This window comes from Alkalibacterium sp. s-m-28 (assembly GCF_054658175.1).
In genome coordinates this window covers 1-46258 of record NZ_BAAGIQ010000007.1, presented here as the reverse complement: position 1 = coordinate 46258, position 46258 = coordinate 1, and the positions used below count along the sequence as shown (strand labels likewise).

Below are 46258 nucleotides of genomic sequence, written 5' to 3'. Positions count from 1 at the left end.
GGGCACTTACAACGAAAAGACTCTACCAGTGGGGTTTAGTTTCACTAAACCAACTGGCAGAGTCTGCTTACTTAAGATATTGAACCGCCGTATACGGAACCGTACGTACGGTGGTGTGAGAGGACGGTAAATAAATTAATTATTTACCCCCTACTCGATGGAGGTGTTGACCTACGTTTATCAGAGAAAATAGAAAATCAAAGGAAGGAATAACTATGGCCCAGGAAACAGTAATAATAAAAAAGACAAATATAAAAACAGAGTCGAAGAGCAAAAGTAAACTGCAGTATTTAATGAATAACAAGGCGTTGTATATTATGCTATTGCCAGGTTTGCTGCTGACTTTAGTATTCAGGTATTTTCCAATGTATGGTATCTTGCTCGCGTTTAAAGACTATAACCCTTTACAAGGCGTTTGGGGAAGTCCGTGGGTAGGATTTCAACATTTCGAAACCTTCTTCACTTCTCCTAATTTCGGCATACTCTTAAACAATACATTAAGATTGAGTATTTTTGGTTTAATTTTAGGTTTTTTCCCACCTATGATCTTAGCCCTATCATTAAACCAGATTATCAACAAAAAATGGAGACAGCGCATTCAATTAATCTTATATGCTCCGAACTTTATCTCAGTAGTGATTATAGTAGGGATGATATTTGTATTTTTCAGCACACACGGTCCGGTGAACTCGGTGTTGGGAAGATTCACTGGCAATACATTCCGATTTATGCAAGATGCTAGATTTTTCAGACCCTTATATATTGGTTCCGGAATCTGGCAAGGGATGGGATGGTCATCCATACTGTATACCTCTGCTTTAGCAAATGTGGATACTGACTTGCTCGATGCATCAAAAATTGACGGGGCTAATATATTTGAACGGATATGGCACATAGAAATTCCGGCAATTAAACCAGTAATGGTGATCAACTTTATTTTAGCTGTTGGAGGCGTTATGAGTGTGTCCTATGAGAAAGCTTTTTTAATGCAGACATCACTCAATTTACCTTCTTCTGAAATCTTATCAACTTATGTTTATAAAGTTGGGTTACAGCAAGGAAATTATGGGTTCTCTACAGCGGTAGGGCTGTTTAATTCTGTTGTAAATATTATCCTATTGGTCTCAGCGAACGAAATAATAAAGAAATTTAATGAAGGAAAAGGAATATAGGAGTGGAACTATGGATTATCTAACACTTTTTGACAAAAGAGTACTATTAATAAATAGAATTTTGGTAACGCTTATTGTACTTGTAACTGTAGTTCCATTGATATATGTATTAGTTGCTTCTTTCATGGAACCCAGTACGTTACTGACACAAGGTATAAGTTTTAATCCTAATGACTGGACGTTAGAAGGGTACAGCAGAGTTTTACAAGATGATTCGATCATCAGAGGCTTTATAAACTCAATGTTTTATTCAACGGCGTTTAGTTTGTTATCAGTCTGCATTACCATGCTGACAGCTTATCCATTATCAAAAAAAGAGCTGGTTGGAAAAGGACCAGTCATGACTTTCCTGATCATCACTATGTTTTTTGGAGGCGGTTTAGTTCCGACTTATCTATTGATAAGAAATTTAGGCATGTTAAATACACCATGGGCTATTATCGTTCCAGGTGCGATGAATGTGTTCTTCGTAATATTAGGTAAAACGTATTTCCAGAATATACCAGATGAACTGACAGAAGCTGCAGTTATTGATGGAGCGACTGAAATGGATATTTTCATAAAAATAATGATTCCCTTAGCAAAACCTATCATATTTGTACTGTTCTTGTATTCCTTCGTTGGTCAATGGAATGCATATTTCGAAGCAATGATTTATCTCCAGGACTCAAGACTGGAGCCACTTCAGTTAGTACTTAGACAGATACTAGTTCAGAATCAGCCACAACAGAACATGGTTGGTGCTCAGACTGAAATGGTCTTATTAAATCAAATTGCTGAATTAATAAAGTATGCCACGATTGTCGTTTCAAGTTTGCCATTGTTAATTATGTACCCATTTTTCCAGAAGTATTTTGAAAAAGGCACCTTAGTTGGATCAATTAAAGGATAAGAGAGGAAGAAAAAAATGAATAAACAGAATATAGTCAGAACACTTTTTGCGGTATCAACGGTATCTGTATTGAGCGCATGCAGTAATAATACAAATGCTACGGAGGATCTAGGGTTAAGCGATATTACATTCCCACTTGAAGAGCAGGCAACGTTAAATTTCATGACCCAGTCATCACCTCTGGCACCTGCTGATCCAAATGAAAAAGTATTACTGGAAAGAATAGAAGAAGAAACTAATGTAAAAATCAACTGGACGAATCATCAAGCAGAATTCGTTGAAAACCGTAACTTGGAAATATCCAGTGGAGATCTGCCTGATGGCATCTGGAATGCGCACGCTTCAGATTATGATTTGTTATCATGGGCTGAAGATGGAGTGATTGTACCTGTTGAAGACTTAGTCGATCAATATATGCCGAATCTAAAGAGCATATATGAGCGATATCCGCATTACAAATCACTCGTTACGGCTCCTGATGGTCATATGTATTCATTCCCTTGGATAGAGGAATTAGGTGAAGATAAAGAATCGATTCATACTGTAAATGCTATTAGCTGGATTAACGTTGAATGGCTGGACAACCTAGGATTGGATATGCCAGAAACTACAGATGAACTTGTTGAAGTACTCGAAGCCTTCAAGAATGATGATCCAACCGGTACTGGAGAAGAAGTGATTCCTTTATCTTTTATCGATGATGGAGGAAACGAAGACATGAAGATTTTGTTCGGTGCTTTTGGTATTGGAGACAATGATGATCACCTAGTAGTTGATAATGATGGAAACGTTGATTTTACAGCAGACAATGAAGAGTATAAAGAAGCCGTTAAATTCTTTAGTGATTTGTATGATAGAGGGTTAATAGATCAAGAGGCCTTTGAGCATGATTGGAATTCATATGCTGCTAAAGGGGCAGAACATCGTTACGGAGTCTACTTTACATGGGATAAAGCTAATATAACAGGCATGAATGATGCGTATGATGTCTTGCCTCCATTAGCTGGACCGGATGGCACAAAACATGTCACTCGAACAAATGGTATAGGGTTCAGCCGCGATCGATTTGTCATCACAAGCGCTAATGAGAACCTGGAATTGACTGCTCGTTACATTGATAAAATGTATGAACCTTTGCAGTCTGTACAAAACAACTGGGGAACTTATGGTGCTGAAGAAGGGGACAATGTTTTCGAGTTTGATGAAGAAAATGAGATGTTAGTTCATCTTCCTTTAGAAGGAATGGCTCCAACTGAAATTCGTCAAAGAACTGAACTGGGAGGACCGCTAGCCATACTTGACGAGTACTTTGGTACAGTGACGACTATGCCCGACGATGCGCAATGGCGGTTAGATTTACTGCATGAACACTTTATTCCACATGTGAACAATGATAATATCTATCCTCGTGTATTTACGACGATGGATGAGGCAAGTACCCTTTCTCAAATTGAAGCAGATTTATTTCCTTATGTCGCAAGAAAAAGAGCAGAATGGATTGTTAATGGACAGATAGAAGAAGAATGGGATAGCTATTTAGAAGAACTGGAAAGATTGGGATTATCTGAATGGCTTGAAATCAAACAAGCTGGTTTTGACAGATTTGAACAATAAATAGAAGATTCTAAGAAGATAATTGGCGGATAGATTATCTTCTTAAAATCAATTCGTTGAATCAAAAAATAAAATAATGTATAGATTGGACTGTTTGTGAAAAATGGAATACACACTAGATAACGCAAATAATTATATTAAATCAAATTCAAAGAACATTATAAAAGAATATAGACAAGCATTTCATGTAATGGCTCCGGTTGGCTGGATTAATGATCCGAATGGATTTATACAGTATAAAGATGAGTACCACTTGTTCTATCAGTACCACCCGTATAGTACTCAGCACGGACCGATGCACTGGGGACATGTGAAAAGTGATGATATGATATCCTGGGAGCACCTTCCAGTTGCGTTAGCACCTGATACAGAATTTGATAAAGATGGATGCTTTTCCGGAAGTGCTATAGAAGTTAATGACACCCTATATTTAATGTATACAGGTAATATTCAGCATGAAGATTTTGATAAAAACAGACAAATTCAATGTATCGCTACTTCAAAAGATGGGGTGCATTTTGAAAAAATCCAGGAAAATCCAGTCTTAACTGAACAAGATTTACCTGATAATGCAGTAGTGCAGGACTTTAGAGATCCTAAAGTATTCGAGAAAAACGGTGTGTACTATACTGTAATTGCCTCTCAAACAAAAACGGAAACTGGTCAGATAGTATTGTATGAATCAAGCGATATGATTAACTGGCAATTTAAATCCGTTTTATTAGAGGGCACTGCAGAGCAGGGCGTCATGTGGGAATGTCCGGATCTATTTGAATTGGATGGCAAAGATGTCTTGATTCTGTCCCCGATCAGAATTACTAAAAAAGGAAATAACTTTCATAATATCAGTTCCTGTGTTGTATTTATTGGTGAGGTCGATTGGGAAACTGGCGAATTCACTGTAGATTCTATGAATGAAATCGATCACGGTATGGACTTTTATGCTCCTCAAACGACGTCAGATAATATGGGTAGAAGAATTATGATAGCCTGGATGCAAATGTGGGATCGCCCAATGATAACTGATATAGAAAATCATGGATGGGCCGGATGCATGACTTTACCACGAGAATTAAGAATAGAAAATGACAGACTTATTCAGAAGCCAATTAGGGAAATAGGTCATTACGAAACTGAGACTCTTACTTTAGAAAATCTAACTATTGTAAATGAAAGTAAAGAGTTAGAGGATATAAACGGAGAAATCTTTGCGTTACACTTAAATTTAGATTTAGAGTTTGCTGAAAAATTTGAAATCAGCTTAAGAAAAAATACAGTAGAAGAAACAACGATTACGTATTGTAAAAAGAATGCAGAATTAACGTTTGATAGAACAAGAAGTGGATTTGAAATTATTGGGAAAGAAGACGTACCTGTTTTAAGTAGAAAAGTTGAGTGTCAGTTAGTTGATAATCAATTGCAACTCGATATTTACGTTGATAAATCCTCAATAGAAGTTTTTGCTCAAGATGGGAAGGAAACATTTACTTCTACCATCTATCCATTAAACAAAGCTGAAGGAATTTCTTTTACTTCCGTCGGGACGACGCTCATTAATAAGTTAGAAAAATCAGCAATTAAGCAAACCGTTGAGAAATATGGGGAAAAAGACTTAGGTGTCATTATATGAAATTACTAGGCGCAATAGAAGCAGGTGGAACAAAATTTGTCTGTGCTGTTTATACTGAAGACTTGACCAAAGTTCAAGACATCAGTATAGCTACTACTAGCCCATCAGTTACTATGTCGGAAGTGTTTAATTTTTTTGATGACTACGAATTATCATCTATAGGAATTGGATCTTTCGGTCCTATCGATGTTAATACTTCGTCAGCAACGTATGGATACATCACATCAACGCCCAAAACTGAATGGAAAAATTTTAATCTTTTAGGTCAAATTAAAGATAGATATAATATCCCAGTAGCATGGACGACTGACGTCAATGCATCCACATACGGAGAGTATACCTACGGGGCAGCAGCTGATAAAAAATCCTGCCTCTATCTAACAGTTGGCACAGGGATAGGTGGAGGATCTGTACTCGAAGGCAAGATATTGAATGGGTTCAATCATCCTGAAATGGGCCATTTGTATGTAAGAAGACATGCTGAAGATCATTATGAAGGGAACTGCGTCTTTCACAAAGATTGCCTGGAAGGCTTAGCAGCAGGTCCGGCTATAGAAAAAAGATATAACAGAAAAGCTGAACGATTAGATACTGAACATGAAGTGTGGGGCATCCAGGCAAATTATTTAGCCCAAGCGATTTTAGCCTATACACTGGTACTCAGTCCGGAAATAATCATTCTGGGTGGAGGAGTCATGAAACAAAAACAGTTGTATCCATTAATCAGAGAAGAGTTTAAAAAGATACACAATAACTATCTAGCTTTACCCCCGATGGAAGAATATATCGTGGCGCCAGAATTACAAGATGAACAGGGAATCATAGGCTGTGCATTATTGGCAAAAGAGCTCCTTTCTACTGTTTGAAAATGAAACGTTTCATATTTAGATATAAATCTAATGAGGTGAAATAGGGTGAGGAAGAAGACGTTAGTAACCGGTTTGCTGGTGTCCTTGATTTTAGGCATTGGAGGATATATGGCTAGTGGAAATGCTCAGTCCGACATTCAGACATTGTACCCAAGGTCTCCAGAAACTATTGTAGGAGACCCTATGCCTTACTATGATGGTAACAGTTTTAAAATGTAATACTTAGAAGATTTAAGGGACGGACAAATTGGTTATCACCCATTTAGTTTGATGGAAACGACAGACTTTTATAGTTACACGGATTATGGTGAAGTGATTCCATTTGTGAATGAAGAAGACAGTGCCGAACGAGCTCTTGGGACAGGATCCATTATTCAAGATGAAGAAGGAACCTATCATGCATTTTATACGGGGCATAATCAGCAAAGAAGTCCTAAAGAAGATATTATACATGCGAGCAGTGAAGATGGGATAACTTTTGATAAAATTCCAGAAAACACGTTTGAAGGCGACGATATGTATGAAAAAGATGATTTTCGAGATCCCTTTGTGTTTTGGGAAAAGAAAGCCAGTTGTGGTGGATGCTAATTACAACACGACAAGATGGAGAAGGAGTTATTGCAAAATACACTTACGATAATTTAAATAAATGGGAAAATGAAGGAGTATTCTTTAAAAACGACCTTGGTAATGATTCCAATTTGGAATATCAATCACTTGTTCATTTTGATGGTAAATGGTATTTAGCATTTTCAGATCAGTGGGATCAGCGAGTTGTACATTACTGTATAGCGAATGATGTGAACGGTCCATTCGAAGCTCCTAAAAAAGGGATAGATCACATTGATGGGGCCGGTTTTTATGCAGGAAGATTAGAAACAGATGGAGAAAATCTCTATATGGTTGGGTAGATTCCTACTAAAGAAAGGCATGATGATTTATTTAGGTACAATTGGGAAGGCAATTTAGCCGTTCATCAGTTACATGCAGAAGATGATAAGTTAATTCCTGCCTTACCCAAATCAGCTTATAATAGGATAAATAAAACTGATTTTCCAGCCCGTACATTATCTTCAGGGGAATCTGTTGAATTTAAGGATGAAAATAGCACTCTCTTTGAAGGACATGTAGAGATTAAAGAGAGCGGGACTAAAGTGGCGCTTCAATTCAGTGATAATAATAACATTATCATAAACGTTGATGAAGAAAAAATGTATTATGTCAATGCTGATTTAGATAGTACCTCCCAGCGTGATCCGGTTACTGACATTCAGTTAAGCGTGGGTGAATCGGGTATCGATTTGCAGATTGTAAAAGAAAAGGTATTGTTGTTCTTTATGCAAATGATGTAGCCTTTTCAAACCGTATATATGACAGTATTGAAAAAAACTTCGTAAGCGATGAATAGCTAAGTACCTACAAATAAAAATCGGACACCTCTATAATGAGAAATGTCCGAAGCGTATAATATGCTGAATGTTTAGCGACCTTCCATCTGCACCTTTGGATTCCATGGCAAATAAGCCTCCAAAGGTGTATTTTGTCGATTTGGAAGGTAAGTTAAGAGGTAGTCCAGATATTTTCGCGGATGTAATCCGTTGGATTTGGCGGTCTCAACGAGACTCAAAATAGTCGCAACGGCATGAGCACCCTCAAAAGATTTTGAAAACAGCCAGTTCTTTCTGCCCATAACGAGTGACTTGATGCCACGTTCGGCTAGATTGTTGGACAGCACGAGACGGCCGTCCTTCAGAACGTTCATCATCCGCTCTTTCTGATTCAGCGCATAGTTGATTGCTGTGCCAAGTTTTCCATGCGCAGTCAGGGATTCACACCAGTCAAAAAAGGCTTCAAGCTTCGTCTTCACTAATCAAGTGGCTTCCGCCTGAAGGGATGAGAGGGGAAGTCTCCCTATTCGAACCACATGCTGGCGGAAAGTATCGACTGATTCTCTATTATGAAAAGAAAGAACAGATTACAGGAAAAACGACTATAGATTCTGATGTTTCGGAAGGGACTTTCGTTAACGTCGTGCCGGATATGAAAATCGTCATGGCAGGCGCTTTCGATTCGGAAGACCCTGACTTAAAAGGGGTGATGACGATGACCTGGTACTTTGAAGAGAATCTGGAAGGAACCAAGATTACGGTCATTGCAGAAAATGTCCCGCTCGGAATCAACAAGCAGGATCATATTGACGGACTGAGTTCTTCACTGGACAATCTGGAATACTTTGTAGAAACAAGGTAGCTGTGCTTTGTTAATATACTTTATAGGCAGTCTCCTAATAGAACTGTACAAAACTATGTTCGTTAAGATTATAACCGATTGTTAAATGAAAAAATGTAATATTTTCGAGATATAGAGCTAAAAGGCGTACGTTTACAAGTTTAATACAATTAATTTACGTATTTTTATGGAAATCACTCCGCGGATTAGTTATGCTGTAAAAGGTGTTGCATGTGTCATTACTTATTCTTAATGACTTGGCTGTAACCCAACTATATTTTAGGAGAGATGTCATGATTTTCAAAAGCAAAACTTTTGTACTTAGTTTATTATCTTCCAGCATACTATTTTCGGCTCCGCTGGTAGTTTCGGCTGATGAAGACAACAACACAGAAGAAGGATCTGAAGTCGTCACTGTTTCATCAGAAAGTTTCGATGACTGAACGGGAAAGACTTCCAGAAACAGCTACTGTTACCTGGACCGTTGGTTTAGTTGGACTGGGATCAATTGCATCGGGCACCGCAGCTCACTTTATTAAAAAGAAATAATGGATACAGCAGCGTACATGTTTTGAGTATCTCAGATGGATAACTTAGAAGAACTCCTTTTCGAAGGGGTTCTTTTTTACATCTATAGTGTATAATGACATGAAAAGTAATAGATGTGCATGCATTATTTTAAGGAAAAAGGAAGAATGCCCAATGGAAATTAACAACCTCATTGAAGCTAAAACAAGGCAAGAATTAAGGCAATGGCTTGAAAACAACGCGAAGACTGCAGGCTTCTTCTGGGGGATAGTAAGCATGAAGGATCATGAGGGGGTTATCCAATACCTTGATGCTGTGGAGGAAGCCATCATTTTGGCTGGATTGATAGTACAAAAAAGAAAACTGCTGATAATCAGTTAGCTCAAAGGCTGTCACCAAGAAAGAAGACGAGTAACTGGACAGAGTTAAATAAAGAACGAGCAAGAAGACTGATTAAGCTGGGTCTGATGAAAGAAGAAGGGCTGAACAGTCTCCCTGATATGCGACTAGAATCGTTCGCTATAGACAAAGGCATCGATTTACTTTTGAAAGCAGACGATCAGACATACCAGAACTTCATCAATTTTCCAGAATTATACAGGCGTATCAGACTGGATACGATACAAACTTATAAAAATCAGCCTGAATTGTATATCAAACGGTTGAATAAGTTTCTTGAACAGACGAAAGAAAATAAAATGTACGGACAATGGAATGATAATGGTCGATTGATCAACTACTAATTGCTAGTTATTGTCTCAATTATTTGATTTTTTAACCTGAAAAAATGAATCTGTGCACAAGCGACATGCTGAGAAAAAAGCGTCAAAATAAAATCGTTCCTATAGTTAATCGTCTCAGTGGTCAGTAAAAAGTTCAAGACATTCTCTAATGAGATTGTCTTGAACTTTTTACGTTAGTATTGCATTTCACTCTTCCATATGTGCATGTTGTCCAAAACTGGTTGAATCCTTCATAGAGACTATATACACTGAAATTACTACAAGAGAGGGTGAGAGGATGAAGCTAAACCTAACGGAGGACAGATCATTAAAAGAGGCGGTCATTGACATTACATACAACATGTTTGATCGACGCATACAGAAAATAGTAGATACGATCAACATGGGAAATGTGAAACTGGAAGGGGTATTGAAAGATAAGCAATATTACCTCGTAAGTCACGACGTCTGCTATTTTGAAAGCGTAGATGGGCGATCCTTCATATATACTGAAAGTGACGTGTACGAGTCTAAAGAAAAGTTATATGAACTGGAAGAAAAGCTTAAAGGGACATCCTTTGTCAAAATCAATAAACAGACGCTATTAAATATGGACTATCTGGCCAGTGTGGCACCGATGGAAAACTATAGACTGGAAGCAAGCCTGAAAAATGAAGAGAAGCTGATCATCAGCCGTCATTACATGAGGGAAGTAAAAAGGTATTTAAATATTTAGTGGAGGGATTATTTATGATTAAAAATTTCATTTCGAGTTATATGAACACCATGACTTTTGTATTTTCAGTAGTCGTGCTGTTGAACGCTGCTTTGGATTACTTCCAGATTATAAATATAGGTAATGTCAGTTTGTCAGTGCTGTTACTTGCAGTCATAATCATACTTCTATGTTTGGTCTCTTACGGCACAAGTTACCTAAGCGTTAAATCAGCAAGAGTGTATCACGTGATCAATTGTGGGTTCCAATTGATTATTTTTAATTTAGTAATTAGTTTATTTGGTACTTTTGATACTTCAGTAGCGGGTTTAATGATGAACACTGTGCTATTTATTGGAATCTACTACTTGAGCGTCCAGAGAAGAAAAAGAGAACTTAGACAACTGGCTCAGGAAATCAATCACCAGTTAGCTAAATAAATTGAAGGGCAACATCTACTGTTACTATAGTTGCTAAAAATAATACCCCAATAAAACGGATGTACCAGTATCTAGGCGCACACTGGTACATCCGTTTTTAGTTTTGCTATAAAGGTGGATCCCTGATAATGCACTCATTCTTATGTGCCGGGTGAATAAGCTACACATTATCAAGTAAGACTAGTTAAAAGTAGTTCAAGCCAAGTTTAAAAGCAAGGCTATTACAACCGCTAAACTCAGTTGCTCCAACACATTCAGTAAGAATAAACTAGTGTTGTACACAATATTGTGTACAATGACAATCAATGTAAACCACGCTCTTCCCTATTGTAAACGCTTAAACATTAAGTCTACAATAAGATTATCAAAAGACGGCATTACTTTTTAAGGAGGAGTTATACATGGCAAAAGATTTTTGGCAACGGTTGGGTAAATCATTAATGACCCCCATATCATTAATAGCCGCTGCGGGTATATTTCTAGGAATAGCTGCAGTGCTGCAAAATCCAAGTATCGTTGGAGAGACATTTATTAATATGACTGCAGTTCAAAGCGTCATTGGTATTATTCGGGCACTTGCAGGAGGAATATTCGGAAACTTGCCAATACTATTTGCAGTTTCCATATCGATTGGGCTGGCTCGAAAGGAAAAGACGACAGCGGCATTTGCAGGTGTGATTGGCTTCCTGTTATTCCATATCACCATTCAGTATCTTCTGCAGGCCAATGATATCACTGCAGCAACCTATTCAGTCGATGCTTTAATGGAAACGGGATTGACTGAGTTGCAAGCTATACAAACGGCTTCTCAATACGAATTAGTTCTAGGCATCTTTACATTGAGGATGAATGTTTTTGGAGGAATCATTGTTGGTATGCTTGTATCTTATCTTCATAACACCTTTCATACCATCGACTTACCGACATCAATCAGTTTCTTTGGAGGTAAACGATTTGTTCCAATCGTTACGACTGTCAGCATTCCTTTCCTGGCTATAGTGATGTACTTTGTGTGGCCTTTCTTTGGAGCCGCAATTGAAGGAGTCGGAAACATAATCGCTCAGGCGGGTTTACTGGGAACCTTCTTATTTGGATTCCTGGAACGATTACTTATTCCAACGGGTCTTCATCATATCCTGAATCAGCTGGTTCGCTTTACACCAATTGGTGGAGTTGCAGAAATAGACGGCAATCAAGTGGTTGGAGCATTGAATATCTTCAATACCTCTCTTGCTCAAGACTCACCAGATCTTGGAGTGATGGCAGAAGCTACTCGTTTTCTTGCGCAGGGTAAGATTCCTTTCATGATATTCGGCTTACCGGCCGCAGCTTTTGCGATGGTGAAGGTAGCTTATCAGGAAAAGAAGAAGGACGTCAAAGGGTTAATGTCAGCTTCTGGTTTAGCCAGCTTCACTACAGGAATTACTGAACCTATTGAATTCTCATTTATCTTTGTTTCCCCAATTTTGTTCATCTTCAATGCTTTCATGGCAGGGTTATCCTTCATGTTGATGGATGCTCTTGGAGTAGTCATCGGTAACGTACAAGGGGGCGTCATTGATCTGTTTGTGTTCGGTATCCTCCAGGGGACTGCCACAAACTGGTTCTGGGCAGTATTAGTAGGACTCATTTACGCACCAATCTATTACTTTGTATTTAAAATAGTCATTGAAAAAAGAAGAGTACTAACTCCAGGTAGAGATGTTAATGATGATGAAATGGATATCGAGACAGATTCTAAAGTTTCAGAAGATAAATTAGGAGACGCTATTGTCAATGCCCTTGGAGGTGCCGGTAATATTCAAAGCATCGATAACTGCTTCACTCGACTAAGACTTGTATTGGAAGATACCGGTAAAGTTGACGAAGCAGGGTTAAAGAAAACTGGAGCAGCAGGTATGGTCAAAATTGATGAAACGAATTATCAAGTGATCTATGGACCGAAAGTAGAGTCCATAGCACCCAAAGTGAAAGGAGCAGCAAATTATCATGAAGAATAAAAAAAGCAGAATCGTATTAGTAGGTGGAGGATCGACATGGTCTCCGGGTATCCTTAAGGCCATGACCACACACTTAAACGAATTTCCTATTAAAGAAATAAAGCTGTATGACATCGATGCAGAACGTCAGGAAGTTATTGGAGAGTTTGCCAAGATTCTCTTTAAGGAAGAAGCACCTGAAGTGAAGGTCAGTTATACGACTGATGAAGAAGAAGCATATCGTGATGTGGACTTTGTCTTCTGTCAGATGAGAACCGGCGGCTTTGATATGCGGGAAAAAGATGAAAAAATCCCTATGAAGTATGGGGTGATCGGTCAAGAAACATGTGGGCCAGGTGGATTTGCTTATGGCTTACGTTCCATTCGAGATATGGTTCAGATGGTCAATAGTGTAAGACAGTATTCACCGGATGCTTGGATTTTGAACTATACTAATCCGGCAGCTATAGTAGCGCTGGCTTTAGACAAGATTTTCCCGGAAGAAGAGCGTATTCTTAATATATGTGATCAGCCGGTCAATTTGCTCCGTTCGTTTGCAAGCTTGATCGATTACGATGCAGATAAACTGGAGCCGGTCTATTTCGGACTTAATCATTACGGATGGTTTACTCACCTATATGATGAGGATGGAAAAGATAGAATGCCTGAAATCAAGGATATCATCTTGAACGGAGGGTTCAGACCAGTAGATGCTGAGCAGCGTGATCAGTCCTGGCTGGACACTTATGCGATGGTCGAGGATATGCTGATCGACTTTCCAGATTATTTACCAAACACGTATCTCCAGTATTACTTGTATCCTGAGTATAAGTTCTCGAAATTAGATCCGAATCGTACACGTACCGATGAAGTAAGAGAAGGGCGAGAGAAAAAGGTCTTTGAAGAATGCAGACGCATTATTGAAAATGGGACAGCCAAAGATTCTACAGTCGTTCATAACGATGCACATGGGGACATGATGGTTGAAGTGGCTGGATCGATTTTCCATAATTTACGAAAAACCTATGTCGTTATGGTCAAAAATAATGGAATTGTTTCGAATCTTCCGGACGACAGCATGATTGAAGTAGCTGCCAGTCTAACTATTAATGGCCCTCAGCCCTATGCAGTTGGACCGATTGATACTTTCTACAAAGGCCTGATCGAGTCTCAACACGGTTATGAAAAGCTGACAGTTGAAGCCTATATGGAAGGGTCCTATACCAAAGCTCTTCAAGCACTCACACTCAACCGCACGGTAGTTGATGCGAAGAAAGCTAGACAAGTCCTGGATGCTTTAATAGAGGCTAATAAGGAGTATTGGCCTGAATTAAAATAAGTAAATGACAATAAAGACGGGTGGTATATGCACCCGTCCTTATTTATGTTATGGAAGTATCGAGATGGAGATACTGTTCAATGTATTTGTCGAACAAGTAATTTGTCAAATAATGAATAGAAAAACGGTCAGTCGCATCAAGTCCATTAATTTTTAAAGGGGAACTGAATCCATATAGTTGAAGATCAGTCAGGTTAGCCAATGCATTTGAAGAAAAGCCAGTAATACTTAAAGTTTTTGCACCAGCTATTTTTGCGCGGCTAGTGGCCGCATAAACATTCGACTGATGACGTCCGCTTATACTGATTGCAATGGCGAGATCTTTTTCGCTCATGATTTGAGCATTATGCTTCATTATGTGAGGATCAATAAATGTCTGGCTTTGTTTTCCGATGATTTTCAATCGTTCGCTGAACTCTTCGGCTGGGAAGCGTGATAAGCCGACTGCAAAAAATAGTATATTATCTGCTTCATGAATAGTCCGAGTCATCTTATGAATGGCTTCTTCATTTATAAGTTGTTTTGTTTTGATTATCATATTGTCCAAAGAATAGAGTTCCCCAAGAGACGTTTGAATAGCTAAGGCTGCTAAGAAATCATCCTTGAACTGCTGGTACCCAGAAAATTCTAATTTCTGCGTTAGTCGAACGATGGTAGTTGGAGAAGTGTAGAAGTGTCCAGCTACCTCCCGTATCGTAATATCATCGAGTTGTTCACCTTGATTTAATAAGTAGGTCAGTATTTCTTCCTCATTATCATTTAAGTTCTTACGGTGCTGTTCCAATTTATCGTAAAAGCCCATATGTACACCCCTTATTCTTTTCTCTAATCTTATCAAAGAAACGAGTAGAATAATTGAAAATAGTTAAACTATAAAAAAAATATAATTTGAACCAGAATGAAATTCAGTTTATTGAAGATAAAGTAAAACCAATGGAATAAAATATAAGCAAGACATTGTTGTATTCAACCAGCATCTATGGAATAGGTTAATATTTTAATGCAACACTAGTGATTGCAGGGTAAAAGTACATAACTCTGCGGAAGGAAAAACGCAATATAAAAAGCCATTGCAAGGCACCTGAAAATCCTCTAAAGGTAGAGTGCCTACACTTTAACTGGAGGTATGAAAGGTTTGCTCGCAATGACTGATATTAATACTATAAAAAATTGAAGGAATAATCACGATAAATCGATTGATCACATAAGAAAAGAAGTTGGAGTGAATTGGCGCACTGCTAAAAAATACGCTAATGGCAATAACTTTCCAAAGAAGAAAATAGAAAAAACAGGCATGATGTATGAAAAAAATGAGGAGGTATTTTAACCTTATGGCTTGCCGAAAGTAATCCGAATAGATAATATGTCAGTTACAAACCATTAGTGAGCTACAATCAACTTAAGAAACAAATTGAAGACTATATCAAGTATTATAATATCATCCGAACAAAACAAAAACTGGCCGGCTTAAGTCCAGTGGAATGCCGAACTCAAACCAGCCAGTTGGCTGCATAATATTAAACTCTAACTATTGGGTGTCAGCACCAACAGACTGTTTTCATTGTTCATTTTGTTTAAGAGCTGTTTTTTCCAGCCTTTACTTATGCCGTATTTTATACTAATGAAACTTTCAACACGTTCTAATCCAGTTTCAATAACATTGCATTTATCGCAACAATAATTGTACTTAATGACATCAAAACTGCCCCCATTGCTGGTGTTAGTAAGATATTCCACCCTGCCAATACTCCTGCTGCTAAAGGAATAGCAACAATATTATATCCTGCTCCCCACCATAAATTTTGAACCATTTTTCTGGAACTATTTTTCGCTAGAGAAAGAAAATGAAGAATATCTGCAGGATTACTTTTTACTAATATGGTGTCCGCGGATTCAATTGCCACATCTGTTCCTGCTCCAATAGCTAATCCAACGTTTGCTCGTACTAAACTCGGTGCGTCATTTACACCATCTCCTACCATCATAACTACATGTCCTTGATCTCTATATTCTTTTACTTTCTTTTCTTTATCTTCAGGCATCAATTGTGCATGAACTTCTTTAATTCCCAGTTCTCTAGCCACGGCATTCGCAACTTGTTTATTGTCTCCTGTTAACATTACTGGTTGAATTCCCTCGTTTATAAGTGTTTCAATAAGACCATAAGCTTCTGCTTTAATTTGATCTCCTTGAGCAACCAACCCAATAACTTGTTCATTTAAAATTAGAAAACTTACTGAATTTCCTTGGCTAGAGAGTTTTTCAAACTGCTCTTTATTATATTTTAATCTGTTTTTTTCTAAATATGACACACTGACTATTTTAAAGTGCTTATGATTAATTGTCCCTTCTAACCCCACACCTGAGAGTGTGTCCACATTTTCTGCTTCAGGTAAGCTAAGGTTAATCTCTTTTACTTTATTCAATATCCCAACAGATAACGGGTGACTTGAGTGTTCTTCTAATGCTCCAAATAAACTTAAGACATCTTCATCCGAATACTCATCTGAGTAAGAAATATATGTGTTTACTTCAAAATTACCTTCTGTTAATGTTCCAGTTTTATCCATTAAAACTTTATCCAATTTCTTCGCCACTTCTAAAGCTTGTCTATTTTTTATAAGTAAACCATTTTGTGCTCCTAAAGATGTTGTGCGAGCTGTAACAAGCGGAATAGCTAAACCTAGTGCATGAGGACAAGCAATGATTAATACTGTAACCATTCTTTCTAACGCAATATTCATATCTCCAGTTAGGGATAGCCAAACGATGAAAGCTCCAATTCCTGCAACCAATGCAACATAGAATAGCCATTTAGCTACTTTATCTGACATTGTCTCAGCTCTAGATTTTTCTTTCTGTGCATTACTTACTAATTCCATAACTTGAGATAGATAGCTTGATTCTCCTGTGGCAGTAACCTCAACTGTTATCGTTCCTGAGCCGTTGACAGATCCACCAATTACGGTATCATTTGTATTTTTTTCTACCTGCTTGGATTCTCCCGTGACCATTGATTCATTGACTGTTGTACTTCCTGAAACAACGATCCCATCTGTCGGAATCTTTTCACCAGCTTTTACTCGAACAAATTGACCTTCTTTTACCTCTTGTAAAGGAACTTCTTTTGTTTGTCCGTCATTATCAATAACTATTGCAGAACTAGGTAATAGTTCTGCCATTTTTTGTAAGGCATTTCCAGCATTACTGATTGCATTCATTTCAATCCAGTGTCCTAAAAGCATAATGATTATTAACGTTGCCAACTCCCAAAAAAAGTCCATCACATGGGTATCTGTTTGAAAAAGTTCATTAACAACAAACGCATACATACTATAGATATAGGCTACTGTGATTCCAAGTGAAATCAAGGTCATCATAGCAGGGTTTTTACTATCTAACTCCATTTTCGCTCCTTTTAAAAATGGAAGTCCTCCATAAAAGAATAAGATAGTTGCTAAAATAGCTACAACCCATTCTGACCCAGTGAATGTAACTTGAAATGGTAATTCCATTCCCATCATAGGAGCAAATAATATAATCGGGATAGCTAAAATAAGGGAAACAAAAAAATTAATTTTTAAATTCCCCATGTGCATGGAATGATCCATTCCTCCATGATCATGGGGATCAGCGTGAGATGAATGGTCATGATGAGTGTGCTCATGATGCTCATGATGGCTATGTTGATGTTTCATATTAACACTTCCCTTTCGTTTACAATTGTACTCGTTTATGTTTTATAGTTTACAATTGTAAACTATAAAAGTCAAGAATATCGTCTTCTTTTATCAAATTACTTTAAAAAAATTAGTTTATTTTACTGATAACTGAATAATTTATGGCTCAACATTGATATATTCAACTTGATCATCTGGTAAAGCTATTCTCTTTGCACCACATATCGTCTTATTCTCTTTATAGCGTCGATAATAGTCTAGGATAGTTGGTCAGTGTCAAGAAATGTTTAACAGTGTAAATAGGCTGTTTTTGTTCCTTGTTTTTGTTCGTCCAAGCTTATCAGCAATTTGTGGTGCGTATAAATCAAGAGTAAGATAAGTTTCTATCCAACCGAATTCTTCCATGGTAAGATGGGTATAGGACATGTGTGGTCACTCTCCTAATATTCCTGATTGTTAATTATGGAATGAGTGTACCGCAAATGGTCTTTTTAATCGAGTAGCTTGATTTTACAAGTTAAGTGATAAAACTAAAGAGCTAAAGGAGAACTAACATGTCTGACGTAAAAGAAAAAGCACTTCAAGTGAGTAAAGAAAAAGGTGGAAAGATCGAGATTAATTCCAAAGTTAAGATCGAGTCCATGGAAGATTTGGCTATAGCATACACACCAGGCGTTGCAGCTGTGAGTTCAGCTATTGCTGACAATAAAGAAGACGTTTATACTTACACATCGAAACGTAATTTAGTGGCAGTGGTGACTGACGGATCTGCCGTACTTGGTCTGGGTAATATTGGTCCTGAAGCAGCTATCCCTGTAATGGAAGGGAAAGCAGCCTTATTCAAACGTTTTGCTGATGTGGATGCTGTGCCGATCTCTCTGGACACAAATGATGTAGAAGAAATCATCGCTCACGTCAAAGCGATTGCTCCATCTTTTGGGGGCATCAACTTAGAAGATATTAGTGCACCGAGATGTTTTGAAATAGAACGCAGATTGAAAGAATCATTAGATATCCCGGTATTCCATGATGATCAGCACGGGACAGCTATCGTTGTTCTGGCGGGGATATATAATGCTTTGAAATTAGCTGACAAAAAAATTGACGAAGTTAAAGTCGTCGTTAACGGTGGAGGAGCAGCAGGTGTCGCGATTTCCAAGCGTCTACTGACTGCAGGAGTAAAACGTATCCTGTTGGTAGACAAAGAAGGTATTGTATCTTCAGATAATCCGAATCTTGAAGAACGACATGAGGAAATAGCGTCAATGACTAACCAGGACAACATTAAAGGAGATCTACAGGAAGCTCTAAAAGATGCAGATGTTTTTGTTGGTGTATCCGCTCCTAATGTTCTTAAAAAAGAATGGATTAGTTCAATGAACGATAAGCCGATTATCTTTGCGATGGCGAATCCGGAACCAGAAATCAACCCTCAAGATGCCAAAGACGGGGGAGCATTCATTGTGGGAACGGGAAGAAGCGATTTTCCTAATCAGATCAATAATGTTCTGGCTTTTCCAGGGATTTTCAGAGGCGCTTTGGATGCTCGTGCCAGTAACATCACAGACGATATGCAGATTGCGGCAGCTAAAGGGATTGCCAGTGTAATTAGTGATGAGGAGCTATCAGTAGATAACATTATTCCAAACGTGTTTACGCCTGGGGTCGCTTCAATTGTTGCGGATAGTGTTAAACACGCAAAATCAGAATAAGCTTATCACTTTCCAGCATAGAATAATGCGAAGAAAAGGACCAGATTCAGCTTCAGAGGCTGAGTCCGGTCCTTTTTGTTTGTATTGTCAATCGTGTGTTAGGCACTCTGTTGCAGGAGTAGTTTTTCGATCTCAACAGCACTTTCGGGATGACCGTACTTGTATCCTTGACCATATTCACAGCCAGCCTTATTCAGGAAGGTAACTTGTTTAGTGGTTTCAACACCTTCTGCGATCACTTTACTATTTAAAGTATGCCCTAAACTAATTATCGTGTTGATGATCTGACCGTTATGCTCATTCTCCGGAACATCTTTCAAAAATGTTTCGTCAATTTTTATAGTATCAATAGGAACTGCATTCAGAACACTCAGTGACGAATAGCCCGTTCCGAAGTCGTCTATGGCTACTTCGATTCCCATATGTCTTAAGTGACGAATAGTCTTAGACGCCTTTTCAGTATTCTGCAGTACACTCTCAGGTATATCAAGGGTCAACATATCAGGTTTGAAATGATTGTTGCCCAAGGTAGTGTTTAGTTTTCTCGAAAAGAGAGGATCCTCAAATTGAGCAGTTGAAACATTAACTGATAATCTGAAATCAAGTCCCTTATTATGCCATGCTTTCATTTGTTTAGTGGCTGTATCGATTACCCACAGTCCTATTTCACTCATGATACCCAGCCGCTCAGCCAGAGGGATGAATTCTGAAGGCTTAACTTTGCCAAGGTCAGGGTTGTCCCAATGGATGAAGGCTTCAACTCCAAAGATTTGACCAGTTTTCATATCAACTATTGGCTGATAATGCACTTCCAGCTCATTCAGTTCCATGGCTTTCTTCAAATGTTTCTCGACATTGTTTCTACGTACTTCAGCTTCTTCAAGATCAGGATTGGCAAAACGATAGGTATTCTTGCCTTGTTCTTTAGCCCGGTACATAGCCCTGTCAGCTTTGCCGATCAGGCCTTCGATTGTTGTATCGTCTTTAGGAAACATACTCACACCTATACTTGCTGAGATAGTACTGTGCTCAACGTTCAGATCGTAAGGGGTCTTGAACGTTTCGATAAGACCGTGGACGACATTGATAAACTGTTTATAAGACTGGTATCTCATGATTACTATGAATTCGTCACCACCATGTCGAAAGACCATACCTTTTTTTCCGACAAAGCTGTTAAGACGTTCACCGATCTGTACAAGCAGTCTATCACCGACATTATGCCCGTAGCTGTCATTAACAAACTTGAAATGATCCAGATCAAGAAACAGAACAGCCAGAGACTCTTTGTTTTCAGAGCACTTAGTCATTTCATCTTCCATGTGCTGCAGCAGTTTCTTTCTGTTTGGCAGTCCGGTCAGATAGTCATGGGTGGCATTATGATACAACTTTTCTTCCAGTTCTTTCCGATCAGTAATGTCATAGGCCACTCCGGTTAAATGAGTCACTTTATTTTTTTCATTAAAAATCGGTTTACCCCATGCATCAAGCCAGCGAATTTCTTCATTTCCATTTCTGAAACGGAATGCTCTGTTTGAGGGCAATCCAGATTTTAGTCGTGCATAATGTTCTTCAGCAATATGCATGTCTTCAGGGATTACACGGTCTTTCCATAACTCATAATTCTTCATGAATTCATCTCTTGAGAAACCGTATACCTGTTCAAAACCTTGAGAGGGAAGGAATGTTTTTTCCGCAAAGTCGATGGTCCATAAATAAGCGTTGTTATTATCAAATAAGGAATTAAGCTCATTTTCCCTAAGAAGAAGTTTCTGTCGGCTTTCTTTGTATTTCTGGTTTATCTCATGTACACCATCTAATTGCCGGTACTGATAGAGTGTATAGACAAGCAGGATTAGAATGAGAATATGTAGGACTGCAGTGGTTAGAGTGTACGAAACACCATAATGATTCAAGACGTACGGGATCGCAAAGAAACCGATAAGGCAATAAGTGGCATAAATCAGTCCTCTTTTTAAATGTTTCGACGACATAAGCGAGTTATCTCCTTTTCCAGTTCATGTTAATACAGTAATCTCCTTTTAGTGTAAGTCAGGAAAATTAAATGCTAGAATAAATATATCAGACATGGAGAAGCTAAGCCAGTATTATCCCTAGTTTGAACTATTTAGCTTAATTCATACTTAGAAGGATATAATTGACTAAGCGACTTCAGAATAAGTAAGTAACAATACTAAATAAACTAAATTGTTAAATAATACATAGAAACAGATCAAGTTCAACCGTTATGGCTAGTCTTGATCTGTTTCTGTATGTAAATAAGTTGGAGTGGCTTAAAAAAGAGAGTGCACGGATATCATGAAGAAAAAGTAGCTTATTTTTTCAAGATTACATGCTTAAAAAGTACAAGAGTACGCAATTATTTTACACTTATGAATACCACATACCAATTCCCAAAAGTAACAGGAGAATAATGAATAGATAGTAGCCCACCCAAAGCATAAATATAAGCAGACAAATTTTTCTAAGTAAAGTACCAGGAGGAGCTAAAATATAAATCACAGAAAAAGGAATGCTAAATAACAGTGTAGCCAGCTGGAAAACACCAGTTGCAAAAGTCATGAAGAAGAGAGTATAGGCTAATCGCCTTTGCGTTGAAGCGCTAGTCACAAAGAGAATCCAAAACGAATCAACGAAAGGCTTTAAACCGGGTGAATCGTGAGGTTCTGTTGAGTGCTTATTATTTTGTGTGACTTCTTTATCAAGGTTTGAGGCATCAAATGTTTGCTTATCCAAATCTTCGATGCCAAAGTCTTCTTTCAGAAGCCAGTCATAGGATACTTCAAACAATTCACTAATTAATTCTAAATTGTATGGATCGGGTCTGGTTACATTATTTTCCCATCTTGATATGGTCTGCCGCTCAATCAGCAGTTCTTTTGCCATATCATTTTGAGAATAGCCTTTAGTTTTTCTAAGGTATTTGATTTTCTCGGACAGAAGCATCCCAGCACCTCACGAATATAGTTTAATTAAATGTAGCATATAACAGTATTAGTATCTATATTAATCTATACTTACTGGACCTTGTTTCAACAAAAGTAACAGGGTGTTTCTAGGGGGAAACATCTCGTTACTTTTAAAAAAAACATAAAATAGTATAGTTGATTTAAAGGAGGCATAGAATACTAATAACTTCTCTGTGAATTTAACCGTAGAGATAAAAAAATAGTGGAGGTTAGAGAAATGAAGAAAAAAATACTTGGGTTATTACTGATAGTTGCTCTTATACTAATAAGCTCATTGGTTGGAACAAGTAATGTACACGCAGAAGAAAATATTGCACACAATTTAACTGTAGAGGACTACAAGGATTTCTTATTAGAAAATGACCTTGAAGTCTATAAAGAGTTTAATGAGTTAAGTGAAGAAGAACAAAAAGAATTTGTAAAAATTATAAGTGATCCAAAAACTTATATGAATGATGAAAATTGGGAGATTGTTGAAGGGGTTGAGCAATATAGTAATGAGCTCAGTACTAATACTTATTCTCTTTTGAGCAATACTAGGACATATAGTAGGTACAGAGATTATAATATGACTATACTGGGTATTACAGTCACAGGATAAAGGATATCCCTGAGATGCGAAGTAGTTGAAAGTAGAGTAAATAGAATACTGTCTCGCTCTGCAACAGTAGAGAGAAGATTAAACCCAATGGTTCAAACTGGACAAACGAGTTTAAATGCGTATGTGTCAAATAATAGAGCAAATGCGGAAGCTAGTTTTCATTATAGTATAGGACCAATTAAAGGTTTATCACAACAAATTGGAACGCTAAGAGGACACATTGCATATAACGAAAATGGATCATTGATGAGAAATGCTTGGAGAAGGGATTAGCTATGAAGAGAACGCATAAAATTATATACGGGATAGCTATCATTATTATTTTTTTGATGCTTGTAGGTTTGATACAGTGGTTTGTTCCAAATTTGTTTTGATTTCCTAATAATATAAGTTTTATTTTTAGACAATATATGAAGGAAAGACCCAATAGGATCTACATAAAAGGAAGTTCTCTTTATGAGGCTTCTTTTTTTGCATATGGGAAAATATACTAGAAGTAAGGGAACTATTATTCGTCGGCTACGTTTTTAGAAGATTAAATGAGATTAGATAATGCATAAAAGAGAATGAAGCGGTAAACTAAACTTACTTCAACACATCTTTTTCAAGTATAAATATATAGATGCCCCGACGGAACTGGTTAGAACTATGGAACCAGTGATAGCGACAGCCGATACGTCTGTCACCTTTGACTTTGAAGAGGAGCCTGACGATTATTCGATCCGGATCTGGGAAGATGAAACGACCACCACCGGATCGTCGTCGGACATTGATTTGTCCGCTCAAGGGGAAGTCGTTTACGAAGTCCAGGCAGAGTGGGAACAGGGAGAAGCAAGTTATGCATTTTCACTGATCTTGGAGTAGAACAGAAAGAGGATAAAGCGTATAATATATGATGTGAGAATCGGAACTGGACCTTCGGTAAAGACGAAGGTCTGGTTTTTTGCGTCAGTTTACATTAAACTGTTCCAGTTGGGCTTTTTTATCATACAGTGAAGTATAATTTTTTAAAGTTCTGCCGGATTACATTATAGAATCAATAGATAAGGAGATCGTTAAGCAATGACATATGCACTTGAAATAGAAGGCTTGAAGAAGGTCTATGCAGGAGGCGTGGAAGCTCTGCGCGGCATTGATCTGACTGTTGAAGAAGGAGATTTTTATGCCCTTCTTGGACCGAATGGAGCCGGGAAATCTACGACGATCGGTATCGTCACGTCTTTAGTGAATAAGACTTCAGGAAAAGTAAAAGTCTTTGGTTATGATCTGGACACGCAGCTGATGCAGGTCAAAAGACAGATTGGGCTGGTTCCTCAGGAATTCAACTTCAATCCGTTTGAAACCGTCCAGCAGATTGTCGTGAATCAGGCCGGTTACTACGGGGTTTCCCGTAAAGAGGCCCTTGAGCGCAGTGAGAAGTATCTTAAGCAGTCTGATCTCTGGGAAAAGAGAGACGTCCGTGCTCGTATGCTGTCCGGGGGAATGAAACGACGTCTGATGATCGCCCGTGCTTTGATGCATGAGCCGAAGCTGCTGATTCTGGATGAGCCGACTGCCGGTGTGGATATAGAGCTGCGCCGCGAGATGTGGACCTTCCTGAAAGAGTTGAATGCCAGTGGCACGACCATTATCCTGACCACCCATTATCTGGAAGAAGCGGAAATGCTCTGCCGCAATATCGGAATCATTCAAAAGGGGGAGCTCATCGAAAACACGAGCATGAAATCTCTCTTGGCCAAGCTTCAATTTGAAACCTTTATTCTGGATCTCGATTCATCAGACAGACAGCCAGTCATTACTGGTTTCGACTTTGAAATGATCGAAGATTCGACATTGGCAGTAGAAGTTGCCCGGGACCAGGGCATCAACGAGGTGTTCAGTCAGCTGACCGAACAGGGGATCAAAGTTCTGTCCATGAGAAACAAATCGAATCGTCTAGAAGAACTCTTCCTGAAAATTACGGAAGAAAAACACGTAGTGGAGGATGCACATGTTTAGTCTTTATTTTACAGCGTTAAAAAGTCTGGCGGTCAAGGAGACGAACCGCTACCTTAGAATTTGGATCCAGACCTTGGTTCCACCAGTCATCACGACTTCTTTGTATTTCGTTATTTTCGGAAATCTGATCGGTGGACGAATTGGTGAAATGGAAGGTTTCTCCTATATGGAGTTCATCGTTCCCGGACTGATCATGATGTCGGTCATTACGAGTTCCTATTCAAATGTCTCGTCGTCCTTCTTTTCTCAAAAATTTCAGAAGAATATTGAAGAACTTTTAATTGCACCTGTTCCGACGCATATCATTATGTGGGGATTTGTTATAGGGGGGCTGGGAAGAAGTATTCTTGTAGGAGCACTTGTCACGATCATTTCTCTGTTCTTCGTGCCGCTGCAAGTCTACTCCTGGAGTGTAGTCATTCTGACCCTTCTAATGACATCTATTCTCTTTTCACTGGCTGGACTTCTGAACGGGATCTTCGCACAGTCCTTTGATGATGTGTCGATAGTTCCGACATTCGTCTTACAGCCGCTGACTTATCTGGGAGGGGTATTCTATGCGATTTCGATGCTGCCGCCATTCTGGCAAGCCGTTTCCCGCGTGAACCCGATCGTCTACATGATTTCTGGTTTCCGCTTCGGCTTCCTAGGTGTCATCGATGTACCAATCGTTTTCTCTGTCCTCATTCTGATCCTGTTCATCATCGTTCTATACTCGATCGACTGGTATCTGATTGAAAAAGGCCGAGGACTTCGAAGTTAATTATAATCTTACTATTCAGGAAGACATTGCCATAAAAAAATCAAACTCTAGCCTGTCGTAATTAGTTTATTCAACTGATTCCGACAGGTTTTTTATATAGGAGTAAAAATATTTTTTAGTCGTTCCAGGTTTTAGTGTGACAGCTCAATAATAGTACTGTCTGTGTTTCTATAAATATTGCTTACAAAAAATAAGATAAAAGGCTTGCTTTTTAATCAGTTGACATGTAAACTGATGGTATAGAAAGGAATGATACCGGTGAAACGAAATACGTTAGCGTCACTGATCTGGGTTCGCATCACACGATTCACACATCAAAGTGCACTGCTGTCCAACGACTTTCTGAAACGCTTCGACATCACGGCCGCTCAGTTCGATGTACTGAATCAGATTGGCACCTATCAGCCTTTGTCCCAAAGTGAACTGGCCGAGAAGATTACGATTTCAGCCGGTGGCATTTCGAGGATGCTGAGTAGACTGGAGCGGGACGGATATATCCAGCGGACCAGTGAATGGAAGACAAAGTGGATCAGCCTGACTGATAAAGGCGAAGCGAAACTGGAAAGTGTGTTCGAACACCAGCTGGCATTTCAGACATCGCTGATGGAGGACTGCCTGTCCAGAGAAGAACAGAAGACATTGTATAAATTAATGACGAAAGTCCAACGACATACGGAAAAAGAACTGGGCTAGCAGTGCCCAATTTTTTTACTCAATCAATCGACTAATCAAGTGACGATTAACAGGAGGAAAACACATGTCAACAATTTTAGGACATCATCATATCTCCATGCTGGTGAAGAATGCGAAAGAAACCGATCATTTTTACAAAAATATCCTGGGACTGCGCCGGGTAAAAGTTACCGTCAATCAAGACGACCCGACCATGTATCACTTATTTTACGGAGACAAGACTGGGAGTCCGGGAACAGGCCTTACTTTCTTTGAAATGCCGAAAATTGGGCGTACGCACAGGGGAACGAATGCCATTACCCGCATAGGTTTGATGGTGCCGACAGAAGAAAGTCTGAATTACTGGAAAGCGCGCTTTGAGGAGCTGGACGTATACCACGGCAGTATTACAACTTACGCCAGACGTCAGGGCATTAAATTTGAAGATCCGTATGGCCTGCAGCTTGTTTTACTCGTAGTGAACGGTGAAGAAATGTCTCACTGGCAAAGCTACCCTCAGTCAGAGGTGCCTGAAGCGCATCAGATCCGAGGCATGGGACCGATCGAAATAACGGTACGAGACAGTGAAAAATTTGCCCACACACTGACTGAACTGATGGGTTATTCTCCCATTTATCAGGAACACACAGACACGCTTTATCAGACCCAAAAGGGAGACAGTTATGGAGAAATTTTGGTCAAACACTTAGAAGGTCCTGATGAACGCCCTGGAAGAGGAAGCATTCACCATCTGGCCATTCGAGTCAGTGAAGAATCCGAGCTGAGCTATTGGGATGATTTGGCGAAAACTAACCATTTTGCCTCGTCCGGTCTGGTTGACCGCTATTACTTCCAGAGTCTCTATTTCAGGGAGTCCAACGGTATCCTGTTTGAAATTGCGACAGATAAACCGGGATTCACAGTGGATCAGAGCAGTGATGAATTAGGTGAGCGCCTCGTTCTCCCGCCATTTTTGGAAGACAGACGTGAAGAAATTGAAAGCAACTTGACCCCGTTAGATTAGATTAAATTAAATTAAAAATTAACTACGGAATAGAAAAGGAGATAAAAAAACATGACAGAAAAACTAAACATCGGTATTATTTTAGGTAGTACACGAAATGGACGAGTCAGCCCACAGGTGGGTAACTGGGTTAAAGAAATCGCAGATGAACGTGGCGATGCAAATTATGAGATCGTAGATATTCTTGATTATCAGCTCCCGTTTCTGGGAACTACCGACGGAACTGAGCCGGGAATCGCTGCTTGGCAGAAGAAAATTAGTGAACTGGATGGCTATGTCTTTATCGTTCAGGAATACAATCACAGCTTCTCTGGCGTACTGAAAAATGCGATAGACCACTTGAGAGAGGAATGGCACGATAAAGCGGCAGGGATAGTCAGTTATGGATCGACTGGTGGCGCACGAGCATCAGAGCACTTGCGTGGCGTCATGGCTGAATTGAAAATTGCTGATGTTCGGGTTCACCCGACCCTATCTCTGTTTACGGACTTCGAGAACTTTACAACATTTAAACCAGCTGAACTTCATCTGAGCAACGTGCATGCCATGCTTGATCAGGTCAATGCATGGAGCGGTGCTTTAAAACCATTGAGAGTGAAAGAAGACACAGAAGAAAAATAAATTAATGAAGAAGCAGGTCAGATTATATTCGCTGATCTGCTTTTTTCTGTTTAGCTAATATAAGTTGCTAAGGTGAGAGTAGTGTCCTATTAAACATCAGCCAGAATAAATAACAGAGGTGACACGAAGAAGGGGCAAAATATTATAAAGTTTTTACATTTGAAACTTTATAATGTTTTGAACATGATACCCATAATGAAGATTTTATTTGTGTTCGCTATTCCTGAAGTTCAGATTCCGCTATGATTAAATACTACGTGCATTAAGTTGGACGTTTTGCATTATATAGTAGGCATTGGGGGATGCCGCTTAGACATTATTTAAGGAGAGAGCTGAACATGAGAATTGACTTCAGAAAGATTGGGATGGGTCTGGGGCCCCTCCTGTTTGCAATCATTAACTTTGTACCTGATCTGACAGGACTGGATGCCAGTCCGAGGGCAGTGCTGGCAGTTACCACATGGGTAGCAACCTGGTGGATTACGGAAGCTTTGCCGATTCCGGCCACGTCACTGCTTCCAATTTTCCTTCTGCCTTTAACCGGAGGAACAGATCAGGCCACTGCAACAATGGCATATGGAAACCCCATCGTCTTTATGTATATGGGTGGATTTACAATTGCTTTAGGGATTGAGAAATGGAACCTGCATAAGCGGATCGCAATGACTATCATTGCTTTACTGGGTACAAGTAGCAGTCGGATCACCATGGGTGTCGGGCTAGCTACGGCATTTCTGTCGATGTGGATTTCGAATGCCGCAACGGCCTTGATGATGCTGCCGATCGCTCTGGCATTGATCAAGGAAATCAAAGATAACGCGTTTCTCAAAGAAGACTCGTTTCAGAAGTTTGCCAAAGGTCTGCTGCTGACTGTCGCTTATTCTGCATCGATCGGCGGTCTAGCAACAATTGTCGGATCGGTACCGAATGCAACCTTTGTAGCAGTTGCCTCTAATATGCTCGGCCAGGAAATCACCTTCGCCGACTGGTTCACGTTTGGGATTATCGTGACAGTGATTTTGCTAGTCGTACTATACATTTATATTACTAAAATCAAATTTAAAGTGACGGATGAAGGGGATATTTCTTCCGAATTTGCCAGAGAGCAGTTGAAAGAATTAGGACCGATGTCGACTGAAGAAAAATTTGTCCTGACGATTTTTTCACTGACTGGCCTGCTATGGATTTTTGGTGGCTTTCTACCGTTTGAATTGTCAGACACAACTATTTCGATGCTTGGGGCCACAACCTTGTTCGTCATTCCTAATACAAAGGGTGGCAGGCTCCTGAACTGGTTTGACATGAAGGGCTTGTCATGGGGACTGCTTCTATTATTCGGTGGTGGTTTGTCACTCGCCGCAGCTTTTGAGTCATCCGGCCTGACTGTCTGGTTCGGAGATATCTTGTCGAACCTGGACCGCTTCAACTATCTATTGATTCTGATCATTCTAACCGCCACCGTTCTCTTCATGACTGAGATCATGTCGAACACAGCGGTATCCAATATGCTGATGCCGATCAGTGTCGGGCTTGCTGCCGGAATAGGCGTAGAACCTTATGGGATCATGGCGGTCGTCGCTCTGGCATCATCCTGCGCATTTATGCTGCCAATCTCCACACCGCCGAATGCAGCAGTGTTTGGTGCAGATATCCTGGATATCGAAGACATGATGAAAGCCGGATTCTGGATGAATATGGCCGGACTCATTGTCATCGTCTTTGCCGTCTATGTTCTTCAGCCGATATTTTTAAGTTATTAGTTCCGATTGAAATTCTAAGTAATACGTGTCAAATTAGATATGCCGTGGGGTCAAGGAGAAATCAGCTTTGATTCAGCGGCTTTTTTAATGGAATTATGATTCATTACTTATTTAAAAGAAAGCAGTAAAAAACCATCTATAGTAGACGGCTTTTTACTGCTTTTATCGTGTCAGAACCTTAGTTGTGTTCAGCTAGGTAAACGAAAGAGTGCAGTCTAAATCATTTACTTGGTCAATAGAGGCATGCGAGACATAGATTCCAGTGTCTTCATCGACTCATAGACGGTATGAGGTGTAGCATCTGGGACCGCTAGAGTAAAAGTTTCCTTATCTGATGCAGCAAAACAGGCAATCTGCCACATTTTTTCTTCTAAGTCTTCATGAACACCGAACGCTGACAGGGTATGAGGGAACCCGTTCTCTTCATAGAAGGATTGGAGGTTGTTAACCTCGTCTATATTACCAGCGGCAGCCAGTTGAACGAGTATTCCGTAAGCCACTTTTACTCCATGTTCATACACATGTGTTTCACGGACAAGCGACATACCGTTGTGAACAGCATGAGCTCCTGCCATTCGTCCATATTCCCCGGCAAAGCCTCCGACCGTACCAGCGATAGCAACAACAGCTTCGACAACGCGGGTAAAAGCAGGAGTTATCTTACCTCGGTCCATGCTTTCTAGAGCTTCTTGACTATCTTTAAGGAGAACTTCTCTCGTAACTTTTGCTGTCTGGAGGCCTACTGAAACCATTACAGGCAGGTCACCAGTCATATTGCTTGTGATGCCTTCAGCCTCGTACCATTTAGCCAGCGTATCTCCGATTCCTCCCTGCAAATATTCTTTTGGTGATTCGACCAAAAGAGAGAGATCCATCAGACAGAGAAAGGCTGACTGTGTATAATAATCGACAGTTTTGAACGTATGATCCGGATGATATACAGCTGATAAAGGGGTATAAGCAGCACAAGTACCCAGAACAGTAGGTATCATGATCGATGCTTTGCCAAGCAGCTCGGCAGTACCTTTAGCTGTATCTAGAACGCGGCCCCCACCGATACCTATGACACAATCTGCATGAGGGGCAAGACTGGCTAGTCGCTTCATATCTTCATTGGATGCAGAGCCATCATATCTCAGGACCTCAAACGACGACTCACCGTTATAGTGCTTGAGAAAGGCATCATAAGACTTTTTACCGGTAATGACAACCGGGGAATCGAATCTTTCGAGTTTCTGGTCTAAATACGACAGGGCATGTGCCTCGCAAATATACTGGTCTGGTCCGCTTCTAACTGTTTGGCTAAGTTTCATATTTTCTCCTACTTTCTATAAAGTGTGTCCCTTCAAAAATGAATTGTATATGTGCTTCGTCAGGCCTGCACGGGTTCGCCGGCTGAAGCTTTAGATACATTAAGTTCTTTACTGTCTTTACGTCTGCAGAGGCTGGCATAAATCGTTCCAAATAGAGTATGAACAATAGCTCCTGCAGCTGCGGCTAATGCAGTGACTGGGCTGAAGTGCGCCAACCCTAAGCTTGCGGCCAGACCAGTATTCTGTATGCCTATTTCGATAGCAATAGATCGGGTAGTAGCTTTTCCTCGTTTCAATAAGCCGCAAACCAGGTAACTAATGCCGTATCCGCTCATGTTGTGTAACCAGACGACTAGGAAAATGACTGGACCTGTACTTAATAAGTTGGATTGGTTCACCGCAACTGTTGCCCCTAAAACTAGAAGGACTGCAAGAGATGACAGTGTAGGTAGGACAGCTTCTGCTTTCTGAGTTTTATTTCCTAAAAACAGGCTAATCAGCAAGCCCGTTACGACAGGGACCAAAACAACTTGTACGATAGATAAGAACATCGTCCAGAAATCTACGTTTAGGTATGCGCCACCATACAAAGACAACATGACAGGAGTCAAGAAAGGTGCAATCAGTGTCGAAACAGATGTTGCACTTATTGATAAAGGAAGGTCTCCATTAGCCAGATAAGCGATGACATTGGAAGATGTTCCGCCAGGGACACAACCAACCAAGATCAGACCAAGTGCCACTTCGGAGGGTAACTGGAATAGTTGTGATAACGCAAAGGCTGAAAGAGGCATGAACAAGTATTGTGCCAAAACAACGATGAAAACTTGCCATGGTTTCTTCATTACTTCACTGAAGTCAGCTGGTTTCATCGTCAGTCCCATAGTAAACATGATAAACTGCAGAATATTTGTTGAGTACCCTGCTGCCCATAAGAAACTAGAGGGCAGAGCGAGAGAGAGAATAGCTACACCTACAACAATGAAAGATAAGTACTGAGTAAACGTGTGATTAACCTTTTTAAAGACTTGCATGAAATCATTCCCCTTTTCTAAGTAGATAATAAATTAACGAACGGTCGACACGGGTAGATTCTCCTTCCTGAAAAAAATTGTCAAACAGCCAACTGGAATAGAAAAAGGCCTCCCATTCTATAAACAAAGAATGGGAGGCCTAAGTCCCATTCATAAACAACCATGAATAGGACTTGAACAGCTGTAAGAAAAATACAGTGTTAAGCCCTGAATCTAATAATGATAATTAAACTTGAGTAAGATTGTTTAGTCATGAGTTTGTCCTTCCTTAAAGCGAAATTACTGTCTGATAAGTGATTAGGTTAAATAATAAAGAGAAACAAATGAGAAGACAAGCAAAAAATATAATCCTTTGTTAATTTTAGTCGAATAGTTACTGAAAGGGTTTTAGTGGGATTTAGACTGTAATATTTTAATGTGAGACTAAGTAATGCTTTAAAACACTCCGGTCTATAGCATTCTCAGAACGAAGGTCTCCTACCCTGTTACATTGCTACCCTCAGGTCAAAAGGAATCGGTTCATCGTTGACTCTTACTTGAATAGTATCGTGTTCTTCACCCGTCGTTAAGTAGTAGGTAAACCGATTAATTATCGCCTCATCTGTTTCAGTTTCAGTCAAATGAATGACCAAAGTACTATCTTCTGATTCAGTATGTGCTTCTACTTCTCCACTGGAGTGGAAGACGATATATGATCCATTGTCACCGTCATTAAAGGAAACAAGTCTTAAATCTGCAGGACTTGATTGGAAAACAGCGTTGGGAAAGTCGTTCAGCAGTCCATGGATTTCCTCAGGGACAGAGTGTACTTCTTTAACGTAATTCCGAAAGAAGTCTCCCACTTCTAAGCGTATGGGTGCGAAGCACCAGTGAAAGTGGGAGATGAATTTCGGTCAAGCGATAGCTTGAAGTGGTTAATGTCATTCTCATTTGGTATACTTTATATATAGACGATAACCAAGTCTATATAGGCGACAACCAAGCCTACTGAGTATTCCTTGGCGTTAGCCAAGTAAAAGAAAACCTATGAGGCAGGGACTGCCTTTTGAGCCTACCCATATCCGATTCCTCTGTCTGCATGAAACCAGTGCAGACAAGAATGGAGTTCGTAGGAAGCCCCCACTTCAAAATCCGGAGGATTTAAGTGGTGGGTAGTTCACTGCCTGATTCAGGTGTCCCGCAGGAAGCTAAAACTAAGGTGAGGAAGGAAGTTAATAATATTTTTTTCAATTCAGTCACGCTCTCTTTCAATAATGTTGTAATATTAGTGAAAATTATCAATTGAATAAGTGGAGTATATCATACTAAGTACCTTAATAGATGAAAGTATAAAGGTATGTGTAAAGTTAATCTCGGAAATTTATTCTAGAAATCTGAAACGCTGTTTTTATTTTTTCTCTTTCTCAATCGCTTTATCGCTCTTTGAGCTCCCAAAACGATTGAGAAAGAGGGTTCTAACTAAACATTTTTTGCAATTGTCCTATAGGACTTGATGAAGAGCTGTAATTAGCTATACTCCCAATTTTTACACCGATTGATGGTTTTGTCTTGCTCTTCTTCAAAGCTGCTCGTACAGCGCCTTTGAACTCCGGTCGGAGTTCCGTTAATAGTTCGGGAAGCTTTTCGGTTAGCGCTCGGAGAAACGTTCCATTCTTTCGTGCAGAAATGATCGCTGCGACATTTCCAGCACCTTTAGCTGAAAACCCTCGGCCTTGCCGTTTCATGCGATAACTATAAGGGCGATGATTACTCTCACATACACCTAGTCCTCTGTTTACAGGTAAGTTTCTCATTTTTAAGGGTTTAAGACTGTCCCAATTTCTATATAGGTAGGCTTTTAATCTTGAAAGTTCTTCTTTATATTCCGTTGCTTTTTCATCGTTGCCTTTGACTCGACTCTCAGTCGTCGCTATAATCGCTTCAACCAGATCCAGATTGTATGTACGCACAGCTTTCCTCATCTTTTCTTCCATTTTTTTATCAAAATACATCCGTTGTTTGATTTTTTCATTGACATGATAGGCATCTCTAAAATGCTCATGACGCTGGCATTTTCCGATAATTCGATAGAATTTATCTTTATCGTAACCACTACCTCCATCACTGTTAGAGATGACAATCGTTTCCCGTAAGTCATAGATTGATTCCAGCCATAGACTTGCGCGTTTAAATGCTTCAGAACTCGATATAGTGCTCTCGAACATTCTCGAATTAATTAAAACAGGCCTTTTCTGTTTTCCTTTATACTCAACACCTTCATGGAACTGAACACGATGAATTTCAGGACGTTTCTTTTCTTTACCTTTAGTGAGCATTAAACCATCACCTTCGATAAACAGTACTGGCGTCTTTGTCTTGTCCTTTTGAGCCGTTTCGTCTTGAAGAGGGGCCGTATCCGTCCAATCTTGAATAGTTGTACCTATTTTTTGAGTCATCTTATGTATAGTCGTATGGCTCAATGAAAACGGCGTAAGCAGATTAATCGCTTCTTCGGCTTTGCGATAAGTTCCATCAGAAGCTATTTGAGCTGCTTTCATTTCGACAAGAGGAGAGTGACGTTTACGTGGCTCTAGGCCGATAGCTTGATCAAAAGGAATGACACTTTTTTCGCCTTCTTTTCGCATACGATGTCTTGCAATCTCTACAGGACCAACGGTCATGTGAAGTGTACGCTTAGGTACACTATCAATTTCATATCCCTGCTCTTTATATTTCGGAAGCAGTTCTAAATCAATCTGTTTAAAGGCTGCGTTAAGCAATTGTTGATTCACCTGTTGTAAAAGTTTTTCTAGGGCTAATTCTCCTTCTAATAATGTGGAAGAATCCTTTATCGTTTCGATGATTTCTGTTATAATTTCATTCATAAGAAGACCTCTTTCTCTAGCGTTGTCGTTATCTCTAGATTAAGGGTCTTCTTTCTTTTTGTCTAGGTCGGATTTTCCCTCTTCCGACATTTATTTTACACATAGATAAAGGCTTGGAACGACCTTTTTCATCTATATAATAGATATTACGGAAGACAACTATGATACTATGACTATAATAAAGCAGCTAATACTTGGAAGGATGGGTCGCAGAGTCTTATCCTGCTCAAACAGAAATGGGGCAATTAGATGTGTTTGAAAGTTCAGTTCCTGAAGGAGCCCACTTTTTGAATCAGAAGCTTTGCATAGCGCATTATCAGAAGAAAGTTTTGAAACGGAATCATTGTCCTTACGTTCGATCATATACGATGATGTTGAAGGGCTGTGGAGTATTGAGCTGATAGATATTCGCAGCTATGAAGATTACGTGATTCAAGTAGATGATGAAGAAAATTAGTGTCAGCAAACATGGATGAATAACTGTCCAGAGTCAGGAGCGTAAATATATGAAAAAAATCGTATTAACCGGTGGAGCAAATGGAATTGGAAGGGCAATTGTCGAGCGTTTGATTAATGAGGCTGAGCTTTTCGTCATCGATCAGGACGAAAAAGCAGGAAAAGCACTTGAAAGTAAATCGTCCTCAAAGAACCTGCACATGTATTATGGAAGTTTGGCTGACAAGTCACAGCTAAAGGGGTTCATCCAGTTCATTAGGGACCGAACCGATACCATTGACGGGCTCATTCATAATGCGGCAATAAACAAAGGAGGACTTGTTTCTAAAGCAAGCTATGAGGACTTCATGGATGTTTTGAAAGTCAATGTCGGGTCGGCCTATTTCCTGACTCAGCATTTAGCCGAATTATTTTCCGATAAAGCAAGTATCATTCTCATGTCGTCTACGCGCAATAGACAAAGCATGGCAGACAATGAAAGTTACAGCAGTTCAAAAGGGGCGCTGCTCTCTCTGACTCATGCGATGGCCAACAGTCTAGGAAAAAAGGCTCGAGTCAATACAATCAGTCCCGGATGGATTGATACGAGTGCTTTTCAACATTCAGAGGAAGAAGTTGAACTGACTGATCAGGATGCTAGCCAGCATTTAGTCGGCAGAGTTGGACAGCCGGAAGATATCGTGCAGATGGTTCGCTTTCTATTGAATGATAAGCAGTCCGGATTCATTACCGGACAGGAATTCATCATTGACGGGGGAATGTCCAGGCAGATGATTTACCATGAGGAACATGGCTGGCGATATGAGGAGGACTGACATGACTAATAAATGGCTCGTATCAATCCTGATGTCAGCACTGTTGATACTCGCGGGATGCACCGATACTGAGAATGACGATCTCACAGATAGTGAGGAGACAGAAACGACCGGAAATATAGATACTCAGGACAGTGGCAGCACAAATGACGAGATTCTCGAGCCGCCGGCACTCACGGTTGTGGCAGGTGACGAGTCGGTCGACGCAGTAGTTGGAACGTATAGCTGGAGCATCGACAATGAAGAAGGTACTATGACGGCTATAGAAGCCGAATCTGCTGCTCCGCCGGAACTGGTTGGTAATATGACAGCACTTGAAGTTACTGGAGACACCTCGATCGAATTGGATTTTGAAATTGAACCGGACAGCTATACAGTCAAAGTATGGGAAGAAGACAACACAGTAATCAGTGAATCGGAAGAGGTCCTCCTGACGAATGAAGGAACGGTCATTTATGAAGTCCTGGCTAATTGGCAGGAAGGTACTGCGAGCTATGCCTTCACGTTAAACATTGAGTAAGGAAGACGATTTTTGCGAATAATTTACTGGAAGATTAGGTTTTTATCCGGCTTAATTCGTCGAGTCTTACAAACGATAGAAAAAGGAGGTCTAAATGGATGGATCATAATAATAAAAATACAGATGAACATATCGAAGAAAATAGTGAAAATGAGACAGATGATAATATTAGTGCGGGTATTGGTGTAGGAATTGCTTTAGGTGCCGCATTTGGTCTTATGTTTGATAATTTGGCTCTGGGAATGGGTCTAGGAATAGCCATCGGTGCAGCAATAGGAACAGCGGTGCCTGCGTCTAAGAAATCTAAAAAGAAATGATGACCTCTTATACAGTGACAGAATACTAAGGATTCATTAAAGTTAAATAGGCTATCAAAAAAAACGGATTAAGGTCAGGTTATTTACGACCATTAATCCGTTTTTTTGGTATTACTTTAGTCCAGCCATCTGAAGGCGCGTCTCAGTTCCTCTGTCCCGTTTTCTTCGTACCATTTCCCGTGAGCCAGGATGATTTTCTCAGGCTGCCATTCAAGCATGCGACTGTAGCACGCTCTGGCCTGATCCTTCTGTCCGGCAAAAGTCATCCGCATATCGATCGGCGTTTTTCCGTCAGGATGAGCGATGCCGGCTGCTTTATAGACCGATCGCCACATTGAGCTCTCAGTGCGTTCAGGTTCAAAATTCTCGATGAGATCAGTTAAAATCAGCGTTCGGCTTTCTTTATGAAAAAAGACGACTTCCTCAAGTGCCCGGCTGCCTTTGAAAATCAGCTGGTCAATGTCCGCAGACCAGTCAGATGGAGCAGAGTCTTCCAGAGCGTACTCAAAAACTACAGGAATATTCTGCGATGCTGCCCGATCATCGACCCCGGGACTTGCCCACGTCTTAGCTTCAGGATAGCGGGCCTTCCAGTCCGCAATGTAGGCATAATGGATCTTGTTCGGCGAAACGAGATGTCCGACTTTTCCTAGTGCATCGATTTCTTTAAACATACTTTCATCAGGCGCAACTGGCGAATGAATCCATAGCGTGCCGTCATCCAATTTTACTATGGTCATGCGTGTGGAGAAAGGGACCTTAAGTACGGATACGCTCATCTTGATAAGTCCGGCGTCCACGACCCAGATGTTATCGTCAACTTTCTTCAGTGTGTTCAATGGTTCGTATAGAGGGATCGACATGATGGAGTCCTCCTTTTGGTTACAGTGTATCATTAAGCGCTCAATATTACAGTGTCTCATTACATTTTACAAAGGAATATCTCTGATAGAATTATGAGCATTTAACAGTATGTTCAAGAGTTTTTTTAAAGACTTTTAAAAGTCTAAATGATATAATCCTAGTAAAAGAAGGAGGCAAAAAGTATGGCAGTTGAACTGATTGGAAATATTCCAAAAGGATCGATATCTGATGTGAAGAAGAGTCCGATGGATATCTTCAAGAAAGCTGAAGAATTAAATGAGGGGGTCTATATTTTAAATCGTGATAACGTTGCCGGTGTTATGCTTACCCAGCAGCACTATGAGGCGCTTATACAAAAAATTGATGAACTGGAAGAAGAACTGCTGGACTACGAAGTTTCCCGAAGATTGAAGGCACAGAATGTTCAAAAGGATGCAAAAACTTTTTCTCTGGAAGATGTTATGGGCAAAGAACTGGCTGAAGCCGAATACGCCCCTGACGACAATGGTTGGGAGTAATGAGTTACGATGTTGTGTTTATCGAAGAAGCAAAGAAGGACTACCAAGCTTTGGACGGGTCTCAAAAGATACTGGTGAGAAAGTCCATAGCTAAGCTTCAGGCCTATGGCATGGAGGTTGGGCAACCCTTGAAAGGGGAACTGTCGGGATGCAGAAAGCTGAAACATAAGAAAGCTGGATTAAGAATTGTATTTAGAGAATCCGAAAAAGGACTGGAAATAATACAAGTTATTGCAATAGGTAAACGGGAGAATCAAGACGTTTATCACGTAGCAGTAGATCGGATAAAATAAAGAGCTGTACTAGAAGACCAAGGTTGGTGGTTCTTGTACAGCTCTTTATTATTGCATGCAGTGCAATCAATTGAGGTTTGCCCTCAAGCCCCGGCTTCTTTAATTCTTAACCACATGAAGTGGATCACGCTTCCCAAGAGGACTGATAGGTGGATTAGATGATCGTTTATAGATAAGTCTTCGAAAAAGACCAGAAGCAGAACAGCTGCACAGTAGACGAGCTGACCTGTGAAAATTCGCCTGAGGTCTGCTTGATTGCCCTGGTCATCCTTACACTCACGTCTTGAAATAAACCAGAAAAGAACTGCCGACAGAACAGTCACCGCGATCAGAATTAGAGTCACCGGATCCTGCCCATCGAATGCCGCGAGTGTGAGCCGATGCATAAACAGCAATTGGACGATGACCAGCACGAAGGCGAGAAGACCGGCTGCCAGAACAGCTTTCTGGCGTTCTCCTATCCTGTATAGACCAGCCATTGCGAGAACGAAAACGAACAAGTAGAGACTGTTCGCCTGATTAAATGATAGAAAGAAAGTAAATCCGAGAGCCAGAATGACGTCCAGTAAAGTCAACGTTTTACCGGTTATGCCGTTTACTGCCCGCAAGATGAGAATAAGCCAGAACAGCGCAAGAATCTGAGTGTTTTCGATCGTTTCGATATAAAGCAGATTCGTCAGAGTCAAAGCGACAGCGACGAAAGCTGAATAGCTGTGGGCGGGATCCACATCTCTGGAAAGTGCCCAAGTCACAAACACTGTGCCGCTTAAGTAAAAGCCGGAAATCAGCTCGGTAGTTAACAGCAAGCCGGCAATGAAGGCAGCAAAAGTACAGATGATAATGGCCAGATTAGTCTTGTTGCGAGGGTCGATCTTTCTGCCTAATGTAAACATGAAATCACTCCTTTGAGCACAATGAACTAGTCCAGTAGTCAGATGTCAAACAGGCTGACATAGTGGACGACACCCGGATAAAAGCAGGCTGGGCGTTCATTACGTATCAGTTTTGCTGTCTGATCTTATTCAGACTGTCGAGCTGCGTCCTGACCTGATCAACAGCCTCTTCGAGAGTAGAAGCCTCGATGGGTGTTTCCGGTGCATCAGGCCGCGTGATCGATCTGTTGTAATGCGGATCATAATAATAGGTCAGAAGAAGCTTGACCGCTTCTGGATAGTCTCCTGTTTCAAGAGCTTCGCCGATCGCTTTTGAAACAGGAGTATGGATGCGGCGTCTGATCCGTTCAAAGGCCACCAGACAGTCATCGTGGTAAGCATCAGGAGAATAGTCGTCAAGAATGATGGCGACCCGTTCTTCAAGCGGCAGATCAACGACCAGCTGAGAACTGACTTCTTTATGCTGGAAAATGCGTTCTGGAATAATGACTTTGCCGATACGGGCACTTTCGCCTTCTACCAGGATATAGGGCGATTGCTGGTAACGCAGCAGGTCCTCACCCAGAAGAAGATTGAACATGCGCTGATTACTGGGTTCAAGACCAATTTGTCCGAAAATGGATCCGCGGTGACGCGCCATGCCTTCGAAATCGATCACAGGATAGTTTTCCTGTTTGAGCTGACGTAGGATATGAGTCTTGCCATTTCCAGTATGGCCGTTCAGCACATAAAAAGGAGGAAGGGGAAGCGTGTCGATCTGCTCTTTCATCCAGTTTCTATACGCTCGGATTCCGCCGGTCAGTCGATTGACTTTAATATTCATCAAATCAGTTACAGTGGCGGCAGTTGTGCTGCGCATCCCCCCGCGCCAGCAGAAGACAGTGACCGGAGACTTCATCTCCTTGAACTGTCTGATAAAGTCCGGCAGCTTCTTCGAAAAGATCTCCAGTCCGAGCTCCTTCGCTGCCTCCTGCCCCTGATGCTTGTATGTCGTTCCGACTTGAGCACGTTCCTCGTCTGAAAACAGAGGAATATTGATCGCTCCTGGGATCGTTGCCTCTTTGAATTCCTTAGGCGCACGGACATCTACGACTACGTGTCCGGCTTCTTTGAGTTCAAACAGGTCCGAGGGTGAAATATCTTTAAACATAGAAGAGTCCTTTCTTATCTGACATAAATATGTCCTTCTTGTCCATCTGTGACTTCACCGATTATTCGTGCGTCGATGCCTTTATTCTGTAAGGAATCGATCATGGCTGATGCCTCATCTGGATTGACGGACATCAGCAGGCCACCTGACGTGACAGCATCAGCGAGAATAATCTGGTCGATCGAATCTAGACGTTCGTCAAAGTGAACGACCTCTTTCACATGATTGAAGTTGTTTTTCGATCCTCCTGGAATGACACCTTCTTCAGCGAGCTCACGCACACGGGAAAGCACGGGCACATCGACTTTCATAATCATCAGCGCCTGATGACTCTCTGCAGCCATTTCTGATAGATGGCCAAGCAGTCCGAAGCCGGTCACATCCGTACAGGCGTGTACATCATAAGCCTTCATCACCTCAGCCGCGTCTTTATTCAAAGTAGCCATCACAGCCGTCACTCGACGAATCTCGTCATCAGTTAAGAGTCCCCGCTTAAGTGCCGTAGTGGAAATGCCGACACCGATGGGTTTCGTCAGGATCAGCTTGTCTCCGAGTTTTGCTCCGGCATTGGTCCGGATGTCATCGGGATGGATCGTCCCAGTTACCGACAGCCCGAATTTCGGTTCCTGGTCATCGATTGAATGGCCGCCCACGAGATTACAGCCGGCTTCCTGAACCTTATCGCTGGCCCCTCTAAGAATCTCTGTCAGAATCGACTTGTCCAGATTGAAGATAGGGAAGGCAACGATATTCATAGCAGTGATCGGTGTACCGCCCATTGCATAGACGTCACTCAGTGCATTGGCCGCTGCGACCTGACCAAAATCATACGGGTCATCCACGATTGGTGTGAAGAAATCCAGCGTCTGAACGATGGCCAGGTCATCCGTCAGTTTGTATACCCCCGCGTCATCTCCTGTATCCAGTCCGACCAGAAGATTCGGATCTTTTTTTGTTTCCGGCAGGGTATGCAAAACCTCGCGCAGTTCACTCGGTCCGATCTTACATCCGCAGCCGCCTTTTTTAGTAAGCGTCGTCAGTTTAACTTGAGTCATGATATATGCCTTCTTTCCTGATTGGTGGTCAATGTACCTACAGTTTACCATTACTCGACTCATTCTGTTACAGGATAAGTCGATTCTTTTTTTGAAAAAGAATCCCAGTCTTATAAGTAACAATGACAGGACTTGACGAGGTTAGTTTCAGCTTAGGCTTCAGTAGAGACAGTAAACTGGAAGTAAAGGGTGTTCTACTTATAGTTCAGTGGCTGAAGATGTAGGTAAGATGCAACGAGAAGTTTCTTAGTGATGGTTCAGCGGGCGTCAGACCGTCTGAACCTCCACTACAGGCGCTCTAGCTGCAGCTTATAACACGTACGAAATCTAAGATGTAACGAGAAGCCTTCTAACGGCAAGATGAAATCAGATAAATACCCTAAACTATAAGTAGACGGTCCCTAAGAACAGTTTAGCGTACGCCAGGCCGTCTAAACTTCCACTACTAAAGAACTTAGCGACTGTTTAGGACAGAACGGTTGCCTTGAAGTGTAATCAGACTGATAGGACAGGCTGTTGGCACCAGCTTAATTCCCAATAAATATAGAATCAAAGGAAATAACCAGTCGATTAAGATATAATTAGTAAACGGATTCTTATAAAATGAATAATCATCACATCACACGAAACAAGGAGGAAGCTATGACATTACAAGGATCGATTGCCCTGATCACTGGGGTCAGCCATGATGCAGGTATCGGAGCAGCCGTCTGTCACGAACTGGCTTACGGCGCGACTATGGGAGCTGTCTCAGCCTTTACACTTTCTCTTTAGGCTGAACTGGCGTCTGCAGGTATTACGGTCAATGCCGTCAATTCTGGCCCCACCGACACGGGGTGGATGACAGACGAGATTAAAAAGCACTTGGAGCCGAAGTTTCTGTCCGGAAGAATGGGGATGACCAGCTGCCCGGCTGATTACTTTCCACGCTACTGAAGAAGACGGCTGGATCGCCGATCAGGTCATCAATTCAGAAGGCGGATTCTTACGATCGTAAAATTAGGAAAAAAGAAGAGCATAGACCATCTGTGCTTTTTCTAAGTTTACCTCGATATCTGTACATATACCATCTGTTAAAGACATCTGGAATGTGTTAGACTAGTCATTAAAAATATTACGCACTGAATGAAGCCGAGGAGTGAACAGATGAACAGAAAAAAACTAGTCAACTTGCCGAAAGTGGAACTGCATTGCCACCTGGATGGCTCTGTCCCTATGAAGACTTTAATAGAGCTGGCTGAAAAAGAAGGCTACACTAATCCTAAAGAAGAGATGAGAGGTGCCATTGCGCCAGCCGATTCCGGTACGCTTAAGGAATACTTGTCCAGCTTTGAAACGATCTTGCCGCTGCTTCAGACAAAGGAGAATCTCACAAAAGCAACCTATGCTGTGATCGAGGATGCCAACCGTGAACACATCGTCTATCTGGAGCTCCGATTCGGGCCGCTACTGCACCAGAGACAGGGATTATCCGTGAAAGAAGTCATAGAAGCAGTCGATGAAGGGATACGGAAAGCCGCAGATGATTTTCCCGTCAAGGTCAGCCTGATCGCCTGCGCACTGAGGCACCATACTCAGGAGAGAAATACACAGCTTTTCGAAGAAGTCAGTCAGCTTCCTGAAGGAATGGTAGCGGCAGTCGATGTGGCAGGAGACGAAGGAAACTTCCCGAACGAGCAGGTCAGAAGACCGGTCAGCACAGCGAGAAGCCTGGGCATGGACATGACCATTCACTCTGGAGAAACGGGCTCTGTCGACAATGTCCTGTCCGCGATGGACATGGGAACCAGACGACTTGGTCATGGTGTAGCGATCAGACAGGACCAAGATGCACTGCAAAATGTGCGAGCGAAAGACGTTCTTCTCGAACTGTGCCCGACAAGTAACATTCAGACGCGTGCCATTCCGTCATTTAAGGACTATCCGCTGAGATACTTCCTGGATGAAGGAATAAAAGTCTGCATCAATACGGACAACCGGACCGTTTCGAATACCACTGTAACGGATGAGCTGATGATCTGTATCGCCCACTGCGGAATGACTTCAACTGATCTGAAACAAGTGATGCTCAATGCAATCACCTATGCCTTTACTGATGAAGGAACCAAACAGCAGGTGATCCGCCAGATCGAAGAACAGTACGTTTTTTAGGGAATCATGATTTTCATACGATTAAGACAGATACTAACGATAGACACAATAAGTATTAAAAACATCACGCACCCTATTCTTTTTATTGAAGGAGAACCTGCCAATGACAACTAATGAATTAAGAGAACGATCTGAAGTAGCCGACGACTTGAAGTGGGACCTGTCTGCTGTATTTAAAGATGAAAAAGCCTACGAAGAGGCAGTAGAGAAAGTAAAACAGGATACCGCTCATTTTATTAAACAAGTCGATGGAAAACTGAATGATGCGAAATCTGTCATAGAAGCGGTCGAGGCCTATGAAGACATACGGACGGTCATGTCCCATATCCAGTCTTATGCCATGTTGCCGGTAACTGTCGACATTTCCGACAGTGAAGCCCAAATAAAAAACAGACATGCCGCCAACTTTCTGGCTGACACGAGTGCGAAACTCAGCTTTTTCAAATCTCAGCTGGAAGAACTGAGTGAGTCAGTATTAGACGAAGTAAGTGAATCCCAGCCTCGTTTCGCACCATTCATGAGACTCATTAAGCTGACAAAGAAAGGCAAGCTACATCCTAAAGTGGAAGAAGCGCTGGCTCTTCTGAATCCGGTTCTGGATTCGTTTGCCGAAGTCTTTGAACAGGCGAGACTCGCAGATGCTGATTTTAAAACGTTTGAAGTGAACGGAATAGAGTATCCACTTAGCTTTGTTTTGTACGAAGAAGTGTACATGTATGATACCGACAAAGAGATCCGTCGTGCAGCGTATGACGCATTCAACCATACGCTCAGTCAATATAAAAATGTCGTAGCGACTGCCTACTATAATCATGTGCAGCATGAAAAGACCATTGCAAATATGAGAGGGTACGACTCAATATTTGACTATTTGCTTGCAGATCAGGAAGTAGATCAGGCTTTGTATCACCGCCAAATCGATGTGATCATGAAGGAGTTTGCCCCAGTCATGCGCAAATATGTGACGCATTTGAAAGAGGTCCATGGTCTAAATAGGTTCACTTATGCTGACCTGAAAGTCGATCTGGATCCTGATTATACGGCTAAAGTCAGTATAGAAGAATCCCAGGACTTACTGAAACAGGCGATGGCACCATTGGGCGAGGACTACGTCAACTTGCTCCAGCGTGCTTACCCTGAACGGTGGATTGATTTCGCTCAGAACAAAGGAAAGGAGTCGGGTGCTTTCTGTTCCGCTGCATACGGCAAGCACCCGTATATCCTTATGACTTGGACAGGAGATCTGACAGATGCCTATACCTTGTTCCATGAACTCGGTCATGCCGGACAAAGTGAGTTGACCAATGCAAACAACTCCTTTACCGGTTCGGACCCGTCACTTTATCTGATCGAAGCCCCGTCAACTTTCAACGAGCTGCTTCTGACTGACTACTTAACCAAGCAGACGAACGATCCGAGAATGGAACGTAACGTCATTTCTCTAATGATATCAAAGACCTACTTCCATAATTTCGTTACGCACTTGCTTGAAGCGGCCTATCAGCGGGAAGTCTACCGTCTGATTGATGAAGGAAAAAGTTTTGATGCGGACAAGTTGAGTGAACTGAAACGAAGCGTCCTTGAAGAATTCTGGGGAGATGCTGTCGAGATAGAAGCAGGAGCCGAGCTGACTTGGATGAGGCAGATCCACTATTATATGGGGCTGTACCCGTATACCTATTCTGCTGGACTGACCATTGCAACTCAGGCATACCTGAAAATGTCTCAAGGTGAAATGAAGGCGGAACAGTGGCTGGAGTTTCTTGCCTTAGGGGGGCAGAAGACACCAGAAGAAGCTGCCAAGGTAGCGGGTGTAGACATTTCAACAGAAAAACCTCTGATGGATACGATCAAGTATCTGGACGAATCAGTCGACCGAATGATCGAACTGACACAGATTATGGAAGAAAATCAATAAGTGGACAAAACGTGCAGATTCTATGTGTAAAATAGTTGTCGGAAAGTAAAATAGTAGGGCAAGAAATTAAAGTAGACAAAAAGAAAGAAGACCCTTAATCTAGAGATAACCACAAATCCAGAAAAGAGGTCTTCTTATGAATCAAAT

At 40.9% G+C, this 46258-nt stretch carries 48 protein-coding genes; 35 read left to right on the top strand and 13 right to left on the bottom strand.

The window, feature by feature from the left end; translation table 11 throughout:
• The first annotated feature begins 293 nt into the window (after nucleotides 1-293).
• From ACYQ4S_RS02340 to ACYQ4S_RS02300, 9 genes are all read left to right on the top strand, one after another.
• Entirely contained in the window at nucleotides 294-1172 is an 879-nt protein-coding gene (locus ACYQ4S_RS02340) for an ABC transporter permease (protein ID WP_459769114.1), read from the top strand.
• A gap of 10 nt (nucleotides 1173-1182) precedes the next feature.
• Entirely contained in the window at nucleotides 1183-2064 is an 882-nt protein-coding gene (locus ACYQ4S_RS02335) for a carbohydrate ABC transporter permease (RefSeq protein WP_459769112.1), read from the top strand.
• 15 nt (nucleotides 2065-2079) lie between these two features.
• Nucleotides 2080-3678 carry a type 2 periplasmic-binding domain-containing protein gene (locus ACYQ4S_RS02330; RefSeq protein ID WP_459769110.1) on the top strand — a complete coding sequence of 533 codons (1599 nt, stop codon included), beginning with the start codon at nucleotides 2080-2082 and terminating at the stop codon, nucleotides 3676-3678.
• A gap of 103 nt (nucleotides 3679-3781) precedes the next feature.
• On the top strand, nucleotides 3782-5308 hold the full coding sequence (locus ACYQ4S_RS02325; protein ID WP_459769109.1) for a glycoside hydrolase family 32 protein: 1527 nt from the start codon (nucleotides 3782-3784) through the stop codon (nucleotides 5306-5308).
• The gene (locus tag ACYQ4S_RS02320) at nucleotides 5305-6174 is read left to right on the top strand and encodes an ROK family protein (protein ID WP_459769108.1); all 870 of its coding nucleotides are present in this window, start codon (nucleotides 5305-5307) and stop codon (nucleotides 6172-6174) included. The genes ACYQ4S_RS02325 and ACYQ4S_RS02320 overlap by 4 nt, the downstream gene beginning before the upstream one ends.
• Before the next feature lie 48 nt (nucleotides 6175-6222).
• Nucleotides 6223-6396 (top strand): hypothetical protein, encoded by a 174-nt coding sequence (locus ACYQ4S_RS02315; protein WP_459769106.1) that lies wholly within the window; start codon nucleotides 6223-6225, stop codon nucleotides 6394-6396.
• A gap of 105 nt (nucleotides 6397-6501) precedes the next feature.
• Nucleotides 6502-6765, top strand: a complete 264-nt coding sequence (locus ACYQ4S_RS02310; protein WP_459769105.1) for a hypothetical protein — start codon at nucleotides 6502-6504, stop codon at nucleotides 6763-6765.
• Nucleotides 6759-7088, top strand: a complete 330-nt coding sequence (locus tag ACYQ4S_RS02305) for a glycoside hydrolase family protein (protein WP_459769104.1) — start codon at nucleotides 6759-6761, stop codon at nucleotides 7086-7088. The genes ACYQ4S_RS02310 and ACYQ4S_RS02305 overlap by 7 nt, the downstream gene beginning before the upstream one ends.
• A gap of 243 nt (nucleotides 7089-7331) precedes the next feature.
• Nucleotides 7332-7529 (top strand): hypothetical protein, encoded by a 198-nt coding sequence (locus ACYQ4S_RS02300; protein WP_459769102.1) that lies wholly within the window; start codon nucleotides 7332-7334, stop codon nucleotides 7527-7529.
• A gap of 128 nt (nucleotides 7530-7657) precedes the next feature.
• Here the strand turns inward: ACYQ4S_RS02300 and ACYQ4S_RS02295 are convergent, their stop codons facing one another.
• Entirely contained in the window at nucleotides 7658-8044 is a 387-nt protein-coding gene (locus ACYQ4S_RS02295; RefSeq protein ID WP_459769101.1) for an IS66 family transposase, read from the bottom strand.
• Between the two features lie 26 nt (nucleotides 8045-8070).
• Between ACYQ4S_RS02295 and ACYQ4S_RS02290 the strand changes: the two genes are divergently transcribed.
• From ACYQ4S_RS02290 to ACYQ4S_RS02260, 7 genes are all read left to right on the top strand, one after another.
• Nucleotides 8071-8427, top strand: a complete 357-nt coding sequence (locus tag ACYQ4S_RS02290) for an SRPBCC domain-containing protein (RefSeq protein ID WP_459769099.1) — start codon at nucleotides 8071-8073, stop codon at nucleotides 8425-8427.
• 354 nt (nucleotides 8428-8781) lie between these two features.
• Complete coding sequence (locus tag ACYQ4S_RS02285) at nucleotides 8782-8955, top strand: hypothetical protein (protein ID WP_459769097.1); 174 nt, start codon at nucleotides 8782-8784, stop codon at nucleotides 8953-8955.
• Between the two features lie 153 nt (nucleotides 8956-9108).
• A complete protein-coding gene (locus ACYQ4S_RS02280; RefSeq protein WP_459769095.1) occupies nucleotides 9109-9315 on the top strand; it encodes a hypothetical protein in 207 nt (68 codons plus the stop codon).
• Nucleotides 9316-9401: 86 nt separating this feature from the next.
• Complete coding sequence (locus ACYQ4S_RS02275) at nucleotides 9402-9677, top strand: YdeI/OmpD-associated family protein (protein WP_459769094.1); 276 nt, start codon at nucleotides 9402-9404, stop codon at nucleotides 9675-9677.
• 277 nt (nucleotides 9678-9954) lie between these two features.
• Nucleotides 9955-10392 carry a LytTR family DNA-binding domain-containing protein gene (locus ACYQ4S_RS02270; RefSeq protein ID WP_091482916.1) on the top strand — a complete coding sequence of 146 codons (438 nt, stop codon included), beginning with the start codon at nucleotides 9955-9957 and terminating at the stop codon, nucleotides 10390-10392.
• A gap of 820 nt (nucleotides 10393-11212) precedes the next feature.
• Nucleotides 11213-12811, top strand: coding sequence for a PTS transporter subunit EIIC (locus ACYQ4S_RS02265; protein ID WP_346024307.1), 1599 nt, complete (start codon nucleotides 11213-11215; stop codon nucleotides 12809-12811).
• Nucleotides 12801-14129, top strand: a complete 1329-nt coding sequence (locus ACYQ4S_RS02260; protein WP_346024308.1) for a 6-phospho-alpha-glucosidase — start codon at nucleotides 12801-12803, stop codon at nucleotides 14127-14129. Before ACYQ4S_RS02265 ends, ACYQ4S_RS02260 begins: the two co-directional genes overlap by 11 nt.
• A gap of 43 nt (nucleotides 14130-14172) precedes the next feature.
• Here ACYQ4S_RS02260 and ACYQ4S_RS02255 read toward each other — a convergent pair whose 3' ends face one another.
• Entirely contained in the window at nucleotides 14173-14931 is a 759-nt protein-coding gene (locus ACYQ4S_RS02255; protein WP_346024309.1) for a MurR/RpiR family transcriptional regulator, read from the bottom strand.
• 581 nt (nucleotides 14932-15512) lie between these two features.
• Between ACYQ4S_RS02255 and ACYQ4S_RS02250 the strand changes: the two genes are divergently transcribed.
• The gene (locus tag ACYQ4S_RS02250; RefSeq protein ID WP_428830601.1) at nucleotides 15513-15644 is read left to right on the top strand and encodes an IS3 family transposase; all 132 of its coding nucleotides are present in this window, start codon (nucleotides 15513-15515) and stop codon (nucleotides 15642-15644) included.
• A gap of 125 nt (nucleotides 15645-15769) precedes the next feature.
• On the opposite strand, the gene ACYQ4S_RS02245 is transcribed toward ACYQ4S_RS02250, so the two are convergent.
• Nucleotides 15770-17827: a heavy metal translocating P-type ATPase gene (locus ACYQ4S_RS02245; RefSeq protein ID WP_459769091.1), complete on the bottom strand. Its 2058-nt coding sequence runs from the start codon at nucleotides 17825-17827 to the stop codon at nucleotides 15770-15772.
• Nucleotides 17828-18363: 536 nt separating this feature from the next.
• On the opposite strand from ACYQ4S_RS02245, the gene ACYQ4S_RS02240 reads away from it, so the two are divergent.
• Nucleotides 18364-19521 (top strand): NAD(P)-dependent malic enzyme, encoded by a 1158-nt coding sequence (locus ACYQ4S_RS02240; protein ID WP_459769089.1) that lies wholly within the window; start codon nucleotides 18364-18366, stop codon nucleotides 19519-19521.
• A 98-nt stretch (nucleotides 19522-19619) separates the two neighbouring features.
• Here ACYQ4S_RS02240 and ACYQ4S_RS02235 read toward each other — a convergent pair whose 3' ends face one another.
• Both ACYQ4S_RS02235 and ACYQ4S_RS02230 read right to left on the bottom strand, forming a co-directional pair.
• The gene (locus tag ACYQ4S_RS02235; RefSeq protein ID WP_459769087.1) at nucleotides 19620-21515 is read right to left on the bottom strand and encodes a putative bifunctional diguanylate cyclase/phosphodiesterase; all 1896 of its coding nucleotides are present in this window, start codon (nucleotides 21513-21515) and stop codon (nucleotides 19620-19622) included.
• 397 nt (nucleotides 21516-21912) lie between these two features.
• Nucleotides 21913-22488, bottom strand: coding sequence for a helix-turn-helix domain-containing protein (locus ACYQ4S_RS02230; protein ID WP_346024313.1), 576 nt, complete (start codon nucleotides 22486-22488; stop codon nucleotides 21913-21915).
• A 240-nt stretch (nucleotides 22489-22728) separates the two neighbouring features.
• Here ACYQ4S_RS02230 and ACYQ4S_RS02225 point away from each other — a divergent pair, with 240 nt between their 5' ends.
• The 8 genes from ACYQ4S_RS02225 to ACYQ4S_RS02190 all read left to right on the top strand — a co-directional run bounded on the left by ACYQ4S_RS02225 (nucleotide 22729) and on the right by ACYQ4S_RS02190 (nucleotide 29950).
• Nucleotides 22729-23112, top strand: coding sequence for a hypothetical protein (locus ACYQ4S_RS02225; protein ID WP_459769085.1), 384 nt, complete (start codon nucleotides 22729-22731; stop codon nucleotides 23110-23112).
• 648 nt (nucleotides 23113-23760) lie between these two features.
• On the top strand, nucleotides 23761-23976 hold the full coding sequence (locus tag ACYQ4S_RS02220) for a hypothetical protein (RefSeq protein WP_459769083.1): 216 nt from the start codon (nucleotides 23761-23763) through the stop codon (nucleotides 23974-23976).
• Between the two features lie 198 nt (nucleotides 23977-24174).
• The gene (locus tag ACYQ4S_RS02215) at nucleotides 24175-25110 is read left to right on the top strand and encodes an ABC transporter ATP-binding protein (protein ID WP_091266375.1); all 936 of its coding nucleotides are present in this window, start codon (nucleotides 24175-24177) and stop codon (nucleotides 25108-25110) included.
• On the top strand, nucleotides 25103-25873 hold the full coding sequence (locus tag ACYQ4S_RS02210; RefSeq protein ID WP_459769081.1) for an ABC transporter permease: 771 nt from the start codon (nucleotides 25103-25105) through the stop codon (nucleotides 25871-25873). The genes ACYQ4S_RS02215 and ACYQ4S_RS02210 overlap by 8 nt, the downstream gene beginning before the upstream one ends.
• A gap of 258 nt (nucleotides 25874-26131) precedes the next feature.
• Nucleotides 26132-26566: a MarR family winged helix-turn-helix transcriptional regulator gene (locus ACYQ4S_RS02205; RefSeq protein WP_459769079.1), complete on the top strand. Its 435-nt coding sequence runs from the start codon at nucleotides 26132-26134 to the stop codon at nucleotides 26564-26566.
• A 64-nt stretch (nucleotides 26567-26630) separates the two neighbouring features.
• Nucleotides 26631-27569 (top strand): ring-cleaving dioxygenase, encoded by a 939-nt coding sequence (locus ACYQ4S_RS02200; RefSeq protein WP_459769077.1) that lies wholly within the window; start codon nucleotides 26631-26633, stop codon nucleotides 27567-27569.
• Between the two features lie 51 nt (nucleotides 27570-27620).
• Nucleotides 27621-28190 (top strand): NADPH-dependent FMN reductase, encoded by a 570-nt coding sequence (locus tag ACYQ4S_RS02195; RefSeq protein WP_346024320.1) that lies wholly within the window; start codon nucleotides 27621-27623, stop codon nucleotides 28188-28190.
• Between the two features lie 338 nt (nucleotides 28191-28528).
• Nucleotides 28529-29950 (top strand): SLC13 family permease, encoded by a 1422-nt coding sequence (locus tag ACYQ4S_RS02190; protein ID WP_459769075.1) that lies wholly within the window; start codon nucleotides 28529-28531, stop codon nucleotides 29948-29950.
• A gap of 224 nt (nucleotides 29951-30174) precedes the next feature.
• Here the strand turns inward: ACYQ4S_RS02190 and ACYQ4S_RS02185 are convergent, their stop codons facing one another.
• The 4 genes from ACYQ4S_RS02185 to ACYQ4S_RS02170 all read right to left on the bottom strand — a co-directional run bounded on the left by ACYQ4S_RS02185 (nucleotide 30175) and on the right by ACYQ4S_RS02170 (nucleotide 35161).
• Complete coding sequence (locus tag ACYQ4S_RS02185; protein ID WP_459769073.1) at nucleotides 30175-31263, bottom strand: iron-containing alcohol dehydrogenase family protein; 1089 nt, start codon at nucleotides 31261-31263, stop codon at nucleotides 30175-30177.
• A gap of 59 nt (nucleotides 31264-31322) precedes the next feature.
• On the bottom strand, nucleotides 31323-32297 hold the full coding sequence (locus tag ACYQ4S_RS02180) for a bile acid:sodium symporter family protein (RefSeq protein WP_459769071.1): 975 nt from the start codon (nucleotides 32295-32297) through the stop codon (nucleotides 31323-31325).
• A gap of 485 nt (nucleotides 32298-32782) precedes the next feature.
• Nucleotides 32783-33139, bottom strand: a complete 357-nt coding sequence (locus ACYQ4S_RS02175) for a hypothetical protein (protein WP_459769069.1) — start codon at nucleotides 33137-33139, stop codon at nucleotides 32783-32785.
• Between the two features lie 612 nt (nucleotides 33140-33751).
• Nucleotides 33752-35161: an ISLre2 family transposase gene (locus ACYQ4S_RS02170; RefSeq protein ID WP_346024325.1), complete on the bottom strand. Its 1410-nt coding sequence runs from the start codon at nucleotides 35159-35161 to the stop codon at nucleotides 33752-33754.
• A 301-nt stretch (nucleotides 35162-35462) separates the two neighbouring features.
• On the opposite strand from ACYQ4S_RS02170, the gene ACYQ4S_RS02165 reads away from it, so the two are divergent.
• The 4 genes from ACYQ4S_RS02165 to ACYQ4S_RS02150 all read left to right on the top strand — a co-directional run bounded on the left by ACYQ4S_RS02165 (nucleotide 35463) and on the right by ACYQ4S_RS02150 (nucleotide 37269).
• Nucleotides 35463-35618, top strand: coding sequence for a hypothetical protein (locus ACYQ4S_RS02165; protein ID WP_346024326.1), 156 nt, complete (start codon nucleotides 35463-35465; stop codon nucleotides 35616-35618).
• A gap of 49 nt (nucleotides 35619-35667) precedes the next feature.
• A complete protein-coding gene (locus tag ACYQ4S_RS02160; RefSeq protein WP_346024327.1) occupies nucleotides 35668-36432 on the top strand; it encodes an SDR family NAD(P)-dependent oxidoreductase in 765 nt (254 codons plus the stop codon).
• A gap of 1 nt (nucleotide 36433) precedes the next feature.
• Nucleotides 36434-36952, top strand: a complete 519-nt coding sequence (locus ACYQ4S_RS02155) for a hypothetical protein (RefSeq protein WP_346024328.1) — start codon at nucleotides 36434-36436, stop codon at nucleotides 36950-36952.
• A 98-nt stretch (nucleotides 36953-37050) separates the two neighbouring features.
• A complete protein-coding gene (locus ACYQ4S_RS02150; protein WP_346024329.1) occupies nucleotides 37051-37269 on the top strand; it encodes a glycine zipper family protein in 219 nt (72 codons plus the stop codon).
• 116 nt (nucleotides 37270-37385) lie between these two features.
• Here ACYQ4S_RS02150 and ACYQ4S_RS02145 read toward each other — a convergent pair whose 3' ends face one another.
• Complete coding sequence (locus ACYQ4S_RS02145) at nucleotides 37386-38132, bottom strand: DUF4336 domain-containing protein (protein WP_459769066.1); 747 nt, start codon at nucleotides 38130-38132, stop codon at nucleotides 37386-37388.
• A 183-nt stretch (nucleotides 38133-38315) separates the two neighbouring features.
• On the opposite strand from ACYQ4S_RS02145, the gene ACYQ4S_RS02140 reads away from it, so the two are divergent.
• Both ACYQ4S_RS02140 and ACYQ4S_RS02135 read left to right on the top strand, forming a co-directional pair.
• Nucleotides 38316-38651 carry a type II toxin-antitoxin system Phd/YefM family antitoxin gene (locus ACYQ4S_RS02140; RefSeq protein ID WP_346024331.1) on the top strand — a complete coding sequence of 112 codons (336 nt, stop codon included), beginning with the start codon at nucleotides 38316-38318 and terminating at the stop codon, nucleotides 38649-38651.
• Nucleotides 38651-38944, top strand: a complete 294-nt coding sequence (locus ACYQ4S_RS02135) for a type II toxin-antitoxin system RelE family toxin (protein WP_346024332.1) — start codon at nucleotides 38651-38653, stop codon at nucleotides 38942-38944. The genes ACYQ4S_RS02140 and ACYQ4S_RS02135 overlap by 1 nt, the downstream gene beginning before the upstream one ends.
• An 83-nt stretch (nucleotides 38945-39027) precedes the next feature.
• Here ACYQ4S_RS02135 and ACYQ4S_RS02130 read toward each other — a convergent pair whose 3' ends face one another.
• From ACYQ4S_RS02130 to selD, 3 genes are all read right to left on the bottom strand, one after another.
• Nucleotides 39028-39837 (bottom strand): hypothetical protein, encoded by an 810-nt coding sequence (locus tag ACYQ4S_RS02130; RefSeq protein ID WP_459769064.1) that lies wholly within the window; start codon nucleotides 39835-39837, stop codon nucleotides 39028-39030.
• A gap of 106 nt (nucleotides 39838-39943) precedes the next feature.
• Entirely contained in the window at nucleotides 39944-40987 is a 1044-nt protein-coding gene (gene mnmH, locus ACYQ4S_RS02125; protein WP_459769062.1) for a tRNA 2-selenouridine(34) synthase MnmH, read from the bottom strand.
• A gap of 14 nt (nucleotides 40988-41001) precedes the next feature.
• Nucleotides 41002-42042, bottom strand: a complete 1041-nt coding sequence (selD, locus tag ACYQ4S_RS02120) for a selenide, water dikinase SelD (RefSeq protein WP_459769060.1) — start codon at nucleotides 42040-42042, stop codon at nucleotides 41002-41004.
• 642 nt (nucleotides 42043-42684) lie between these two features.
• Between selD and ACYQ4S_RS02115 the strand changes: the two genes are divergently transcribed.
• The 3 genes from ACYQ4S_RS02115 to pepF all read left to right on the top strand — a co-directional run bounded on the left by ACYQ4S_RS02115 (nucleotide 42685) and on the right by pepF (nucleotide 46111).
• Nucleotides 42685-42816 carry a hypothetical protein gene (locus ACYQ4S_RS02115; protein ID WP_346024337.1) on the top strand — a complete coding sequence of 44 codons (132 nt, stop codon included), beginning with the start codon at nucleotides 42685-42687 and terminating at the stop codon, nucleotides 42814-42816.
• Between the two features lie 372 nt (nucleotides 42817-43188).
• Nucleotides 43189-44193, top strand: a complete 1005-nt coding sequence (gene add / locus ACYQ4S_RS02110) for an adenosine deaminase (RefSeq protein WP_346024338.1) — start codon at nucleotides 43189-43191, stop codon at nucleotides 44191-44193.
• 103 nt (nucleotides 44194-44296) lie between these two features.
• Nucleotides 44297-46111, top strand: coding sequence for an oligoendopeptidase F (gene pepF, locus ACYQ4S_RS02105; protein WP_459769058.1), 1815 nt, complete (start codon nucleotides 44297-44299; stop codon nucleotides 46109-46111).
• Nucleotides 46112-46258 lie beyond the last annotated feature (147 nt).

Excerpts from the sequence above, each read along its gene's own strand:
- ACYQ4S_RS02325 (WP_459769109.1), top strand. The coding sequence starts at position 3,782 with ATGGAATACACACTAGATAACGCAAATAATTATATTAAATCAAATTCA.
- ACYQ4S_RS02225 (WP_459769085.1), top strand. The coding sequence starts at position 22,729 with ATGAAGAAAAAAATACTTGGGTTATTACTGATAGTTGCTCTTATACTA.
- ACYQ4S_RS02265 (WP_346024307.1), top strand. The coding sequence starts at position 11,213 with ATGGCAAAAGATTTTTGGCAACGGTTGGGTAAATCATTAATGACCCCC.
- ACYQ4S_RS02180 (WP_459769071.1), bottom strand. The coding sequence starts at position 32,297 with ATGCAAGTCTTTAAAAAGGTTAATCACACGTTTACTCAGTACTTATCT.
- ACYQ4S_RS02215 (WP_091266375.1), top strand. The coding sequence starts at position 24,175 with ATGACATATGCACTTGAAATAGAAGGCTTGAAGAAGGTCTATGCAGGA.
- ACYQ4S_RS02150 (WP_346024329.1), top strand. The coding sequence starts at position 37,051 with ATGGATCATAATAATAAAAATACAGATGAACATATCGAAGAAAATAGT.
- ACYQ4S_RS02235 (WP_459769087.1), bottom strand. The coding sequence starts at position 21,515 with ATGTCGTCGAAACATTTAAAAAGAGGACTGATTTATGCCACTTATTGC.
- ACYQ4S_RS02290 (WP_459769099.1), top strand. The coding sequence starts at position 8,071 with ATGAGAGGGGAAGTCTCCCTATTCGAACCACATGCTGGCGGAAAGTAT.
- ACYQ4S_RS02220 (WP_459769083.1), top strand. The coding sequence starts at position 23,761 with ATGGAACCAGTGATAGCGACAGCCGATACGTCTGTCACCTTTGACTTT.
- ACYQ4S_RS02185 (WP_459769073.1), bottom strand. The coding sequence starts at position 31,263 with ATGAAACTTAGCCAAACAGTTAGAAGCGGACCAGACCAGTATATTTGC.
- ACYQ4S_RS02115 (WP_346024337.1), top strand. The coding sequence starts at position 42,685 with ATGACATTACAAGGATCGATTGCCCTGATCACTGGGGTCAGCCATGAT.
- ACYQ4S_RS02255 (WP_346024309.1), bottom strand. The coding sequence starts at position 14,931 with ATGGGCTTTTACGATAAATTGGAACAGCACCGTAAGAACTTAAATGAT.
- ACYQ4S_RS02230 (WP_346024313.1), bottom strand. The coding sequence starts at position 22,488 with ATGCTTCTGTCCGAGAAAATCAAATACCTTAGAAAAACTAAAGGCTAT.
- mnmH (WP_459769062.1), bottom strand. The coding sequence starts at position 40,987 with ATGTTTAAAGATATTTCACCCTCGGACCTGTTTGAACTCAAAGAAGCC.
- ACYQ4S_RS02155 (WP_346024328.1), top strand. The coding sequence starts at position 36,434 with ATGACTAATAAATGGCTCGTATCAATCCTGATGTCAGCACTGTTGATA.
- ACYQ4S_RS02320 (WP_459769108.1), top strand. The coding sequence starts at position 5,305 with ATGAAATTACTAGGCGCAATAGAAGCAGGTGGAACAAAATTTGTCTGT.
- ACYQ4S_RS02285 (WP_459769097.1), top strand. The coding sequence starts at position 8,782 with ATGAAGACAACAACACAGAAGAAGGATCTGAAGTCGTCACTGTTTCAT.
- ACYQ4S_RS02240 (WP_459769089.1), top strand. The coding sequence starts at position 18,364 with ATGTCTGACGTAAAAGAAAAAGCACTTCAAGTGAGTAAAGAAAAAGGT.
- ACYQ4S_RS02195 (WP_346024320.1), top strand. The coding sequence starts at position 27,621 with ATGACAGAAAAACTAAACATCGGTATTATTTTAGGTAGTACACGAAAT.
- ACYQ4S_RS02135 (WP_346024332.1), top strand. The coding sequence starts at position 38,651 with ATGAGTTACGATGTTGTGTTTATCGAAGAAGCAAAGAAGGACTACCAA.
- ACYQ4S_RS02335 (WP_459769112.1), top strand. The coding sequence starts at position 1,183 with ATGGATTATCTAACACTTTTTGACAAAAGAGTACTATTAATAAATAGA.
- ACYQ4S_RS02340 (WP_459769114.1), top strand. The coding sequence starts at position 294 with ATGAATAACAAGGCGTTGTATATTATGCTATTGCCAGGTTTGCTGCTG.
- ACYQ4S_RS02170 (WP_346024325.1), bottom strand. The coding sequence starts at position 35,161 with ATGAATGAAATTATAACAGAAATCATCGAAACGATAAAGGATTCTTCC.
- ACYQ4S_RS02260 (WP_346024308.1), top strand. The coding sequence starts at position 12,801 with ATGAAGAATAAAAAAAGCAGAATCGTATTAGTAGGTGGAGGATCGACA.
- ACYQ4S_RS02275 (WP_459769094.1), top strand. The coding sequence starts at position 9,402 with ATGAAAGAAGAAGGGCTGAACAGTCTCCCTGATATGCGACTAGAATCG.
- ACYQ4S_RS02330 (WP_459769110.1), top strand. The coding sequence starts at position 2,080 with ATGAATAAACAGAATATAGTCAGAACACTTTTTGCGGTATCAACGGTA.
- pepF (WP_459769058.1), top strand. The coding sequence starts at position 44,297 with ATGACAACTAATGAATTAAGAGAACGATCTGAAGTAGCCGACGACTTG.
- ACYQ4S_RS02130 (WP_459769064.1), bottom strand. The coding sequence starts at position 39,837 with ATGTTTACATTAGGCAGAAAGATCGACCCTCGCAACAAGACTAATCTG.
- ACYQ4S_RS02280 (WP_459769095.1), top strand. The coding sequence starts at position 9,109 with ATGGAAATTAACAACCTCATTGAAGCTAAAACAAGGCAAGAATTAAGG.
- ACYQ4S_RS02200 (WP_459769077.1), top strand. The coding sequence starts at position 26,631 with ATGTCAACAATTTTAGGACATCATCATATCTCCATGCTGGTGAAGAAT.
- ACYQ4S_RS02140 (WP_346024331.1), top strand. The coding sequence starts at position 38,316 with ATGGCAGTTGAACTGATTGGAAATATTCCAAAAGGATCGATATCTGAT.
- ACYQ4S_RS02245 (WP_459769091.1), bottom strand. The coding sequence starts at position 17,827 with ATGAAACATCAACATAGCCATCATGAGCATCATGAGCACACTCATCAT.
- selD (WP_459769060.1), bottom strand. The coding sequence starts at position 42,042 with ATGACTCAAGTTAAACTGACGACGCTTACTAAAAAAGGCGGCTGCGGA.
- ACYQ4S_RS02145 (WP_459769066.1), bottom strand. The coding sequence starts at position 38,132 with ATGTCGATCCCTCTATACGAACCATTGAACACACTGAAGAAAGTTGAC.
- ACYQ4S_RS02270 (WP_091482916.1), top strand. The coding sequence starts at position 9,955 with ATGAAGCTAAACCTAACGGAGGACAGATCATTAAAAGAGGCGGTCATT.
- ACYQ4S_RS02160 (WP_346024327.1), top strand. The coding sequence starts at position 35,668 with ATGAAAAAAATCGTATTAACCGGTGGAGCAAATGGAATTGGAAGGGCA.
- ACYQ4S_RS02210 (WP_459769081.1), top strand. The coding sequence starts at position 25,103 with ATGTTTAGTCTTTATTTTACAGCGTTAAAAAGTCTGGCGGTCAAGGAG.
- ACYQ4S_RS02190 (WP_459769075.1), top strand. The coding sequence starts at position 28,529 with ATGAGAATTGACTTCAGAAAGATTGGGATGGGTCTGGGGCCCCTCCTG.
- add (WP_346024338.1), top strand. The coding sequence starts at position 43,189 with ATGAACAGAAAAAAACTAGTCAACTTGCCGAAAGTGGAACTGCATTGC.
- ACYQ4S_RS02305 (WP_459769104.1), top strand. The coding sequence starts at position 6,759 with ATGCTAATTACAACACGACAAGATGGAGAAGGAGTTATTGCAAAATAC.